Source organism: Flavobacterium flavigenum, assembly GCF_027111255.2.
In the GTDB taxonomy this organism is placed as follows: domain Bacteria; phylum Bacteroidota; class Bacteroidia; order Flavobacteriales; family Flavobacteriaceae; genus Flavobacterium; species Flavobacterium flavigenum.
Genome location: NZ_CP114285.2, coordinates 1,787,816 through 1,845,486 on the forward strand (window position 1 = coordinate 1,787,816; position 57,671 = coordinate 1,845,486).

The window sequence follows — 57,671 nt, forward strand, 5'->3', positions numbered from 1 at the left end:
ATAAAAATGAATCGCGTAATTATGGTTTCTATTTTACGATTTGGGATAAAATTTTCAAAACGATAATTTAAGCCTCAATATAGCTTTCAGAAGTTTTAACAATACCTTATATTTGCACCTTTCGAAAAACAACATAACGATGACTACTCTAAACGAATTGAATGCTATATCCCCAATTGACGGAAGATATAGAAATAAAACCCAAAATTTAGCACCTTTCTTCTCTGAAGAAGCTTTAATAAAATATCGTGTATTAGTTGAAGTTGAATACTTTATTGCTTTATGCGAAATTCCATTGCCGCAATTACAGGGCATAAATTCAGATTTATTTGAAAGCCTTCGTAATATTTACAAGAATTTCTCTACTGAAGACGCGCTTTGGATTAAAGAAACTGAGAAAGTAACGAACCATGACGTAAAGGCGGTGGAATACTTTATCAAAGATGCTTTTGAAAAATTAGGTTTATCGCAATACAAAGAGTTCATCCACTTCGGATTAACCTCTCAGGACATTAACAATACGGCCATTCCACTTTCTACAAAAGAAGCATTTGAGCAGGTTTATATGCCAACATTAATTTCTGTAATTGCAAAATTAAAAGAATTAAGCGTTGAATGGAAGGACATTCCGATGTTAGCACGTACGCACGGACAACCGGCCTCTCCTACCCGTTTGGGAAAAGAAATTTTGGTTTTTGTAGAACGTCTTGAAGAGCAGATGCGTTTGTTGTTCAATATTCCGTTTGCAGCTAAATTTGGAGGAGCAACAGGAAATTTTAATGCACATCATGTAGCCTATCCACAAATAGACTGGAAGCAATTCGGAACCAAATTTGTTGAGACCGGTTTAGGTTTGCAACATTCATTTCCGACCACTCAAATCGAGCATTACGATCATTTTGCAGCATTTTTTGATGGTTTAAAAAGAATCAACAACATCATTATCGATTTAGACCGTGATATCTGGACGTATGTTTCAATGGACTATTTCAAGCAAAAAATCAAAGCCGGCGAAATCGGATCATCAGCAATGCCGCATAAAGTAAACCCGATTGATTTTGAAAATTCAGAAGGAAACTTAGGAATTGCAAATGCTATTTTTGAACATTTGGCTGCTAAATTACCGATCTCAAGATTACAGCGTGATTTGACCGACAGTACCGTTTTAAGAAATATCGGAGTTCCTGTTGGACATACTATTATTGCTTTTGAAGCTACTTTGAAAGGTTTGAATAAATTACTTTTAAACGAAAGTAAATTTGCCGAAGATTTAGAAAAGAACTGGGCAGTTGTTGCAGAAGCAATCCAGACTATCCTGCGTCGTGAAGCCTATCCAAATCCTTATGAAGCGTTGAAGGGCTTAACCAGAACCAATGAAGCAATCGATAAAAATGCCATTCATAATTTTATTGCAACTTTAGAAGTTTCTGATTCGGTAAGAGCAGAATTAATGGCTATTACCCCTAGTAATTACACAGGAATTTAATTAAAACCTAAAATGTTTTCTCAAAAAAAGCTATCTTTATCCGGATAGCTTTTTTTATTGAATTTATTAGAATTAGCCCGGATAGAATGAAAAGCCTTTTGTAAAAAAAACTATATTTTTTTGCAGGAACAGAGCGACCAGCGGAAGCTCCTGGAACTGCTTTAAAAATATGTTGTTTGCACAAAAGCTTGAAATGGAAAGCCGGAATAGCTCCTGAACAAAGAAACATTTATGATTGCCTTAACTGCCGCTGCTGAAACTACACACCACTTACAACCTTTAATAAGTGATCTGGGACTAATCCTGATGACTGCCGGAATTGCTGTACTTATTTTTAAAAAAATGAAACAGCCTCTGGTTTTGGGCTACCTGATTGCAGGTTTTTTAGCCGGAAACCATTTTGATTTTTTTCCTTCAATAACCGACATGAAGAGTGTCGAAGTCTGGGCCGAAATTGGGGTGATTTTTTTATTGTTTAGTTTGGGGCTCGAATTTAGTTTTAAGAAATTAATGAAAGTGGGCGGTACTTCTTCTATTACGGCCATAACGCAGATATTGTTTATGACACTCATTGGTTATTGTGTCGGACAATGGATGGGCTGGTCAAAAATGGACAGTATTTTTCTTGGGGCTACGCTTTCGATTTCATCTACAACAATTATCATCAGGGCATTTGATGAATTAGGTGTTAAAGGAAAAAAGTTCGTTGGAATTGTTTTCGGTGCTCTTATTGTTGAAGATATCGTTGCAATTCTGATGTTAGTTTTGCTATCGACCATTGCTGTAAGTAATGAAGTTTCAGGTGGCGCTTTGCTACAATCTGTTTTAAAATTGGTATTCTTTTTAATTATATGGTTTTTGGGCGGAATCTTCATTATTCCTACCATTCTCAAAAAGGCTAAACATCTCTTAACTGATGAAATGCTGCTTATCATTTCACTGGCCATGTGTTTAATGATGGTGATTTTTGCTGCAAATGTTGGTTTTTCTCCTGCATTAGGTGCTTTTATAATGGGTTCTATTATTGCCGAAACTACTCAGGCAGAAAAAATTGAACATCTGATTCAGCCTGTTAAAGACTTATTCGGAGCGGTTTTCTTTGTGTCTGTAGGAATGTTAATTAATCCTGCAACATTAATTGACTTTGCAATTCCGGTTTTGATTATTACACTAGTGACTATTTTTGGAAAATCATTGAGTTCTTCATTTGGGGCTTTATTATCCGGTCAGCCTTTGAAACAATCGGTTCAAACCGGAATGAGTCTGGCACAGATTGGGGAGTTTTCTTTTATCATTGCGACACTTGGAATGACACTAAAAGTTACAAGCGATTTCCTGTATCCCATAATTGTAGCCGTTTCTGCCATTACAACCTTTACCACGCCTTTTTTAATTAAATATTCAGAATCGTTCGCTCATGCTTTAGAACAAAAAATGCCGAAAAAATGGGTCAAAAACATCAATCGTTACAGTGTAAATGCACAGGCAATTAAATCGGTCAGTACCTGGCAAATTGTACTGCGCTCTTCGATAACACAAATTATTCTTCATACAATAATCATTACGGCAATTATTTTATTGTCATCTAAATTTGTGGCACCTTCCGTAGCTGATACCAGATTTGGAAATACATTAGCAGCTTTATTGACTTTAGTTATAATTGCTCCATTTTTATGGGCACTTTCGCTGCGCCGTGTGAAAGTGGACGAAGTTGAAAGATTATGGGAAGAACGTAAATATCGCGGGGCTCTCCTGATGCTAATCTTAATCAGAATGAGTATTGGATTATTTTTTGTTGGATTTTTATTAAATATATTCTTTTCGCCAACAGTTGCTTTTGTTGCCTTGATTATTGCCATTGCTGCTTACCAGATATTCCCTAAAAAATTAAACGAGCAATATCATAAAATCGAAAATCACTTTTTAAAGAACCTGAATGACCGTGAAAATAAAAAAATAGACAGAAGATATGCCAATTTAATGCCATGGGACGGACACATGTCTATTTTTGAAATTGGAAAAGAATCAAACCTGGCCGGAAAAACATTAGAAGAACTGCATATCCGTGAACAGATGGGAATCAATATTGCTTACATAAGACGCGGTGAAATCACAATTGCAATTCCGACTAAAACCGAGCGTTTATTTCCGGGTGATGAAATTTGTGTCATTGGTACCGATGCTCAAATTACTGAATTTAATAAATATCTGACCCAGAATGAAATTGAACCTCCTAAAAATGTAGAAGAATCTGAAGTTGTGCTGCGCCAGCTGGAAGTTTCTAATGAGGACTTTACAGAAAAAAGCATTGGCCAGTTTAGAGGTAAAACCGGTGGAATGGTGGTTGGAATCGAGAGAAACGGAAATCGTATTCTAAATCCTGAATCCAGTTTAATTTTACAGCTAAACGATATTATATGGGTAGTTGGAGATAAGAAAAAAATGGCTGAGTTGTTGAAAAAGCCTCTTAGAAGCTGATATCATAAGTTTCTAAGATTTTCTCCCTAAAATGTTCCATGAATAGTTAAGGTGCTAATTTTCCAGGATCATAAAAAATCTCAGAAACTTAGCACCTTATTATTGAAGCTTAAGAAAAGCTTATTTATTAGGCTGTGGCGTCAAACGCAAATACGGTTTGATTGGTGTATAGCCTTTTGGAAATTTTGCCGGAATATCACTATCTGGAATTGCTGGTGCGATTACCACATCCTGCCCGTCTTTCCAGTTTGCCGGCGTAGCTACGCTATAATTTGCTGTTAACTGTAAGCTGTCTATAACACGAAGCAATTCGTCAAAATTTCTTCCTGTCGATGCCGGATACGTTAAAGTCAGTTTGATTTTTTTATCTGGCCCAATTACAAAAACAGAACGCACTGTAAATTTATCGCTTGCATTTGGGTGCAGCATATCATACAAATTTGCTACTTTTTTATCTTCGTCTGCAATGATGGGAAAATTGACCTCTGTATTTTGCGTTTCATTGATGTCTTTAATCCATTCTTTATGGGAATCCAAACCATCAACACTCAAAGCAATAACTTTAGTATTTCTTTTTGTAAATTCAGGAACATAATTGGCTACAGTTCCTAATTCAGTGGTACAAACCGGCGTAAAATCTGCAGGGTGCGAAAACAAAACACCCCATGAATCACCTAACCATTCATGAAAATTAATTGTTCCTTGTGTTGTTTCGGCCTGGAAATCGGGTGCTATATCGCCTAATCGTAATGTTGACATAATTATATTTTTTTAGTTCCCTTAAAATTAACTAAAAAATACATTCGGAAAACATTCAAAATTTAAAAATTAGTTAAAATTCTATCTTTCCTATATAATTAAATAGCAATCATAAGAAAAGCAATATAAAGTACCAAATAGCAAGGGTTAAGAACGAAATCGGAATCCCAAAACCCACCATCATACTGCTTAATTTTGGCTTCAGGCCATAAGTCGAAGCTAAGATTGCGCCTGTAATCATGGGTGCCATAGCGGTTTCCATAATTGTAATTTTGATAGGCTCTGAATGCTGATTGAAAATAAAAACATATAATACCAAAATGACAAACGGAACCAGAATAAGCTTAAAAAAAAGTCCAAGCCGTAAAAATTTCCAATGCTGGCTTTTTCGGTCAAAATTGAGTTGTAATCCGACAGATAATAAAGCAAGCGGTGTCACAAAACTTCCCACTTTTAATAATATGGATTGAATATTCGAATCTAAATCGTAGTCATAAACATTCATCAGGCAAGCAAAAACAAACATTATGAAAGGAGGAAATAAGACTATTTTGCTGATAATACTCCAAGTATCCGGGTTTCCTTTAGAATAAAATGCTGCTACAAAAACACCTAATGTTGAAACAACCACAAATGTTCCGGGCTGATCTACCAGAACAGCAGTTTCTAAACCTTTTTTGCCAAATAAAGCTTCAATTATAGGATAACCTAAAAATGACGAATTGCTTAATCCCGCAGTTAGGATCAGACAGCCAATTAGTTTATTAGACCATTTTAATTTCTTTCCTAAAAAATGAAAAAATACAAATGCCAGAATAAAAGTAATCCAACCCGCTCCTATGGGAAACAATAATTCGTTGCTCCATTTAATTTTCGGAATATGATATAAAGTGATGGCAGGAAGACATAAATAGATCACGATTTTGTTTAAAACCTTATAAATATTAGACGGAAATCCTTTTACTCTTTGCAAAAGCAATCCTAAAAATAAAAAGATAAATATTAAAATAAAGTTGTTCATATCAATGCCTGATTACAAAAATAGGGATTTATTAGCTGTTCAGGTAAACAAATTATAGCACTCCATTAAGTTTTTTGTTACTTTTAATGTATAACCCTAAAAGTAATGCAGCAAATAAGAGACTATTTCGAACGAATGACAAAACTCTCTGATGAAGACTGGAATACCTTTTCCTCAAAGCTCATGCGTCAGGAATTTTCAAAGAAAACCGCTATACTTCAAACTGGTCATGTTGAAAATTATCTTTCTTTTATAGAAAAAGGAATTGTTAGATTTTATGTACCCTCAGAAAACAAAGACCTCACATTTACTTTTGGATTTGATGGCGAATTTGTAAGTGGTTATGATTCTTTCATCACCAGATTACCCTCAAACTATACTATTGAAGCTCTTGCAGACACAGTCCTTTGGCGCATCTCTTACAATGATCTCCAGGACATTTATGCCGTGACCAAAATTGGTAATACAATTGGCAGATTAGCAAGCGAGGGATTATTTCTAAAAAAATCAAAGAGGGAACTGTCGCTGCTCAACGAGTCAGCAGAACAACGATATCGCAATTTATTCACAGAGCAGCCTCAGTTAATTCAAAAAATACCTCAAAAATACCTTGCCTCTTATATTGGTATTACGCCACAAGCTTTAAGCCGAATACGAAAACGCATTTATTAACCCAAGTTCATTGTTTTAGGTTTCATTAGTATGCAACTTTGTATAATAAATCAAAAACATATGGAAACCTTAATTGTGCTCTTTGGAGCTTTTACACTTACATTACTTATTATTTGGCTAACAAGCAAACGTCTTGAACTTGGATTTTCAGGCAGAGTTGCTATGGCACTTATGCTAGTATTTACCGCTATAGGTCATTTTGTTTTTACCAAAGGAATGACAATGATGATTCCTTTTTTACCCTGGCCAGATGTGATAGTGATTTTTACAGGCGTTATAGAGTTAATCGCAGCAATTGGAATACTGCTTCCCACGACCAAAGTCTTAACCGGAAAACTGCTTATTTTGTTTTACATTTTACTATTTCCTGCTAATGTTTATGCCGCAATTCACAACATTAACTTACGAACTGCCGACTATACTGGTGAAGGCGTATCCTATTTATGGGTTAGAATACCTATGCAGCTTCTTTTTATTTCCTGGGTATATTTTTCGACTATAAAGCAATCAAATATCAAAATAGTCAACCAGAAGAATGGACATCATTGATTTTAATGAGATGCATTTTCTTTTACTTTCACTTTTATAGTTTTTACTGTTCTAAATTAATTTTTAGTTAAAATTAGTTTTTGTCCTAAAAAATGACTTAAATTTGTAATATAATTTATTACAGTATGATTTCAGGCAAATTTGCTATATCAGTTCACATCTTAACTTTGCTCACTAAATTCCCGAATGATTATTTGTCATCGGAGTTTATTGCAGGAAGTATGAACCTGAACCCGGTTTTGGTCAGAAAAGAAATAGCAAACCTAAAAGCGCATCATATTGTAGAAAGCAAGGAAGGAAAAAACGGAGGGACAAAATTATCAAAAACGGCTTCGAATATCAGTTTAAAAGACATATTTGAAATAACTTTTGAGAACATCGGTTTAGGTTATGCCAAAAACCAGCCCAATCCGGATTGTCCTGTTGGAAAAAAAATCAATCAAAACCTTGATGTTTTGTACGCTGAAATGAATCAAAAAGTCTGTGAACAACTGGAAGGCATTTCATTGGAAGATTTTTCGGCTCAATTTTAAAACATTTTTTTAAATAAAACTGTAACTTTTTTTATTACTAAATAAATTTATATATCTATGAAAATTGCAATTATTGGAGCTACTGGCTTCGTTGGAACAGCTGTCTTAAATGAATTAGCAGACAGAAAGCATGAAATTACTGCTATCGCAAGAACACCAAAAGACACTACAAATGCAACCTGGATCGCTGCAGATGTTTATGATGCAAATGCATTGTCTGAAATTTTAAAAGGACATGACGCCGTTATTAATGCATTTAATCCGGGTTGGGCAAATCCGAATATTTATGAAGATTCAATTAAAGGTTCAAAAGCAATTCAGGATGCGGTTAAAAAATCTGGCGTAAAACGATTTATTACAATTGGAGGTGCTGGAAGTTTATATGTTGCTCCAGGGGTACAGCTTATTGATACTCCTGATTTTCCTAAAGAAATTTATGATGGTGCCAATGCTGCCAGACATTATTTAGAAACGATTAAAGAAGAAAAAGAATTAAACTGGGCCTTTTTTAGCCCTGCAATTGAAATGCATGCAGGAACTAAAACAGGAAGAACAGGAAAATACCGTTTAGGTCTGGAAAATCCTGTTTTTAATGAGGAACAAAGAAGTATTCTATCTGTAGAAGATTTAGCGGTTGTAATTGCTGATGAAATCGAAACTCCAAAACACCATCAGGTTCGATTTACTGCAGCATATTAATCAAACACAGATTCCAAAAATTAGCACGAATTAAAGTGGGGTAATAATTCGTGTTTTAACAAAAAACAGTTTCTAATGCAATTTTCTGCTTTTGAAACTGTTTTTGTTTTCAGTACTTTTACAATACAAAAAAAATATTTTGTCAAGTTCAAATAAGCAGGCCGGCAGTTTAAACGAAAAAGCTGGAATTTCATCTCACGAAATTACCAATACATCGGCTATCATTCAAATCAAGAACAAACGCAGGCAACAGCCATCTGCAGAAGAACTGATTTCTGGAATACTTTCCGGAAACCGCACCATTTTAAGTCGTGCCATTACTTTAATAGAAAGTACAAATCCTGAGCATACTGAAAAAGCAAATGAAGTTATTAAAGGATGTTTACCTAAAGCGAATAAATCGATTAGAATAGGAATTACAGGCGTTCCCGGTGTCGGAAAAAGCACTTTCATTGAAGCTTTTGGAACTTTCCTGACTGAATTAGGAAAAAAAGTTGCTGTATTAGCCGTTGATCCAAGCAGTACTATTTCTCACGGCAGTATTTTAGGCGATAAAACCCGAATGGAAAATTTAGTAAAAAACGAAAATGCTTTTATCCGTCCGAGTGCTTCCGGAGAAAATTTAGGTGGTGTTGCCCGCAAAACAAGAGAAACCATTATTTTATGTGAAGCAGCAGGTTTTGATACCATAATTATTGAAACTGTGGGAGTTGGTCAAAGTGAGACTGCCGTTCACAGCATGGTCGATTTTTTCTTATTATTGAAAATTTCAGGTGCTGGTGATGAACTTCAGGGCATTAAACGAGGTATAATGGAAATGGCAGATGCCATCGTTATCAATAAAGCAGACGGCGATAACATCAACAAAGCCAATCAGGCAAAGGCTGAATTTAATCGTGCGCTGCATTTATTTCCTCCAAAAAAGTCAAACTGGCTGCCTAAAGCAACCACTTGCAGTGCCATTACAAAAGACGGAATTTCGGATGTATGGAACAGTATTCTGGATTATTTTGAAATGACCAAAGAAACCGGATTCTTTCAGCAAAAAAGAAACGAACAAAACCAATTCTGGATGATAGAAACCATTAACGAACAGTTGAAACAAAATTTCTACAATCAGCCTGAAATTATTTCATTATTGGAACAAAATAAAAAAGCGGTGCAAAATAATGAAATATCACCTTTTGCAGCCGCTCAGTTGTTATTGGAAAAGTATTTTAAGCCATAATCTTCAGTCATATATTTTAACGAACATTGCTTATTGAGTTTTTAGCGGTATCATGTTTCGTTTTCAAACGTCTTTTATCTAATGCAACAACAGTTGGAGACTGCGTTTCTAATGTAGCTTTCAACTCTGAAGCCGAAGTAGTTGTAACTGTTTTTTCTTTTACATTTTTACTATCTTGAGCTTTTGCACTTGTTAAGCAGCATAATGCAAATGCTGTTGTGAAGATTGTTGTTTTAAAATTTTTCATGTTGATTGAATTTTAATATTTATAATAGATAAACAAACAGTGTTTTTTGTTACCCATTTTTAAAATAAAAAAAAGCTGCTAAAGAAGATATTTCCACTTTAACAGCTTTTCATCATCAAAATGAGTTATAATTATTTTTTCACATCTCTCAGCTTGTATTTATTCTCCTTATATAAATTACCCGCAGTGATAACATGTGCCAAGGCATCTTTTGCTAATTCTTCGTTTAATTTAACCGGAACTAAAGTTGTATCATTTTTAATTTCGAATTGCAGAGGTTTTAAATTTGGCTGCATAATCACCACCTGATTTTCAACCCTAAACGCGTTGATATCATTAAACTGCATAATCGATCTTCCCTGCACTTTTGGATCTAATTTATTCAAATTACGACCAACCATCGGCGTTTCAAACGGAATTCCTAAATAGCCTAATAATGTTGGCGGAATATCGATCTGACTTGCCAGTCTGTCATAAACAGCTCCTTTTTGAACTCCAGGCCCCATAATTAGGGCCGGAATATGAAATTTATTAATCGGGACTAAATTTTTCCCGTAAGTCCTGGTATTATGATCAGCAATTACAATGAAAATGGTATTTTTAAAATACGGTTCTTTCTTAGCTATTTCGAAGAATTTCCCAATAGAAAAATCAGCATATTTCATTGCATTATTAACTGTTGCAGGCTTTTTGTCATACGGTTTGATTCTTCCTGCCGGATATTCAAATGGCTCATGATTGGATGTCGAAAACATTAATGAAAAGAAAGGTTTATCTCCTCTTGATTTAAAATAATTATTGGCCTTGGTCACTAAATCTTCATCAGAATAACCCCAGGTTCCTTTGAAAACATATTTATTTCCATCTGACTCAAAATCTGTCTGATCTACAATATCCTCAAAACCATTTCCGTTAAAAAATGAGGCCATATTATCAAAATTCGCCATTCCGCCATAGATAAAGCTAGTATCGTAACCTTTATGTTTTAAGGCATCCGCCAAAGTAAAAAAACCTTGTTGGGAATTCCCTAATTTTACTACACTTTCTGATGGTGAAGGCAAAAATCCGGTCACAACCGCTTCTATTCCGCGAACGCTTCTTGTTCCTGTGCAATATAAATTCGTGAACAGCAAACCCTCTTTCGATAATTTATCAAATTCAGGCGTTAATGGTTTTCCGCCCAGGATTCCAACATATTCCGCACCTAAACTTTCCTGAAGAAATATTACCAGATTGTATGGTTTCTTCAAAACAGAATCAGGCTGCTGTACATGTAGAAAAGGGATCTCTGCATCAGTAAAATCATTTGGTCCAGCAATCATATATTTCTTTACACGGGCAATCGCTTCTGCTTCATCCATTTTACCGTACATCTTGGTATTTCCTTCGTTCTTAATCGAATAAGCAGCAAAAGCAACGGTGTAAAAAGAATTTAAGCCCAACGTATTAGTAAGCTGATCAGTTGAAAAAACTGCGTTACTGGCATTAATAGGACGTTTTGAAGTCAGACTTGAACGAGCTCCGAAAAACAATAAAAATGCCACCAAAGGAAAAACCATTAATTTGAACTTATAATCTGTAGCGATTGTATGGAAAAATTGTTTTCCTCTTTTGAATGCCAGATAAATAACGGCTCCTAAAATCAGAAAAGTAACAACAATAGAAGTCAGATAACTTTTTAAAAGCATCCCCACAACTTCTTTTGGATAAATCAGATAATCAAGAAAAATCTTATTTGGACGTGTATCATATTGTTTTACGAAATCCGGTGAAGCCAATTCTACAAAAAGAATCAGAAACAGGAATATAAAACTATAAATTACCAAAAATGAATTGGTAAACTTCAGCCATTTGTTAGGCAAAAAGGTAATCAAAACCGCAGGCAGAAAAGACAAATAACAAAGCAAAATTAAATCCATTCGCAGACCGATTGGAAAAATATACCAGAAATTGGGTGTTTCTACTACCCTGTCTTTAAAAATAAAAAATAAAAATATCCTGCTTAAGGTAGTGATTAGCAAACCGGTTAAAATAAAATTTAAAACCGGTTTTAAAAAACGTAGTTTTTTCATTTAAAAATTTTGAATGATATATTAGGTAGAGACGCACTGCAGTGCGTCTCTACTGCGGTGCATTTCTACTCTTCGTAACGATTTATTTCACGGTCGTAAAAATCATTTGCTTTTTCAATTAAGCCTTCCATTTCTGCATTTAATTCGGCTTCATCAAGATCTTCTGCTTCTTCCAGAAATTCTACCTCATCGTCTTTAAGATTGATGATAAATCTTGGATAATCAAGGTGTATGATAAAAATATCGTCGGGAAAATCAGTATTATCTCCAAGTAAAAATTTTGGTAATTCCATAATAATTTATTTTTTTAAAGCTCCAAATGTAGTTATTTGAAACTTAATTTTTGATTAATTTTTTGGTTAAGTAATTAAAGCGAATGTAGAGAAAAAATGCAGCTGAAGTTAGTCCTGCCAAAAGTCCGACCCATACGCCTGCTGCTTTCATAGGAGTATATTCTGCTAAATAATATGAAACAGGAAAACCAATGATCCAATACGCCACAAATGTAATGTACATAGGAATTTTTACATCCTGCAATCCGCGTAATGCGCCCAACACGACTACCTGAATCCCATCGGAAATCTGAAAAACGGCTGCAATTAATAATAGTTTAGAAGCAATTGCAATAACTTCAGTATTATCAGTAAGCTGTATCGTGTTTTCCATATTCAGAAAAATATGTGGCAGGAATTGATGGAAAGCCACAAACAAAACGGCAAAAACACTTTCGATAATAATTGCCAGTAAAAAAATTGAGCGTGCCACAATTACTAATTTTTTATAATCCTGCAATCCTCTTTGATTACTCACGCGAATCATGGAAGTAACACTTAAACCCATTGCAAACATGAAAGTCATAGAAGCCAGACTCAGCGCGATTTGATTAGCCGCCTGGCTGGTCCTTCCAATATTTCCGCACAGCCAGATCGAAGCGGTAAACAATACTACTTCAAAAAGCATCTGCATTGCCGAAGGAAAACCAATACTAATTATTTTTTTTATTGTTTCTTTCTTAATTTCCTCAAAACTGAAATCTTTAAAGAAATGTTTAAGATCATTTCTTCTGGACAGCATAATGTGCATGAACATCACCAAAAATATTCTTGAAATTACAGTTCCTATAGCTGCTCCGATAATTCCCATCTTCGGAAAAATCCAGATTCCGTAAATCAAAACATAATTCATACCTACGTGGAGTACATTTGCCATAACCATAGCATACATCGAATATTTGGTCAGGGATAGTCCGTCTGCAAACTGTTTGTAACCCTGATACATGATTAGCGGAATGAGTGAGAAAGCAACCCAGTCCAGATAAGGTTTGGCAAGCGTAATTACTTCCTGAGGCTGATGCAGCATTTCCATTATTGGTTTTGCCAAAACAATTAGCCCAAAAAGCATTAATCCTAAAATGGTACACAAAAACAGGCCGTGATGGAATGCAGAACGAATTTTGTTGTCATTTTTCTCGGCATCCCCTTCGGCCACGATTGGTGTTATAGCTGTCGAAAATCCAATACCTAAAGACATTGCAATAAAAATCATACTGTTCCCTAAGGAAACTGCTGCAAGCTCAGTGCTTCCTAATTTGCCTACCATTATATTATCGACCATACCAATTAAGTTATGCCCTACCATTCCTAAAATGACTGGATACGCAAGCCTTAAATTGTATGAGAACTCTTTTGTGTATTGCTTTAAATTCACTTTACATTATTTTTAGCCTGCAAAGATAAACAGATGCTTTTGATTCTCTTCAAATATTCAGTTTTAATCAATTTCACTTCATAAGCAAAAAAAATAACTACACAATTTTAACATTTTAATCAAGAATCATGAATACACTTTATAAAATATTTTTCATGTAAAAACTTGCAATTCCAGTAAAATAAAGGGGTGACACAATTCAAAGCCTTATCAAAATTTTAACATATCCACATTATATAACGATTTTTGAAAATTATATAACTACTCAGCAGTACCTCAAAAGTAATTTTACATCAGTAATTAAAAAAATACAAGCATGAAAAATTTACAAAACATTCGAATTTTATTTGTTGCAGCCATTGCAATGTTATCTGTAACAACAGCATCTGCACAATCAACAGAAATTGAAAACTACGATCAAAAATTCAAATTAGGATTTGGTGTCAGCGGTGGAATTCCAACAGATGGTGATGACTACGACTGGGCTCTTGGAGGTGATGTGAGACTTCAATACGATTTATCTAAAAGAACTTCATTAACATTAACAACTGGTTTTACAAATTTATTTGTTGGTAATGATGCTCCGGATTTAGGATTTATTCCTGCAAAAGCTGGTTTCAAAGCTTTCTTCTGGGAAGATCAGTTCTACGCTATGGGAGAAATAGGTGCCGGTTTTGCTGTAACAAACGGATATAATGAGACTTCTCTTTTGTGGGCTCCAAGTATTGGATACGCTGGAAAACATATTGATATTAGTTTAAGATATGAAGATTACAACAAATTTAAAACCAATCAAATTGGGCTTCGTGTAGCTTATGGTTTTGAATTGTAAAAACTAAATTCAAGTTATTTTTATTTTTTTTGGTAAAACCCGACAGACTTTCTCAATCTGTCGGGTTTAGTTTTTTTACTCATAATGAAATGTAGCAATATGGATTATTTTTCTCCTAATTGTTTTTTATACATTTCAATATTAGCTTTAACTTTATCATCAAGCTCCGGTTCTTTAATATCGGTATATTTTTGCATTTCTTCCCAGATAATTTTGGCTACAATATAGCGGGCCATATCCTTGTCATCTGCAGGAATTATGTACCATGGCGCGTAATCAGTCGACGTTTTATTAATTGCCTCTTGATAATATTTTTGGTATTCCTTCCAGTGTTCCCTTTCTTTTAAATCTCCCGGCGAAAATTTCCAATGATGTTTTTCCTCTTCCAAACGACGCAATAAACGCTCTCTCTGCTCCTCTTTGCTTAAATGCAAAAAAAACTTCATAACAATAGTTCCGTTTTCCGTAATGTGTTTTTCAAAATTATTGATTTGATTAATTCTTTTTTTCCAGAATTTAGGCGTAATGTCGTCTACCGAATTAATTCCCGGCAAGTTCTCTGCCAGAACATATTCAGGATGCACACGCGTTACTAAAACGTTCTCATAATGTGTACGGTTAAAAATGGCAAACTTCCCTTTTTCCGGCAAAGCAATATAATGCCTCCACAGATAATCATGTTCTAATTCACTCGAATTAGGGGTTTTAAAACTATGCACGACCACTCCACGCGGATTAAATTCCTTGAATACTTCCCGAATCAGACTGTCTTTTCCTGACGTATCCATTCCCTGCAGGCAGATCAAAACACCATATCTGTTGTGCGAATACATCACATCCTGCAAATCACTGAGTTTTGCCTGTACCTCATCCAGTTTCTCTTCTTTTTCATCATCACTCGCTTCAATGCCAAGCAAGGTTGGAATCCTGGATAATTTTATTTTATCTGTAACTTTAAAATCTTTTGGATCTATTGCTTTCATTTTTAATTTTTTTATATCATAAATATACTATTTTTACGAAGCATATTCCTGCTATTCATTACAATACTTATCAATAAACTGCTTTTTTCCAAAGCCATAACAAAGCTTCCGCTGGTTGCTTCCTTCTGTCAGGAAAAAATGCATTTTCTTTTCAAAGTATTTTCATTGCAAACGAAGTTCACTGAACTCCGATTAAAATAGAATTAAGTGAAGTAATAAGGGCTAGGCATTGGTTTTCAAAACATCATTTCATGGAAAAATTCACATTAGAAATATTATTTCAAATCATTGGAATCGGGTCAGCATCAGGATTATTTTTCAATAATGATTCACTTTATGTTATTGGCGACAACAGCGGATTTTTATACGAATACAACATGCAGAATCAGCAATTAAGTCAGCATGCCCTAATTGACAATTCAACGCAAAATATTCCGAAAAATATAAAACCGGATTTCGAATCGTTAACACATCACAATGATACACTCTACATTTTTGGCTCCGGGTCAACCGAAAACCGCAACAAAATGATTGAATTCGATCTGAAATCGAAAACCATTTTACAAAAAAATAATCTCGTTGATTTATACGCGCTCATGCAAAATTTCGGCGATATAAAACCGGAGGATTTCAATCTCGAAGGCGCTATTTTTGATGGCGAAAACTGGTACTTATTCAATCGTGGGAACGGAATTTCAAATAAAAACACGATTTTTACGATTCACGCCAAAAATCTTGGGGAAGAATTTGCGCTGATTTCTGTCAATTACAAACTGCCAAAAATAAAAGGTGTCCGTTCCAGTTTTACCGATGCTATTCTGGTCGAAGACAAAATCTATTTCCTTTCAACCGCCGAGGATACTAAATCAACCTACGAAGACGGCGAAGTCCTGGGAAGTTTCATTGGACGAATAGACCTTAAAACCATGAAAATCGATTTTACTCAAAAAATTACTTCAAAACATAAATTTGAAGGTTTGACACTTTACAAAAAAGAAAAGAATAAAATCGAGTTTTTGCTTTGCGAGGATAATGATACGGAGCTTTTAGAAACTAAGATTTATAAGTTGAGATTACCAGTTAAGTAAAATATAAAATTCTCCTTTGCGAGCCTTTCCGAATTCCTCTGTGAATCTTTGCGATAAAATTATAACACAGAGATTCACAGAGAAACGCAGTGAATTTTTAAGACAAATAAAGAAATATACCCGCATCTTAGACGCACTGCTGTGCGTCTCTACAAATAATCATTTCAAAAAAAATTAAACTTTTTTAATCTTCGTCCCAACCTTTTTTCCTTTTTCGCTCTCTTTATAATTAAAGACCAAAATTGTGATAAACGAAACGCTAATTTCTAACTGCAAAAAAATGAACCGTGATGCCCAGCGTCAGGTTTATGAGCATATGGCTCCAAAATTGTATCGCGTCTGCAAGCGATACCTCAGGAAAGAAGAAGAAATCGAGGAAGCACTTGCTGATGCTTTCTACACTGTGTTTACAAAACTGGAACAGCTCAAAGAAGAAAAAGCTTTTGAGGCCTGGGCCAGAAAAATCACCGTTAATCACTGTTTGGCCACTATTAAAAAGAACACCAATTTCAACATGTATCTTGATGATGTAAAAGTCATATCGCAGCCTTTTACAGATGAGATCAATACATTAGAAGAAGAAGATTTACTCAATTTGTTAAACCATATTCCGGAAGGCTGTAAAACGGTTTTTAACCTTTTTGTTATTGAAGGTTTTGGACACAAGGAAATAGCAGCAATGCTCAATATTTCTGAAGGTACTTCAAAATCACAGCTCAATGCAGCAAAAACCAAACTAAAGGAATTAGTAAATAAATTGTATTATCAAAAAGCAAAATAGTCATGGACAATCACGATAAAATATTCGATAAATTCAAAGAGGCCGCACACAACTCGGAACAGAAAGATTTTCCGGGAATGGAAAAAATCTGGTCTCGTGTAGAAGATAAACTGGACAAAAAAGAAGACAAAAAAACCATTGCTTTATGGAAGAAAATTGCAGTAGCAGCTTCCTTTCTACTAGTACTTTCACTTGGATTTCAATTTTTTAAGGCAGATAAAAGCTCTGTAATTCAAACACCAAAAGCAGTTGTAAATAAAACTGAAAAAGAGACCATTCACAACCAAATAAAAGACAATATTGTTGTTGAAAATGATCCTAAAATAATTTCAGGAGAACAAGCCAAACATATTTTAGACATTCAAATTAAAAAAAAGGAAGATTTAGTGAACAATGAACCAAAAGGTTCTTTAAACGAAGTTGTTCTAACTTCACCCAATGCAGTTTCTATGCCATCTCCCATAGTTGCAGAAACAGAAGACTCAAAAGAAGAAGATTTTACAGAAACTGACAAAGCGGATCAAAGTTTGGGTTATTCAAAAACAATACAAAGAGAATCTGCAAAAACTGCCTTCGCCGACAAACAAGAGGAGAAAGCTAAAAAAGCAGCACCATTGATTGTACTTAACGGCAATGCTATGGCACACAGTGATGATTCAAAAAGAGATAAAATGATGCAGGACGAACTTCCTAATTTAAGTCCGGAAAACATGGAATCCCTGGTTGTTCTCGATGAACCTTTGTATATCATTGACGGAATTTATTATTCGGAAAATGATTTATTCGGAAAAAATCCCACAAGCCCTTACGCTCCTTTAAACAAACAGGAAATCAAAACCATTACCATTCTTCAGGATCTGGAAGCTACTTCAAAATATGGTGAAAAAGGAAGAAAAGGAGTTGTTATCATCACAACTAAAACTGGAAAACCTGCTCTGAATAAATAGCTAAAAAACATTTTAAAAATTTAAAATTTACCTGCATGAAAAACGTAAAACTTATTTCATTAGCCCTATCTATGCTTATATCTTTTGTATTAAAAGCGCAGGGAAAAACTGTTACCAGGAAACATGAAAATAATTTTGCAAAAACGAAAATTGTACCAAAAACTTTCATTAAATCTAAAGACACTATTTCTGACATAAAAGTTTCTTCAAATTGTGTTAAGCCAACAGTTTCGCCTAATCAAATTAGAATCTGCGTTCCTTCCCGATCTCTTTTGAAAGAGCCTTTGTATATTTTAGATGGAGAAATCATAAACTCCAGCCAATTTTCTAAAATAAACCCAAGTGATATTGAAGAGATAAAAGTTCTAAAAGGTAATGATGCGACTTTAATTTATGGAAATCATGGAATCAACGGGGTTATTGTCATTATTAGCAAAGAGAAGTAACAATAAGACAAATCAATTATAATAAAATATTAATCATTTAAATTTCACCTTATGAAAAAGCTTTTAACACTTTTTATACTTGTTTCAATCAATTCATTTTCTCAAACTAAAACTTCAATAGACAAACATTTTATTGAAGTTTCTGGCAAAGCAGACACATTAGTTATTCCAAATAAAATATGTATAAATGTGCTTTTAATGGAAAAAGATTTTAAAGGCAAAAAATCTGTCGAAGAAATAGAAAACGAAATGATTCAGAAATTGGAATCAATTGGCATTAATACAGAAAAAAATGTTAGTCTTAATTATATGTCCAGTAATTTTAAGAATTACATTCTGAAACAAACTGATATTTTCAAATCAAAATCATATTCTGTTTTAGTTACTGATGCTAATATAACTGCAAAGGTTTTTATAAGCCTGGAAGAAATCGGGATTTCAAACGTTCGAATTGAAAAGGTAGAAAATACAAACGAAGAGAAGATTAAGCTCCTAATAAACGGGAAGGCGATATTAAATGCAAAACAGACTGCTGAAAGTTTTTCTAAACCTTTAAATCAAAAAGTTGGAAATGCCATTCAAATAAGTAACTTTGAAAATATGCCAAATCAATTTACCGGACAATTAAATGAAGTCGTAGTAAGAGGATACTCTTCAAAAATATATGGGAATAGGAGCCTAAATTATGAGAGTAATATTGAATTTGAAAAAATAAAGATTTCAAGTTCAGTTCAGGCTAAATTTTTATTAGAATAATTAAATAAACATATAAACTATATTTCAAACAAAATTTCATGAACCCAATCTTAAATCAAAATTTATTTCTTGTAAAAGAACATATCGGAATGTTCAAAGCCTCAAACAATTATGACATTTATGATCCTGCGAATAATCAGATCATCATGCATTGCAGAGAAAATAGTTTAGGCATTTTTACTAAAATATTACGTTTCACGGATTACAAAAGAATGACACCTTTTAATGTTGAAATTACGACCGCTGCTGGTGAAAAATTGATTTCAGTAAAACGTGGTATTGCATTTTTTCGTTCTACTGTTGAAATATTTGATGAGAAAGACAGATTAGTTGGAACTTTTAAACAAAAATTCTTTTCTATTGGAGGGAAATTCGAAATATTAGACAAAAATGAAAAACCTGTCGCAACCCTTCAGGGAAAATGGACAGGCTGGGATTTTAAATTCTCACACGAAAACAAACAACTGGCTCAGGTAAGTAAAAAATGGGCAGGATTAGGCAAAGAGTTTTTTACCAGTGCCGATAATTATGTATTGCAAATTGAAGAAACAGTAGCTGCTGATTCGCCACTTAGACAATTAATTCTGGCAGCTGTAATGTGTATTGACATGGTTTTGAAAGAATAACAAAAGCTGTTAAACTTAGATTAAGAAAACAGAAAAAGCATCTTTTCACTACGCAAAAACTGTATTTTTGTAGTACTGAACAGATGCTTTCTGCATTTTCTAAAAAATAAAACTCATGACAAACTTAAAGAATAAAAATGCCCTGATTACAGGAGCTGGTAAAGGAATTGGAAAAGCGATTGCAATTGCCCTTGCAAAAGAAGGCGTAAACGTAATCCTGATTTCCAGAACCCAATTAGATGTTGAACAATTAGCAGTAAAAATTGAGAATTTTGGAGTTAAGTCATTAGCACTAACAGCAGATGTTGCAGACATAAACTCTGTCAACACAGCAGTAGAAAAAGCCCTGGCTGAATTTAAAACCATTGATATTTTAATCAACAATGCGGGTATCGCTTCTTTTGGAAAATTTATGGAATTAGAACCAGCCGAATGGGAAAAAATTATTCAGGTGAACCTAATGGGAACGTATTATACCACACGCGCTGTTTTACCTAATATGATTGAAAGACAAACAGGTGATATCATTAATATTTCATCAACAGCGGGATTAAACGGAAATGCACTGACAAGTGCTTACAGTGCATCAAAATTTGCCGTTCTTGGCTTAACCGATTCTTTGATGCAGGAACTCAGAAAATACAACATTCGTGTTACTGCTTTAACACCAAGTACGGTTGCAACTGATATGGCAAAAGATTTAAATCTTACTGATGGCAATCCTGAAAAAGTAATGCAGTCTGAGGATATTGCCGAATTAATAATCGCTCAACTGAAATTAAACCGTAGGGTGTTCATAAAAAACAGCAGTATCTGGTCTACTAATCCTTAAAAATAAAATTCCAAAATTTAAAATTTCCAAATTCCAAAAATGCATAAATTGGGATTTGGAATTTTACTATTGAAATTTTTAAATTAATTATGATGGAACAATATTTAAGACAATTGGTTTCAATTGCATTTACAGATAAAAAAGAAATCTTTACCGGTTTTTTGATTGATTATTCAGATGACTGGATTTTACTAAAAAACAATTCAATCGACTTTATACTAGATGGTTTTGTAATTTTAAAAAATAAAAACGTTGAGGCAATCGAAAGAGACGAAGAACTGGTATTCAACGAAAAGGTGATTCGCCTGAAAGGCCTAAAAACAAATGCCGAAGACATTATTCCGATTAAGGATTTAAGCACCATCTTACATTACATCAGCAACAAATATGGTGTTTTTCAGATTGTAAAAAAATCACCTAAATCCGTTTATTTAGGTAAACTTATTGAAGTCAATGAAGAAATACTGACTATTGATTTCCTTGATATAAGAGGCTCTTTTGGAGGTGAACTCAGTTTTAATCCAGAAAAAATAAGAGTGATTGAATTTGATTCAGATTATATCAATTCTTTGAAATTGGTTTCGGAAGAAAACAAGAAGTAAGAACTCCTATAAAATAACAAGCCCTTCAATTATTTTTGAAAGGCTTGTTATTTTTTGTCTAATTGTACACTATCTTTAAAATTATGCTTCTGCCAGCTTGTTTAAAAACTCCAGACGAACACTTCCATCTTCATCAATTTTAGTCAGGCTGATTTCTTGCAAAGTATTGACCAATTCCGGATTCCATGGTGTTTTTACTTTTACATAATTTTCAGTAAAGCCATGGATATAACCTTCTTTGTTCTCGCTTTCGAATAAAACCGTTCTTTTAGATCCTAACTGACTTTCGTAAAAAGCACGACGTTTTTTAACCGACAATCCGCGTAACATTTTACTTCGCTTTGCCCTTACGTTAGCAGGAACAACACCCTGCATATCAGCTGCTTCAGTATTATCTCTTTCAGAATAAGTAAATACGTGTAAATAGGATATATCCATTTCATTAAGAAAATGATATGTTTCTAAGAAATGTTCGTCTGTTTCTCCCGGAAAGCCAACAATTACATCAACCCCAATACATGCATCTGGCATTACTTCACGGATTTTGTTTACACGGTCTGTATACACTTCACGCAGATAACGGCGTTTCATTAATTTCAAAATATCATTGCTTCCGGATTGCAGCGGAATATGAAAGTGAGGTACGAAAGTACGGCTTTTAGATACGAACTCAATTGTTTCGTTTTTTAGTAAATTAGGCTCGATTGATGAAATTCGCAAACGCTCGATTCCTTCCACTTTATCCAAAGCCTGTACTAAATCTAAGAAAGTATGTTCGTGTTTTTTATTTCCAAATTCCCCTTTTCCGTAATCACCAATATTCACTCCTGTCAGGACGATTTCTTTAATATCCTGAGCAGAAATTTCTTTTGCATTCTGTAATACATTTTCTAAAGCGTCACTTCTTGAAATTCCGCGTGCTAATGGAATCGTACAATAAGTACATTTATAGTCACAGCCATCCTGAACTTTCAAAAAAGCACGGGTACGATCGCCAATAGAATAACTTCCAACGTAAAAATCGGCTTCAGCAATCTCGCATGAATGAACCTCACCCATGTCGTTTTTACTTAAATCGTGAATGTAATCGGTAATTTTAAATTTTTCAGTAGCCCCCAAAACCAAATCAACACCATCTACAGCTGCTAATTCTTCAGGTTTCAATTGCGCATAGCAACCTACAGCGGCAACAAAAGCTTTATCATTAAGTTTCATTGCTTTTTTTACGACCTGCTTAAATTGTTTGTCAGCATTTTCTGTTACAGAGCACGTATTAATAACATATATGTCCGCAACTTCTTCAAAATCTACCCTGTCAAAACCTTCATCATTAAAATTTCTGGCAATTGTAGATGTCTCTGAAAAATTCAGTTTGCACCCAAGCGTATAAAAAGCAACTTTTTTTCTATTTTCCATAGGAATACACTACGTTTTAAGTAGTAAGATTATTATATTTACATCTTCAATCGAAGAGTTTGCAAATTTACACACAAATTTCTTTATAATAAAATCAATAATAGATTATAAATCAACAGATTGAATGAAACAGAGATTCATTTTGTATAAATAAGGGATAGTGTATTTTTTTAAGACTTCAAATTGATGTTATTTTTTGGAAGAAAAGTTTAAAGTTGGAAAATCAAATTTGAAAGAAAAAATCGACAAAAAGCAAATAAATCCGATTAAATACATAAAATTAGTTGTAAATTTAATTTTTTCTTACTTTTTCCTTTGCTGAGATAAATATTAAACCTAAATTCACAAAGCGAAATTTGATAAAAAAAAATTAAATCTGAACATAAGATTATTCGATTTACGACGTTTTAAAATTTTCAAAAAGACAATGGGAAAGCCGAAAACCATTTTAGAGTAGGCAAATTTTTAAACTTATAAAACCATATGAAAGCATTTTTGCCCACAATCTGCTTAATGTTCTTAACTTTTTTTAATGTACAGGCACAAACAAACGCTCCTGCTGCAAGTTCAAATCCGTTTCCAACAATCAGCACACTTACAACATGGGCCAGTTTTAACTCTCAACAAAAATTTGATATAGCCATACGTGCTGTAGGATTTAAATTTGAAGTTAAAGAGCCTGGAGAAGGATCTACTGCTTATACCTATATCAGAAAAGTAGTTGTTAATGAAGTTAATTATACTGACAGAATCGTTTACAGAATTACAAATACCAATTCTGCTAGTATTATTTCGCTTGTTACTGCCTCTACTGATCTGGTAAGTTTATATACTCCGCAATTGGCAACATTTAAAAATAACAACTGTAAAACCGAAATGTCTAAAGACAAAAACACCACCTGCAGCTGTTATGAAAGCGACAGTTTCGCAATAGACCTTTGCGATGAACGTGTAAAATTAACTATGGGTGACGGAAATAAATATTTTGTTTCTGTAGCTAAAAAATAATTCACAAGAATTTATAAAAATACAAATCCGAAATTTAAAACTAAATTTCGGATTTTTTTTGCTTAAGATTGCTGTATTTTATACCAATATATAGCGCTGTACAACCTCAGCAACACCATCATCATTATTTGACGCTACAATTACATTTGCCCTGTCCCGCAATTCAGGTGTTACATTATCGACCCAAACGCCCAAACCAGCATATTCTATCATGGTGAGATCATTTCCTGCATTTCCAACAGCAATAATTTCGCTTTGATGAATATTCAATTTCTCTGCCAATATTTTTATACTTGCTGCTTTATCAATTCCGAATTGGGCTGCTTCAAGGAAAAAAGGTTTTGACATAGCAACACTCAAATGTGGCATTGCTACTTTTAAGTCTTTCTCCACTTCTTTTAAATAAGAAGGATGTTCCAACAAGATGCATTTTACTGCAGGTTTTGTAACAGCTGCTTTAAAATCAGAAACTTTATTATGCGGCAATCCGGTAATTTCTTTTTCTATTTGGATATATTCAGAATCCGTTTCACTTATAATTTCACCATCCAGATACGTGATAATATGCGTTTTCATTTTTACACTGTAATCGTATAAATCATGAATTTGTTCCGGCGTCAGACATTGTTCAAATAAGATGAGATCGTCCTTTACAGTACTGATTATAGCTCCGTTAAAAGAAATAATATATGAGTCGTTTAAATCTAGTTCTAATTCTTTAGCAAAAGTCGTCATAGCAGATGTTGGACGGCCAGAAGCCAAAACCACATAAACACCTTTTGCCTGTGCTTCCAGAAGCACTTTTTTATTTAATTCAGAAATTTTATGGTCATCTGTCAACAAGGTATCATCCATGTCGAGCACTAACATTTTATATTGCATTTTTTCTCAGTTCTTAGTCCTTAGTACTTAGTCCCCAGTCTTATTTTGCACTTAGTTGATGAGGACTAAGTACCAGGGACTAAAACTATTTAAATACTCATTCTAAATTCCTCAATAACAGGATTTGCCTTTGCAAAATCGGTTTCCTGAATAAAAATTTCAACTGCTAAATCGGTTTGCCCAAAACCAGCTAATCTTGCTGATTGAATATTATCTTTTTTTACAGTCTCTACACCGGCTGCTTCTAATCTTTCCTGCAAAGCAAGTGCTAATACTTCGCTTCCTGAAAATGCTTTCATTAATCCCATGACATTGTATTTTATTATTATTTTTTGTTCTTTATTGTAAAATTATTTTTAGCTGATTTTGAAAACCATCATTCTCATTTACACCCACATGGCCCTGATTTTTCAAAGGATAAAAATTGGCTTTCGATTTTAAAAGGTTCTTTAGCCGGACAGAATTATCAAAAGGAATTAATTGATCGTCAGTTCCGTGAAAAATATAAACAGGCGCTTTTACTTTTGGCAAATATCTAAAAGTTTCTAAATGAAATTTTTTCATAAAGTCAGGAAAAAACGGAACTCTGCTGCTTGATAATTCTGTAAAACTAAAATAAGGAGATTGCAGAATTAAGACTTTTGGTTTGTTTTCTGAAGCCAAAATTGTAGCCAGACCTGAACCAATAGAATAACCTGTAATGATAATTTTTTCTTCTGAATATCTTTGCTTCATTACTTTATAAACCGCTGCGATATCCTTATTTAATTGATCTTCATTTTCTATTTTGCCTTCGCTCTTCCCAAAACTTCGATAATCCAAAATAAAAATATCATATCCTAATGAAGTATAAATTTTAGAAATACTGCCCCAGGTTTCAAGTGTCCCGGCGTTTCCGTGAAGATAAAAAACCAAACCTTTGGAATGTTCTGCTTTAAATAAAAGTCCATTAAGATTTACACCATCAAATGACTTAATATTTAACTCTTCAAATTCACTCTGATATTCAAATTGATATTCTTTAGAAAGAACAGCATTTTGAAAAATCATTCCTGTCTGATTGAAATACACATAAGAAACAATAATCAAATAAATTACAACGAAGAACGCTAAAAGTACAATCATTAAAAATTTAAGTGTTTTTATCATTTCCATGGATATCGTAAAAGCTCTACTCCTCTTCTATTTGATCCTCTTCTTCGTCCAACTCTTCTTCACCCTCTTCATCCATATCAAAAAAATAAGGTTCCAATAGCATTTTATCAGCTAAAATTTCAATGCGTTCCGTCAGGGTTTCTGCAAAAATAAGACGCTGTGTTTTAGCGATACTGTTCGAAATCCGCATTATTTTTGGCTCATGACGCAGTTTCAAAATCGGATCAGCATCATCGAGAATAAACATTTTAAGACGATTAACATTGTAACCGGCGGTACTAAACATATCATTCAGCTTCGTTGGGGTCCCTATTAAAACATCAATTCCGGTCGAAATATAGTTTTTATCATAATCCATATCGCCTTTGTCATGAACTCCATACACTTCAAGGTTGGTATATTTACCATATTTCTCAAAAAGTGCTTCCATTGCCAGAACTTTTTCTTTGTCTTCAACAACAATTAAAGCCCGGGGAGACTCTTCATTTTTACCTGCTAACTGCTGAATTACATTCAACACAATGGTTGTCGATTTACCAGTTCCCGCTGGAGAAATTATCATACAGTCAGCACCGCTTTTAATTGTCGAAAAAGTTTCCATTTGCAATATGTTTGCTTCTGTTAAACCATTCTCAATTAAGGCATCTTGTAATTTCTCGTTTATTTTTTTTAGTTTCATTTCTAAATTTTAGATTTATGATTTTAGTTTTCAGATTGAAAAATTAAATCACTATTTGCTCGCAAACATTTTCACGTCAGTTTCAGAAATTTCGCTTCCTCCCAGAATAATTAGTCTTTCAACCACATTTCGAAGTTCACGAATATTACCTGTCCAGTCGTATTCCTGTAATAATTTTATGGCTTGCGCCGAAAATACTTTCACAGCATTTCCTTGTTCCGAAGCAATTTTTTCTGCAAAATGCGAAATCAAAGCCGGAATATCATCACGTCTTTCATTCAAAGGCGGAACTTTAATTAAAATTACTGCCAGACGGTGGTATAAATCTTCACGGAAACGGCCTTCTGCAATTTCTGTTTTCAAATCTTTATTGGTTGCGGCAACGACACGAACATCAACTTTGATGTCTTTATCAGCACCGACCCTTGTAATCATACTTTCTTGTAATGCACGCAAAACTTTGGCCTGTGCGGAAAGACTCATATCTCCAATTTCATCCAGAAAAATGGTTCCTTTATCAGCCGCTTCAAACTTTCCGGCACGATCTTTAACTGCCGATGTAAAGGCTCCTTTTACGTGTCCAAACAATTCGCTTTCAATCAATTCACTCGGAATAGCGGCACAGTTTACTTCAATTAAAGGAAAAGCAGAACGTTCGCTTTTTTCGTGTAATTGATGCGCTACTAATTCCTTACCTGTTCCGTTTGGTCCGGTAATTAAAACTCTTGCTTCTGTTGGAGCGACTTTATCAATCATCACTTTGATATGATTGATTGATTCACTCTCACCAATCATTTCGTAGTTTTTGCTGACTTTTTTCTTTAGGATTTTATTTTCAACTACTAATTGTTTTTTATCCAGAGCATTACGAACGGTGTTAAGTAAGCGGTTCAAATCCGGCGGTTTCGAAATATAATCAAAAGCTCCTAAACGCATCGTTTGAATTGCCGTTTCCATGTCGCCGTGACCAGAAATCATAACCATCGGAATTTCTGGTTTTACTTTTTTTACTTCTTCCAAAACCTCAACACCATCCATTTTTGGCATTTTGATATCACACAAAACCAAATCGTAGTCGTTGTTTTTTATTTTTTCAAGTCCGGCAACACCATCTTCAGCTTCATCCACCTGATACGAATCATTTTCTTCTGATAAAATTTTTACCAGAACTCTTCTGATTGCTGCTTCGTCTTCAATAATTAGTATCCTACTCATACTTCGTAATTTTCAATTTTAAAAAATTCCAAAAACCAATTAATTTGGAATTTTAATACTTAAGCCATTTATACAATTCTTTCCATGTTGGTTTTTTGCCGTACATTAAAATACCTATGCGGTAAATTTTGGCAGCGAACCAGACCACAAGGAAAAATGTAGCAAACAATAATGATACCGAAATTACGATTTGCCACCAGGGCACTCCAAAAGGGAGCCTCATTAACATTACAATTGGCGATGTAAGCGGGATCATTGAAAAAATTACCGCAACACTTCCGTGGGGGTCATTTACAACTGTAAAAAACCCAATATAAACACTTAGGATTAATGGCATTATGATGGGCAACAAAAATTGCTGCGAATCCGTCTGATTATCAACGGCTGCACCAATAGCTGCGTAAAATGAACTGTATAGAAAATAACCTCCGATAAAATAAACTATAAAGCCGGTTAAAATGCTGGCAATAGGTAAATTCCATAATTCAGCGATATACATTTGTGCAGAACCTGAAAGTTCATGTTGTGCTGCTTGCATTAATTCAGGAGAAACTCTTGCCGTTGGTCCAACATTGACTCCAAAAAATGCCGATGCAGCAAACATCAATCCTAAACCAATAATAGCCCAAATTACAAATTGTAAAATTCCAGCCAGTGAAGTTCCTACAATTTTACCGATCATTAATTGAAATGGTTTTACAGAAGAAATGATAATTTCTATAATTCGATTTGTCTTTTCTTCAATTACGCTTCGCATTACCATATTACCATAAATGATAATAAACATCATAATCAGATAACCGAATGCACCTCCAATTCCGATTTTAATTTCATTCAGACCTTTCAAACTTTCTTCTCCGGAAGCTTTAATCAAATGAATATTGACATTTGACTGCGCTTTCTGAATGGCCAAAGTATCCAGTTTTGCTTCTTCAAGATTTAATTTCGTGATTTTATTTCCGATGATATCCTGGGTACTTTCAATAAAAGAAATACTCGGACTATTATTCGAAATGAACTCAATTTTAGTTTCTAAATCTTTGTTGTTTTTTGTTTTAGGAATAACAATTAATCCACTGAAATTTTCTTTTGTAATACTGTCTTTTAAAGCTTTTACATCAATTTCAGATAAATTGAGGTATCTGAATTCTGCTCCTTTTTTATTTTCTTTTAAAAAATCAGCAGCAAAAAGTCCGGTTTCATCATGAATCGCAATTCTTTTGGTTTCAGCTTTCATAGAACTCAGATAACCAATAAATCCGGCAATTGCTACAAATAACACCGGACTCAAAAAAGTCATAACAACAAAAGACTTATTACGGACTTTGGCAATAAATTCTCTTTTTATAATTAATGAAATTATACTCATCTATATTTTTTATTTTCAAATTTTAAATCCCAGATTTAATTGAATACATTTAAAATTGGAATTTGGAATTTAATTATTGGAGTTTAATTTTTATTTTCAGTTACAGTTTGAATAAAAATATCGTTTATAGCCGGGATTTTCTCAACGAAATGTGTTACCTGTCCTCGTTGTGTCAATACATTCAACAATTCGTTCGGCGCTGCATTTCCAATCTGAATATTTAATTTTAAATCGTCATTTAAAGATTTAAAATTAGCCGGTGAAACGGTAAACTTCTGAGTAATATCATACATCAAACCTTCCACATTATTGGTCAGTATTCCAACTTCAAAACTATTCGTTCGAAATTCACGTTTTACATCGCTAACCTTTCCCTCAATTAATTTATTCGATTTATGAATTAAGGCAATATGATCGCAAAGCTCCTCAACACTTTCCATTCGGTGTGTCGAAAAAATAATGGTAGAACCCTGTTCTTTCAATGCCAGAATCTCGTCTTTAATAACGTTGGCGTTTACCGGATCAAAACCCGAAAAAGGCTCATCGAAAATCAACAATTTTGGTTTATGCAAAACACAAACCACAAACTGAATTTTTTGTGCCATTCCTTTAGAAAGCTCCTGAATTTTCTTGTTCCACCAACCCTGAATCCCCAAACGGTCAAACCAAAAATCAAGCTGTTGTTTCGCTTCAGTTTTAGAAAGCCCTTTCATTTGTGCGAGATACAAACATTGTTCGCCTACTTTCATCGAACTGTATAAACCTCTCTCTTCCGGAAGATACCCTATTGTCTGTACATGTTTTGGCTGCAGTTTTTCTCCATCCAGAATAACTTCACCGCTATCTGGCAGGGTAATTTGATTGATAATTCGGATGAGGGACGTTTTTCCTGCACCATTTGGACCTAACAATCCGTAAATACTGCCTTTTGGGACATTTAATGAAACTTCGTTAAGTGCGACATAGTCACCATATCGTTTTACTACTTTATGGACTTCTAGTAAGTTGCTCATGCGATTTTTTAGATTTCTGCGTCAATTTGACTATTGTGGCTTAAAGTATGTAAAAGTAAATAATTCGTATTGAATCTTTGTCAGAATAAAGAAAAAACCCATTCTAAATTTACAATAGAATGGGTTTTATATTACTTGTTTTTATAAAGTATAGCTTATGAAAACATATCTTTTACTTTTTCAAAAAATGATTTTTCTGATTTTTCAGGATTAGGAACAAAATGTTCATTATTTAAAGCATTTTCAAAGAATTGCTTTTGCTCTTTGTTCAACGTTTTTGGCGTCCATACATTTACGTGAACTAATAAATCCCCGTTTCCGTATCCGTTTAAGCTTGGAATACCTTTTCCTTTTAATCTTAAGATTTTTCCGGATTGGATTCCTTCTTCGAGTTTAATACGTACTTTTCCATTAATTGCTTCTATATCTTTAGAAACTCCTAAAACTGCTTCAGGGAAACTGATGTATAAATCGTAGTGTACATTTTCACCTTCACGTTTTAAGAATTCGTGTTCAACCTCTTCGATGGCAACGATTAAATCTCCAGGAATGCTGTTTCCGGGAGCATCATTTCCTTTATTAGACACTTTCAACTGCATTCCGTCAGTAACCCCTGCAGGAATTTTGATTGACACTGTCTCGTCCTCCTGTACCATACCCTGAGCATCAGCCTCAGAAGGTCTTTTATCAAGAATTTGTCCAGAACCACCACATGTAGGACAAGTAGATGCAGACTGCATTCTTCCTAAAATAGTGTTTGTTACGCGCATTACCTGACCTTGCCCGTTACAAGTCGAACAGGTTTTGTAGGTAACGCCTTTAGCCTGAACTTTACGTTTTACTTTTACTTTTTTCTCAACTCCATTTGCAATTTCTTCTAAAGTCAGTTTTACCTTAATTCGAAGATTACTTCCTTTAGCACGACGAGGACCTCCGCCTCCGCCTCCGAAACCGCCAAATCCGCCTCCAAAGATATCACCAAACTGGCTGAAAATGTCATCCATATTCATACCGCCATGACCTCCAAATCCGCCGGATCCATCAAATGCCTGATGACCGTACTGATCGTACTTTGCTTTTTTCTGCGGATCACTCAAAACTTCATAAGCCTCTGCCGCAAGTTTAAAGTTTTCTTCTGCCTCTTTGTCACCTGGATTTTTATCAGGATGATACTTTAAAGCACTTTTTCGGTATGCTTTTTTAATTTCGGCAGCATCAGCATTTTTTGAAATGCCCAGTATTTCGTAAAAATCTTTTTTCATAATTAGGTTTAAATTGCTTCGCCAGTTCGCTAGCGCTTGTGCCCAAATTTTAAAATTCCAAATTCCAAAAATGAGCTGAAATTCCTATTTGCATTTTTTAATTTCCAACAACAACTTTAGGAAAACGAATAATTTTGTCTCCTAATTTGTATCCTTTTTCAATGACATCAACGATTTTCCCTTTCAATTTATCAGACGGAGCCGGAATTTGTGTAATTGCCTCAGCTACATCTGCATTAAAAGCATCGCCAGCCTGAATTTCAACCTGTTCTAAGCCTTTTCCAACTAAAGTACTTTTTAGTTTTTCATGAATCAGTTCTACGCCTTTTTTTAAGTTTTCATCTTCAGATTTGTTGATTTCTACAGCAGCTCTGTCAAAATCATCCAAAACAGGCAACATTGCAAGTAAAACTTCCTGATTGGCAGTTTTAAACAAATCTATACGTTCTTTTGAAGTTCTTTTTTTGTAATTTTCAAATTCAGCAAATAATCTCAAAAACTTATCTTTTTCTTTAGCTAAGTCCTGGGCTAACTGCTCCTCAACACTTAATTCTTCAACAATTAATTGCTCTCCATTAGCGTTATTCTCTATAGTTGATTCATCTAATTCCTGATCGAATTCTGTATTTTCCGTAGTCATATTACTTTTATTTTTAAAAATATTTTTAAACTTCATTTTATTTCTTTCTGTTGGATTGCAAAAGTACTGCCAAATCTTCTAAAATGTCAAATTGTCACTCTTAAAATTAGATTCCACTATAAGCTACGATTTCTTAAAGAAAAATTTAATATAATTTTAAGACTATTACGTTTTCGTTTGTTATATATTTGAGACCGAAACCAAATCATTGTTACAACCTATCAAAGTTTGAATTTAAGGGTTAGCCTCGGCTTATATAAATTATTAATTCAAGTTTACCTTATATTAAAAAAAGCTTCATCAAATTGACGAAGCTTTTTTTTATTTTAATTACAATTTACTATTTGTATTTGCACGGGCGGAGGGATTCGAACCCCCATCAACGGTTTTGGAGACCGCTATTCTACCCTTGAACTACGCCCGTAACTTAAGGCCGCAAAATAAACTGTTTTTTTCCTGTTCCGCAAATTAATTGACATAGATTTTAAAAATATTTAAGCTGATGAGTGCTAATTTATATCAATCAAAAGACAATTAAACAGGCTTTAATCTGTAACAGAACACTTTACTGTCAGCTTATGCAAGTAACGCATTTTTCAATCCCTCAAAATCAACCGAAACCTGCTCACCTGTTACTAAATTTTTAAGCGAATAAGAATTTGAAGCAATTTCCTGATCTCCTGCAATTACAGCAAAAGGAATCAAACGTTTGTCTGCATATTGAAATTGTTTTCCAACTTTTACGTTATCCGGATACAATTCTACTTTTATATTTTCCTGTCTTAATTTCTGAATTGCCTGCGAAGCATACAACGCTTCTTTATCTCCATAATTAACAAACAACGCTTTTGATGTCGCAGCAACTGTTTCGGGGAATAATTGCAATTCTTCTAAAACCAGATAAATTCGGTCTAGTCCAAAAGAAATTCCTACACCACTTTTATCTGGCAATCCAAAAATACCTGTCAAATTATCATATCTTCCACCACCACCGATAGAACCAATTGAAACAGTTTTTGGAGCTGCAACCTCATAAATTGCACCCGTGTAATAGTTTAAACCACGAGCCAAGGTTACATCCAGATCTAAAATTGCGGTTGAAAGTCCTAAAACAGCCACATTGTCACAAATAAATTTAAGTTCCTCAACACCTTTCATACCTTCTTCAGACGAAGCTAATAATGCTGAAAGCTGATTGATTTTCTCCGCAAAGGTTCCTGAAAAATTAAAGAGTGGCTGTACTGTAACCAAAGCTTCTTCAGAAATTCCTTTTTCGATCATTTCTTTTTTAACACCGTCTTCTCCTATTTTGTCTAATTTATCAAGGGCAACTGTGAAATCAATTAATTTATCAGAAGCTCCAATTACTTCAGCAATTCCTGACAATATTTTTCTGTTATTTATTTTAATTGTTACACCTTCTAAACCTAGAGCAGTAAAGACATTATCATATAATTGAACCAACTCCACTTCCTGCCATAATGATTTTGAACCTACCACATCGGCATCACACTGAAAAAATTCTCTATAACGACCTTTTTGCGGCTTATCTGCTCGCCAAACAGGCTGGATCTGATATCTTTTGAAAGGAAATACAATATCATTTTGATTTTGAACTATATATCTCGCAAACGGAACAGTTAAGTCGTAACGTAAAGCTTTTTCAGAAATATCACTTGAAATACTTCCAATTTTATCATCAATAATTCTATTTATCAATGACAAAATATCTTTTTGAAATTCACTTATATAGAATCTTTTTTTCTCCTTATATGTATATGTTCTAAAGCTTAAATAATTTTCAAATATTTTAAATAGAGAATAATAAATATCATCTTTCTTTTTAAAATTGAATACATTTTCTATAGAACCTCTCTTTAGCTTTTTTGTTTTGCTTTGAAAAAAATTATCAAAATGAATATTAATTGTTTCCTTGTGATTTACAAGTTCACTTGAAGTAACATTTAGATATAAAGATTTTATTTCCTTTAATTTTTTCTTTAATTCGTCTTCATCAAATATAAATATTAAATCATCATATAAAGCTTTTATGTCTTTCATGTAATCCCCTGAATTCAATATCTTAAAAATCAGACGATCTCCTTCCTCTCCATATTTTCCCATTAAGGTATCTGAATTTTCAAACGAAGGGGTTTCTATCGGTTGAAAACCGAATTTTTCAAAATTACTCTTTATAGTCTGAATAATATATTGACGCTTTGACACCTCTGCTGGTGAAAAATCTCTTGTCCCTTTTGGAATACTTGGTTTTGAAGCCATCTTTTTTAGATTATTTAGATTTGAGATTATTAGATTTAGATTTTCATTGCTACTAATTCTAAAAACCTTTAGACATTATTTTTTAATCGCCTGCAAATATCTTACTTTTTAAAATAAATAATACTGCTTCGAAAACAAACTTGTAACAAAAAACGTATTTTCGTGTCAAATTGGTCATGATGCTAAAACTATTTAAAGAAAATATCCGGATTGCTTTTGGTTCTATCAAAACGCAATTGCTGCGAACTATTCTTACGGTATTGATTATCGCTATCGGAATTACAGCTTTGGTTGGGATTTTGACTGTTGTAACAGCACTTGAAAATACGGTTTCGACTAATTTTGCATCTATGGGAGCGAATACTTTCAACATTAATCAATACGAAAATACCGTTAAAAACCGTGGCGGAAATGAACGCGAGATCATCAACCCGATTATTTCATACCCTGAAGCTGTCGCTTTTAAAAATAAATACAAATACCCGTTCACCGAAACTTCTCTTTCATTTACAGCAACTTCAAAAGCCGAAGTCAAATATTCAGATCAAAAAACAGATCCTGAAATTACAATTGTCGGTGTCGACGAACATTTTATAGGCAACTCCGGATTAGAAATCAATTCAGGACGTTCATTTAATCAGTTTGATATCGAAAACAATACCTACTCGTGCATCGTAGGTTCTGATTTCGAAAAAGGCTTATTAAAAGATGTCAATCCAATTGATAAAATTATTTCAATCCGTGGTGCGCGTTTTAAAGTTATTGGAGTTTTAAAAGAAAAAGGATCGACCTTTGGAAACAGCCAGGATTTACGTGTTCTCATTCCAATTCAGGTAGCGCGTTCTTTATTTACCGCACCAAACATCAACTATACCATAAGTGTGATGGTTTCTAAAAAAGAACTTTTAGACCAGGCTGTTGATAACGCTACCAGTACGATGCGAAGAGTTCGAAAACTTAGTCCTGTTCGTGATAATAATTTCGGAATTGGGCGCAGTGACGATTTAATCAACAGAATTCTCGGAATTACTAAATATCTAGGCTGGGCTTCCTGGATTATCAGCATCATTACCATTCTTGGATCATCAATTGCCTTAATGAATATTATGATCGTTTCGGTTACAGAACGTACCCGCGAAATTGGTGTTCGTAAAGCTTTGGGTGCAACAAAAATTACTATTTCTGTTCAGTTTTTTATCGAAACTTTATTGATTGGACAAATTGGCGGCTTAGTCGGAATTGTATTAGGAATCTTAATCGGTTTCGCATTTGCAGCCGCAATGAGTTTTGCATTCGTGATTCCGTGGATGGCAATTTTTGCAGCTTTTGGTACAAGTTTTATGGTTGCCATTGTTTCCGGATTGTACCCTGCAATTAAAGCTTCGCAATTAGACCCTATTGAGGCTTTGCGTTATGAATAGTCTAAAGAATTTGACAGATTTTATCTTTTGAAAATTTCACACACAGTTTGTCATTCCGTAGGAATCTCATTTTTATTTTATTAAACACTAATGATTGAATATACAGAAGGAATCTATACTTTTTATGTTTATATCCTAACTAATAAAAACAGAAATGTTTTATATACAGGTGTTACAAATAATTTAAAATTACGCTTACAACAACATAAGAGCAAACTAAACCCCAACAGTTTTACTTCAAAATATAATTCACACTTTTTAATTTATTTTGAAAAGTTTAGCTGGATTCAATTAGCAATTGAAAGAGAAAAAGAAATTAAAAATCTTTCCCGGGAAAAGAAATTAAGCTTAATAAAAGAAATGCATCCAAATTTAGAATTTTGGAATTCTCTTTTTGAACAATAGATTCCTACGGAATGACAAACTGATGAATAATATAATGACTTTAAATAGTAGCCTTCATCATCCTGTCATTATCATAAATATCTTTTCGTAATTCAACATTTTTAAAATTCATTTTTTCCAGTAATTCAGTCATTTCCTTTCCTAAATACTGATTAATTTCAAAGTACAATTGTCCTTTATCCAGAAGGTTTTTCTGAGCTAATTCAGCAATTTTTCTGTAAAAAACCAACGCATCATTGTCATCCACAAAAAGTGCCAGATGCGGTTCGTAATCCAAAACATTCTTTTTAATTTCCTGCTTCTCTAAATGGCGGACATAAGGCGGATTTGAAACAATAATATCAAAATTAGATTTCAGGATTTCTAATTCTAAAATACTCTTAAGTATAAAAATTATTTTGACATTATTATTCCTTGCATTTTTTTTTGCCGTTTCAATAGCCCTCTTCGAAACATCCATAGCATAAACTTCTGCATTTGGGAGATTCTTTGCGAGTGAAATTGCAATACAGCCGCTTCCGGTTCCTATATCAAGTATTTTAAGTTTTTTAGTTTTGTCGATAATCTTGTTTTCATTAATAATCCAGTCGACCAGTTCTTCTGTTTCGGGTCTTGGAATCAAAACATTCTCATTTACTTCAAAATCCAATCCATAAAAATTTGTTTTCCTCAGTAAATATTGAATCGGTACTTCTTTTTTCAATTCAATTAAAAAAGATTCCAAAACCTCTAAATCAGCATCTGAAAAAGCTAATTCATGATTTAAAGCCAAATCTATTTGTCTAAGATTATATTTATTTTCTAATATCAGATAAAAAAAACTTTCAGCTTCGTAAGCATCATATAACGAAGAGAGTTCCTTGATAAATTGTGTCCTGTATTGTTTGATTTTCATTGGGGATTTTAAGCTTTTTAGCTAAATTAAATTGCTTTCTATAAGTATCGAGAAATAAATTTTGTTACAGTGTTATTTTACAATTCTTTCAACATCCAGACCGGGCAGGAATTGTGACCTGTACATCCTAACGAAGCCTCTAAATACACAAACCCTGACTTCTTATATAATTTTTGTGCAGCATGCATAAAAGGCATTGTTTCTAAATAGCATTTTTCGAAACCAAAGTTTTTAGCATGCTCTAAACATTTTTCGATCATTTTGCTCCCTATTCCTAATCTGCGGGTTTTGGGCAAAAAATACATTTTTTGTAATTCGCAAATCTTCGGGTCGCCATTTTCTAAAGGTGCGATTCCGCAACATCCTACAATTTCACCTTCGTTCTCAACCACAAAATAAACCGATTGTGGCTTACTGTATTGTTCAAACATTAAATCCAAATACAGATCTTCATAAGCTGTTCCGGTTTTCGGAATTTCCATTTCATCAAAAACGCATCTTATTAATTGGGCAACTGCCTGATTGTCTTCTTTTTTAATTTCTCTGATAATCCAATTTTCCATTTTAAATTTTATTATGCCTTCCACAAAAATAAACATACTTTTGATATTGTTTAACAACTCCGCTGTTAACATTAGACCAAAACTCAAAAATGACTACTTTTGCAATGTGAACACACATGAAAAATACATAAAACGCTGCATAGAACTGGCCAAAAATGGTTTTGGAACAACATATCCAAATCCAATGGTAGGAAGTGTAATTGTTTACGAGGATAAAATTATCGGCGAAGGCTGGCATAAAAAAGCCGGGGAACCCCACGCCGAAGTCAATGCGATTCGATCTGTCAAAGACAAATCCTTACTCAAAAAATCCACTATTTATGTAAGCTTAGAACCCTGCAGCCACTTTGGAAAAACACCACCATGCTCTGATTTGATTATTGAACATGAAATTCCAAATGTGGTTGTGGGCACTGTTGATCCAAACGAAAAAGTTGCCGGACAGGGAATAAAAAAAATAATAAAATCAGGTTCTAATGTAATTGTTGGTGTATTAGAAAATGAATGCTATGAACTCAACAAGCGCTTTTTTACTTTTCACAACAAGAAGCGGCCTTATATTATCTTAAAATGGGCTGAAAGTCACGATGGTTTTCTAGCGCCTGAAAAACAACCTGGGCAGAAGCGCCAGCCTGTTTGGATAACCAATCCTTATTCCAGACAATTGGTTCATAAATGGAGAAACGAAGAACAGGCAATCCTGGTTGGCACTCAAACTGCAATTGATGATAATCCGAAATTAAATATCAGGGACTGGTCGGGGAACAATCCTGTAAGAATCGTTTTGGATCAAAGCAACAGAATTCCAAAAGACAGTTTTATTTTTGACAACAGTGTTAAAACGATTGTTTTTACTAAATCTGAAACTGCCCTTTCAACAGAAAACACAACTTTTGAAGTAATTAATTTTAATCAAAATATAATACCGCAAATTTTGGCTGTTTTGCATCAAAATCAGATTCAGTCCATTATTATCGAAGGAGGCTCACAAACTTTACAGGCTTTCATTAATCAGAATATTTGGGATGAAGCCCGCATTTTTACAGGAAAAACTACTTTTAATAAAGGAATAAAAGCTCCGCTTATTGAAAAGAAAAACGTAAACAAAACTTACATTCAGAACGACGAATTAACATATATTAGAAATTATGATTGATACAATAATTTTTGATTTTGGAGACATTTTCATCAATTTAGATAAAGAAGCCACTATTTCGGGACTGAAGAAATTAGGCATGACCGAATGGAATTCTGAATTTGACCGATTGAATCTGTTATTTGAGACCGGCGATATTTCGCATGATGATTTTTTGGCAGGTTTTCAGGCACAGCTTCCTAATGCCTCAATCGAAGAAATTCTGGAAGCATGGAATGCTGTACTCGCAGATTTTCCGTTATACCGATTAGAATTCCTCCAGATGCTTTCTAAAAAATACCGTCTGTTTTTATTAAGTAATACCGATTCTATCCATATTGCAACTTTCGAAAATAAAAGCGGAATTTCTTTTTACAGGGATTTTTACCAATGTTTTGAAAAAGTGTATTTTTCATTTGAAATTGGAATACGAAAACCAAATCCGGAAGCCTATCAATATATCATCAACAAACATGAATTATCTCCAAAACGAACTTTGTTTGTTGACGATAAAAAAGAAAACACCGATGCAGCTGCAGCTTTAGGACTTCATGTCTGGAATTTACAAGTTGGCAAGGAAGATGTTGTGGATTTATTTGAAAAGCAAATACTTTAGAACCGTACCTTTGGAATATAACGACACCTATCAAACCATTGCTTCTGAATCTGAAGAAGTGTTATTTAAAGAAAAAGGAAGCAAATTCTTTGGCTATGCTTTTCCAATAGAAACTGAGGATGAAGTAAAACCTATTATTGAAAGATTAAAAAAACAGCATCCCCACGCTGTACATTATTGTTATGCTTATCAAATTGGTACTGCACCAAAAATTTCATATCGGGCAAATGATGACGGAGAACCAGGCAATACAGCCGGAGCGCCAATTTATGGACAAATCCAGTCTTTTGGTTTAACCAATGTCCTTGTAGTTGTGGTTCGATTTTTTGGCGGAATAAAATTGGGGGTTGGCGGATTAATAGCCGCTTACAAAACTACCGCACAAATGACACTTGAGATTTGTGAAATTGTCGAAAAAACCATTGATGTCCATTTTTTAATATCTTTTGATTATAAAAACATGAACAAAGTAATGCGGGTAATCAAGGAGAAAAAGCTCGAAATAACTTCTCAGGAAATGGAAATAGATGAAAATTCAGGACTGCCAATTGGTAAAATAATAACAAAGACCCGAAAAAAAAATGCTGAATCTATATTCAGCACTTTTGATTTAATGTTTGAAATCGATATAAAAATTATGTAAATCGATATAAAATACACCTCGTTTTAGCAATTATTCAAGTGTTTTAAATAATTCTAAAATATAATCCGGAGGAGCAGTTGGCCGACCTGTTTTTAACGAAATAAATACCAAAATAAACACTGCCGTTGTTAATAACTCATTCGCTTCATTATAGATTGCGCAGTCAAATTCAATCTTGACTGAAGACTGACTTTTGAAAGTGGTATGTATTGTTAAAAGCTCATCATATCGCGCCGATTTTTTGTAATTTATCTGCATCGAAACAATAGGCAGTCCGATTCCGCTTTCTTCCATACTTTTATACGAAATCCCTTTGTTTCTAAGCCATTCCACGCGTCCTATCTCAAAATAAGGAACGTAATTTCCATGATATACGATTCCCATTTGATCTGTTTCTGAGTAGCGGACACGTATCTGAGTTTGATGATTTTTCATTATTTAATATATTAAAAAAATTTAATTTTTACAAGCCTCTTACAATATTATTTTATAAAATTAGAGAGCAAAATATTTTTTTTTACAGAAATTTGTTCACATATTTGTTATCCCGAAATACGGAATTAAATTGCTCCCTTTTATTAGGAGAATCTTTATCAATAATAAAAAAAATTTATCTGAATTTATGACTAAAACTGCTCAATCAGTATGGGAAAACTGTTTGTCCTTTATAAAAGACAATATTCAAGATCAGGCATACAAAACCTGGTTTGAACCAATCAAATCAGTTGAGCTAACCGACAACGCGTTATATATTCAGGTTCCAAGTAAATTTTTCTACGAATGGCTCGAAGAGCATTATGTAAAATTATTGAAAGTTGCGCTTACCAAAGAACTGGGAAAAAACGCAAAGTTACTCTATAAAATTAAAATGGAAAACACTTATGGAAACAAACAGCCGTTTACAGAACAGCTGCCAAGTTCCAACAGAGTGCCAATGAAACCACAAGAAGTGGATGCTCCGTTTAAAAACCTTAATCCGGAACTTAAAAATCCGTTTGTAATTCCTGGTATTAGAAATTTAAAAATTGAATCGCAATTAAACTCGAATTACAGTTTTGACAATTTTCTTGAAGGAGACTCAAACCGTCTGGCCCGTTCTGCAGGTATGGCTGTTGCCAATAAACCGGGAGGAACATCTTTTAACCCTTTATTGATTTTCGGTGGGGTTGGTCTAGGCAAAACACACTTAGCACATGCTATTGGTGTTGAAGTAAAAGATAAATATCCGGAAAAGACCGTTTTATATATTTCTGCGGAGATTTTCACTCAACAATATATTGATTCCGTAAAAAAGAACAATCGTAATGATTTCATTCATTTTTACCAGTTAATTGACGTTTTAATTATTGATGACGTTCAGTTTTTATCAGGAAAATCAGGTACTCAGGATGTATTTTTCCACATTTTCAATTATCTGCACCAAAACGGAAAACAGGTAATTCTAACTTCTGATAAAGCTCCTGTTGACATGCAGGATATTGAGCAGCGTTTATTATCCCGTTTCAAATGGGGATTATCTGCCGAATTGCATCAGCCAGATTATGAAACCCGTATTTCGATCTTAAAAAACATTTTGTATCGTGACGGTGTTGAAATGCCGGAAGATATTCTTGAATATGTTGCCCGCAATATCAAATCGAATGTCAGAGAACTTGAAGGTGCCATTATTTCGTTAATCGCCCAGTCTTCTTTCAACAAAAAAGAAGTAACAATTGAGTTAGCTAAAAGCGTTGTAGAGAAATTTGTTAAAAATGTAAAGAGAGAAATCTCTATTGATTATATTCAAAAAATCGTGTCTGATTATTTTCAGTTGGATATTGAAACCCTTCAGTCAAAAACAAGAAAAAGACATGTGGTCCAGGCGAGACAATTGGCTATGTTTTTTGCTAAGAAATTCACAAAAGCTTCTTTGGCAAATATTGGCTCTCAAATTGGAGATCGCGATCATGCTACTGTATTACATGCTTGTAAAACAGTCGATAATTTAGTTTCTACAGACAAACAATTCAAAAAATTTGTCGAAGACATCAACAAAAAATTAACGCTATAAACGCGCATCATGCCAGTAAAAATTTTAATGGTTTGTTTGGGAAATATCTGCAGATCTCCTTTAGCCGAAGGCATTTTAGCATCCAAATTACCAAAAGAAAATTTTATAGTTGATTCAGCAGGAACCGGTTCCTGGCATGTGGGTCATTCCCCTGATAAAAGATCAATTGCCGTTGCCCAAAAAAATGGTTTATGTATTGACCATCAAAAAGGAAGACAATTCAAGACTTCTGATTTTGATGAATTTGACTATATCTACGTAATGGATAATTCAAATTACAGAGACATCATGCATCTTGCCAAAACTCCAGAACACAAGAGCAAAGTGAATATGATTCTAAATGAATTATTTCCGGATGAAAATGTTGACGTTCCAGATCCTTACTACGGAGCCGTTAACGGATTTGACAATGTCTATCAGATGTTGGATGAAGTTGCCGAAATAATTGCCCAAAAACTTATCGAAAAACATTCTTAACTTACTTTTTCAATTATTAAACACTAAATTTAATTGAAAAGTATTTCATTTTATAATCTATTAAACATATGAAACTTCTGGGAAAATTATATTTAATTCCAACAACTATGGGCGAAAGCGATCCTATGGATGTTTTACCTCAAACCGTAAAAAGAAGTATTGAACTTATAGATTATTATATTGTTGAAAATGATAAAACAGCCAGAAAATCCATAAAAGCTGTTTTACCAGAGAAAAAACAATCCGATTTAGTTCTTTTTACATTAAATAAAAGAACTGAAGCGAGCGAACATTTAGACTTCATAAAACCTTTATTAGAAGGAAAAAACATGGGCCTGATGAGCGAAGCCGGCTGTCCCGGGGTTGCTGATCCTGGTGCTGTGATTGTAAAACTGGCGCATGAAAAAGGAATTCAAGTTGTGCCTTTGGTTGGCCCTTCTTCTATTCTATTGGCCATGATGGCATCAGGAATGAACGGACAAAGTTTTACTTTCAATGGTTATCTACCAATTGATAAAGATGAAAAGAAATCGGCATTAAAATATTTTGAAAAATTATCTCAGGATAAAAACCAATCACAGATTTTTATTGAGACGCCTTATAGAAATAATAAACTGATTGATGATCTTTTGCAGATTTTAAATCCTTCAACACATCTTTGTATTGCTACTGATATTACGTTGCCAACGGAATTCATTAAAACCATGAAAGTTTCTGATTGGAAGAAATTGAAAATTGACATTGATAAAAGACCTACTATTTTTATCATTCATAAAATGTAAACTAACATTAAAACATCATTATTGCTATGCAAAAGTTTCTAATATTGATTTTAATTTGTTTCTCTCAAAATATCTTTTCTCAAAAAGAAATCAAAAGAACCTTAGAGCATCAGAAAAATAAAAATGGCAATATAGTTCCCTTAAACGAAAATACAATTTACAACCTTATTGACCTCGATGTCAAACCTGAATTCCCAGGTGGCAGAGTTAAGTTTAATCACTTTATTGATGACAACTATAAAAAATCAAACAAAAGACCAACTATTCAAGGAAAACTATTTGCAACTTTTATTATCGAGAAGGATGGCGTATTAAGCAATATAAAAGTTCTTCGTGATATTGGATATGGGACTGGAGAAGAACTAATAAGAGTTTTAAAATCATCCCCAAGATGGAAACCTGGAAAACAAAATGATAAAGAAGTCAGAAGTATATATTCGATTGTTGTGCCTGTACAGCAATAAATCTAAAATCATTGAAGTTTCTTCTTTTAATAAATATGCAAACTAACCTTTAAACGATCATTATCATGAAAAAGTTTTTAATTCTGATTTTAATTTGCTGTGTACAAAATGTATTTTCTCAATCAAAAAAGACTGAAAAAACTATTCCTGAAGATGAAAATACAATTTATAATACAGCCGGTTTAGATGAGCAACCTCAATTTCCTGGAGGAATAGAGGAATTTTACAAATTTCTTAATACCAATTTTGTGATTCCGCAAGATAAACCAAAATTAAAAGGAAAAATATACACCACTTTTATTGTAGAAAAAGATGGCTCATTAAGTGATATCAAAGTACTAAGAGATCTTGGCTTTGGCACAAAGGAAGAGGCGATTCGGGTTCTAAATAGTTCACCTAAATGGACTCCCGGAAAACAAAATGGTAAATTAGTCCGAGTTCTGTTTTCTGCACCTATTCTTGTAAATAATCCTATAAAATAAAATTATCTAGCCCAACTAATTTACATCCAATTCACTCACAAGTTTCTGATCAAAAAACTTCACTATGAGTAAACTCCCAAATGTAACCACAAGCATTTTCACGGTAATGTCAAAAATGGCAGCAGAGTACAATGCTATAAATCTTTCGCAGGGATTTCCAAATTTTCCTGTTGATGAAAGACTAACTGATATTGTTACTAGATTAGCGAAAGAAAACGTTCACCAATACACACCAATGGCTGGTTACCCTCCATTAATGAATAAGATTGCGAAATTAGTTCTAAATTCTTATAACAGAATTATAAATACTGATACAGAACTTCTGGTTACCACTGGAGCAACCCAGGGAATTTTTACTACTATATTGGCTTTAGTAAAAGAAAACGATGAAGTCATTATTCTGGATCCAAGCTACGACTCTTATGAAGCTCCTGTTTTACTTTGCAAAGCTAAGCCAGTCCGCGTAGCATTAAATGAGGATTATACGCCAAATTGGGAAACGATAGAAAAAGCCTGTTCTGCAAAAAGCAGCATGATGATCATCAACAATCCGCATAATCCAACAGGAAAAATCCTGACCGAAGCAGATTTTGTTCAGCTACAGAATCTTCTTGAAAAATATCCCGATATTATTGTTTTATCAGATGAAGTTTATGAATACATCACTTTTGAAGAAAAACATATTTCTGCACATACCAAAAGTTTCCCTTTTAGACCGTTGCATAATGGTTTCTTCTTTTGGAAAATCTTTTCATATTACCGGATGGAAAATTGGTTACACCATTGCCCCTGAACATCTGATGAAAGAAATCAAAAAAGTCCATCAATTTCTGGTTTTTAGCGTTAACAGTATTTCACAAGCTGCAATAAGTGAATATTTAGATATAGTGGACGTCAATTTACTTGGAAAATTCTATCAGGAAAAACGGGATTATTTTCAAAAACTGCTTCAGAACAGCAGATTTGAGTTAAAACCCTGTGAAGGAACTTATTTTCAGGTTGCGTCCTATGCTTCAATTTCCAACCACGATGATGTTACATTTTGCAAAAAACTCATCACAGATCATGGTGTTGCCGCAATTCCAATTTCAACTTTCTATTCAGATCATAAAGACCATAAATTAATACGTTTTTGTTTCGCTAAAGATAACTTCACGCTCGAATCAGCAGCAAAAAAAATATGCCTAATATAAAGTTTTTTAAAAAAATATAACAATATTATGCATGCATCCTATTTAAATTAATTAATTTTGTAAAAACAAGAAGTATGAGCTATACAGATAAAATGTTAAGAGACGATGCTTTAAAAGGTAAAGTCATTGTAGTTACAGGAGGCGGAAGCGGCTTAGGAAAAGCGATGACCAAATATTTTTTAGAATTAGGAGCTCAGGTAGCGATTACTTCAAGAGATTTAGAAAAGCTTAAAACAACTGCAGCTGAACTGGAAACTGAAACCGGTGGAAAATGTTTACCGCTTCAATGCGATGTTCGCCATTATGAAGAAGTCGAAAATATGCTTCAGGAAGTTTTAAAAGCTTTTGGAAAAGTAGATGTTCTTTTAAATAACGCAGCCGGAAATTTCATTTCACCAACAGAACGTTTGTCTGCTAATGCATTTGACACTGTTATCGATATCGTACTAAAGGGTACAAAAAACTGTACACTTGCTTTTGGAAAACACTGGATCGACAGCAAACAAACATCAGCAACAATTTTAAATATTGTAACAACTTATGCCTGGACAGGATCAGCTTACGTGGTACCAAGTGCTACGGCAAAAGCAGGGGTTTTGGCCATGACCAGAAGTCTGGCCGTAGAATGGGCAAAATACGGAATCCGTTCTAATGCGATTGCTCCTGGACCTTTCCCGACTAAAGGCGCATGGGACAGATTATTACCTGGAGATTTGGCAGAGAAATTTGATATGGCCAAAAAAGTACCTTTAAAACGTGTTGGCGATCATCAGGAACTGGCAAATCTGGCAGCCTATCTGGTTTCTGATTTTTCAGCTTATGTAAACGGAGATGTGATTACAATTGATGGGGGAGAATGGCTAAAAGGTGCAGGACAATTCAACTTATTAGAAGCAATTCCGGAAGAACTTTGGGATCAGCTTGCAATGATGATAAAAGCAAAAAAGAATAAATAATTACAAGTGCTTACTAAATTCAGAATATTTTATAAAAACTATACTGATTGCACGAAATCCCGGAGGTTTTTACTTTCGGGATTTTTTTATATTTTTCATCATATAAGCAATATAATTTCAGTTAAGTAACATTTTATTTAAACATTTTCCAGCTTAAATTTACTAATGTTACTTATATGGTTAAATTATTTTAAATGTTTAGCGATTCAGTTAAATTATTATTTTTGCGAAACAAATTATAACATCAAAATTTATGCTCATTATTGGAATTGCAGGAGGAACAGGAAGCGGAAAAACAACTGTAGTACATCAAATCATGAATGAATTACCAGACACTGAAGTAGGTGTAATTTCTCAGGATTCATACTATAAAGAAACCCATAATTTGTCTTTTGATGAAAGAGCCTTAATCAATTTTGATCATCCACGCGCTATTGATTTTGAATTGCTGGTAAAACACCTTAAAGCATTAAAAGCAGGCGAAACCATAGATCAGCCTGTCTATTCTTTCATTCAGCATAACAGAACTGACGATACAGTTTCTACTCACCCCAGAAAAGTAATGATTGTCGAAGGAATTTTAATTTTGACAAATCCTGAATTACGGGATATGTTCGATATTAAAATCTTCGTTCATGCCGATTCTGATGAAAGATTAATTCGTCGTTTAAAAAGAGATATTTCAGAACGCGGGCGTGATATAGACGAAGTTTTAAACCGTTATCAAAATACCTTAAAACCGATGCATGAACAATTTATCGAGCCATCAAAAGCATTTGCCGATATCATTATTCCAAACGACAAATACAATACCGTAGCAATTGATGTAGTTCGTGCCGTAATTAATCAGCGGATTTTATAATTTTTATCGTAAATTTATTCCATAAAAATAAGGAGCTATTTCCCGCTATCCGTTTCAATCTTTTGTGCCGAACACCGGCACAAAAGGATTTTCACCTCTATCGGGGCTAAAAGTAAACTAAAATGAAAAATCCGTACAAAGATAAATCGTGGTTCAGATTTCTAAGCAATAAATATGTTTGGGTTTTGCTGTTTTTTATAGTATGGATGCTGTTTTTAGATAATTACTCCTATTTCGACCATCGCTTTTTAAACGATCAGATTAATGAGCTTAAAGACAATAAAACCTATTATCAGGAAGAAATTAAAAAAGACCAGGAACAGATTAAACAGCTCAAAAATCCTGAACAGATAGAGAAATACGCCCGCGAAAAGTACTTCATGAAAAAAGACAGCGAAGACATATACATTATCAAATTTGAAGGCGATACAATTCAGGAAAAAGAATAATTAGAAAACACACAATGGCTACTACCCTATTCGACGATTTTAGTCCGATTTCATCCAAACAGTGGAAACAAAAAATTCAGTTTGAACTGGATGGTGCCGATTACAACAAAACCGTAATCTGGAATTCTCCGGAAGACATTCAGGTAAAACCATTTTATCATTACGACGAAGATTACAAAACTGCTGAAGTAAAAATGCAGGCTTCCAATTTTAAAATCTGCCAAAATATATTTGTTTACGATGTTGAAAAATCCATTCAAAGAGCTTTAAACTCTCTTGACAGAGGAGCTGAAAGCTTACGTTTTACCATTCAAAATGAAAAAATCGACATTCAAAAATTATTAGAGAACCTTCCTTTAGAAAACCGAATCGTTTACTTTAATTTCAATTTCATTTCAATCGATTTCGTAAAAATACTGGATACTATTTCCATTCAAAAAAAAGCTGTTTTTTATTGCAATTTAGATCCAATTGGGCATTTAGCCCGAGAAGGAAATTGGTTTGTGTCATCTGATAAAAATAATTTTGAAACACTTCAAAATATTTCAAAAGCAACGACAAATCTTTCTTTATTAAGCGTCGATTCATGCCTATACCAAAATGCCGGAGCAAATATAACCCAGCAAATTGCATACAGTCTTGCACATGCAAACGAATACTTGAATCGCTTTCCGGAACTAACAAAGCCAATTGTTTTTCAGGTAGCTGTAGGAACAAATTATTTCTTTGAAATTGCAAAACTTCTTGCGCTGCGAATGCTTTTCAACTTAATTGCTTCCGAATACAATCCTGATTTGGAATGTCATTTATTGGTTACTCCAACGAAACGGAATAAAACCATATACGATTATAATGTCAACATGCTTCGCACCACGACAGAATGCATGTCGGCAATATTAGGAGGTGCTGATGCTGTTGCCAATTTGCCTTACGATTCTTTATACCATAAAGACAACGAATTTGGCGACCGACTGGCAAGAAATCAATTACTGATTTTAAAACACGAAAGCTATTTTGATAAAGTGGATAATCCTGCTGATGGCAGTTATTATATCGAAAGTTTAACCATTCAACTCGCCGAAAAAAGTCTCTCTATATTTAAGGATATTGAAGCCAGCGGGGGATTTTTGAAACTTTTGAATGACGGAACCATTAAAAAGAAAATTCAGGAAAGTGCCAATAAAGAGCAGGAATTATTTGATACTCAAAAAGAAGTTTTATTAGGCACCAATAAATATCCAAACCCTGAAGACAAAATGAAACATGATTTAGAACTGTTTCCTTTTGTAAAAATAAAACCCAGAAAAACATTGATTACACCTATAATTGAAAAAAGATTAGCAGAAAAACTGGAACAGGAACGTTTAGAACAAGAGTAATCTTTTTCAAAGTAATTATAAATTGCTAAAAGAGTATTTCAATGATAAGAAAAGATCTTAAACATATAAAGTTACAATTCAAAAGTGAAGAATCTGATGAAAAATCCCATGATTCAGAATTAACGGTTGATCACTTTACTACAGCAGAAGGAATCGAAATCAAAAAAAGTTATTCTGAAAAAGATATTGAGGAATTAGACTTTTTAGATTTTGGGGCAGGTTTTGCACCAAATCTCCGTGGTCCTTATGCAACCATGTATGTACAAAAACCATGGACTATTAGACAATATGCAGGATTTTCAACTGCAGAAGAAAGCAATGCTTTTTACAGAAGAAATTTAGCAGCCGGTCAAAAAGGTTTGTCTATCGCATTTGATTTACCAACACATCGGGGGTACGACTCTGATCATGAAAGAGTTGTGGGAGATGTTGGAAAAGCAGGCGTTGCTATTGATTCTGTTGAAGATATGAAAGTACTTTTTGACCAGATTCCATTAGATGAAATGTCGGTATCTATGACCATGAATGGTGCTGTTTTACCTATCATGGCTTTTTATATTGTCGCTGCAGAAGAACAGGGAGTTACGACTGAAAAACTTTCAGGCACTATACAAAATGACATTTTAAAAGAGTTTATGGTTCGCAATACCTACATCTATCCACCAACGCCTTCGATGAAAATCATTGCCGATATTTTTGAATTCACAAGCAAAAAAATGCCAAGATTCAATTCTATTTCAATTTCGGGATACCACATGCAGGAAGCGGGTGCAACGGCTCATATCGAACTGGCTTATACGCTGGCAGATGGTTTAGAATATATCAGAACCGGATTATCTACAGGTATGAACATTGATGAATTTGCTCCAAGGCTGTCATTTTTCTGGGCTATTGGCATGAATCATTTTATGGAAATTGCCAAAATGAGAGCCGGAAGAATGATTTGGGCAAAACTGGTTAAACAATTTAATCCCAAAAGTGATAAATCATTAATTTTAAGAACGCATTGCCAGACAAGCGGATGGAGTTTAACGGAACAGGATCCTTTTAACAATGTAACCCGAACGTGTATTGAAGCTTCTGCAGCAGCTTTTGGAGGAACCCAATCATTACATACAAATGCTTTGGATGAAGCAATTGCTTTACCAACAGACTTTTCTGCCAGAATTGCACGAAACACTCAGATTTTTTTACAGGAAGAGACTAAAATTACCAAAACTGTTGATCCCTGGGCAGGAAGTTACTATGTGGAAAGCCTGACAAATGAAATGGTAGAAAAAACATGGAAACTTATCGAAGAGGTAGAAGAATTAGGAGGCATGACAAAAGCCATTGAAACCGGAATTCCTAAGCTTAGAATTGAAGAGGCAGCTGCAAGAAAACAAGCAAGAATAGACAGTGGGCAGGATATTATTGTAGGTGTAAATAAATTCAGATTAGAAAAAGAAGATCCTTTACATATTTCAGACATTGACAATCAAACTGTACGAAAACAGCAAATTCAAAGGCTTGAAAAAATAAAAGAAACCCGAAATACCGAAAAAGTTAATCAATCACTTGAAAAATTAATTCATTGTGCTAAAACCGGGCAAGGAAATTTACTCGAAATTGCTATTGAAGCTGCTAGAAACAGAGCAACTTTAGGCGAAATCAGTGATGCACTCGAAAGTGTTTTTGGCAGGTTCAAAGCACAAATAAAATCTGTTAGTGGTGTGTATAGCGCAGTAATGAAAAATGATGAAAATTTTGAAAAAGCAAAGCAGCTTGCTGATATTTTTGCAAAACAAGAAGGCAGACGTCCAAGAATCATGATTGCCAAAATGGGACAGGATGGACATGACCGGGGCGCAAAAGTAGTGGCAACAGGTTATGCTGATGTAGGTTTTGATGTTGATATTGGTCCTTTATTTCAAACACCGGCAGAAGCCGCAAAACAGGCTGTTGAAAATGACGTCCATATTTTAGGAATTTCGTCATTGGCTGCAGGTCATAAAACATTAGTTCCGCAAGTTATCGAAGAGTTAAAAAAACATGGCCGTGAAGACATTATGGTTATTGTTGGCGGGGTAATACCTTCCCAGGACTATCAATGTTTATTCGATGCAGGAGCAATTGCTATTTTTGGACCTGGTACAAAAATTAGTGAGGCAGCTATAAAAATCTTAGAGATATTAATAGATTAAAAACTAGATTGCATAAAAAATCCCGAATTTATCGGGATTTTTATTTTTAATTCTTAGTCGTTAATTGTTGCGTTACTATCTGCCTCAATATAAGAGAGATCATAACCTCCAAATGCTTTCATGTAACTTCTTAAAGAGGTTCCATAAGCATCTCTAAAATGCCTGTTCCCTTTGTTTTTGAAAAAATTCTTTACAGAACCGGCACCTCCTAAATGGGCTGCTGCTAAAATTCCTGACTCGGTAATTTCAATTCCGTTAATGATTTTTCCTTCATACTTTTCAATCTCCCTGCGTAAAATCCATTTGTTTTTAGATAACAAAGCAATAAACGCTTTTTCCTGTAAGGCTGGATTTTTTAAAAAATCTTTGTCACTGTTAACACCTACAGCTCTTAGAGTTTTAGAACCAAATTGGTATTTTCCCATATAGCCAATTGAATTTACTTTTCGGTATTTTCCCTGTGATTCTTTAAAAGCAATTGCTTCTTTAAAGCCAATTAGCCGATTTCCGGTGAATGGTGCATTTAATTTTGTTTGTGATGGATAATCATCTTTGTCAAGAGATGGAAATAAGTATTCCGATCCATCTGTTTTTTCTGTATAAAACCAAGGTTTGGTTTCCAGATTAAAGGGTTTGAAACCCAAAGTTAAAAATGTAATAATAACGATTAAACTAGTGTAATAATACCATTTCTTTATCATAAATTGTTTTTCTTCAAAACGCTGTCACCTTTTTGAAATTTCTACGGCGCAAAGGTAATAAAACAAAAACAATACTATAAATCAGCACTTTATGGTTTTTAAAAATAAACCAGATGTCCTTTAAGCCCTTTATTGGCGGTATATTCGAGCGTTGGAGCCGGAATTTTAATTGTGTTAAAAACAGAAAAAACAGTTTTCAAAAAGTGCGATTTTGTGTTAATTTTAGCTAAATCGAGGTCAAAAGAAAGATAAATCTGACGAAATTTTTGTGGGTTTTGGGCTGAAACGAAATTTTCATTTTTATTATTCCCGGATAACATTCCATCGGCTCCATATCCAAAAGCGACATTCAACCACTTTGGAATTTTTGATTCTTTAGCAAAAGAATGCAGGTTTACTGAAAGCCAATAAGTCTGCCCATTATAATCTTTTAAAATCTGTTCATTAAGGGATTTACCAAGCTTATCCGGACTTTGATTCGCATATTGGGTGGTATGAAAAGAAAATTTAGGTGTAATTCGCTGTTCTTTCCAAAGTAATTCCTGAGAAACATACAATGCCGTTCCGGCTGCATTCGCGATTATATCACCTGAAGATGCACCCCACTCGGCAGAATATCCGTCTAAAACTTCAACAGCAGTAAGAAAAGCGAAACCAATACCTGCGCCGTAAATTAATTGATTTTTAGAACTGGCACCACTCCAATTCAAGGCTTCAGCACCAAATCTTCCTAAATGATAAGCTGAATAAAAGTGTCCAACTTTATCCATTTGGAGCCATTCATCATTATCATTTATAAAATGAAAATCGGATTTGGCATAATCGGCATACCAAATCTGATTCAAACCAACTAATGTTGCAGAAGCCAAGGCAGCTTCAGTTATGATAACTGTATTTTGCCTTTTTACATTTAAAGTATCAGAAGGCTTAAAAAAATTATCGATTTTATCCTGAGCTTCAGCAGACTGAACACACAAAACGAATAAAATCGATAAAAATAAATAAACTCTAAAATTCAAAACTATCTTGTTACGCCCTGACTGGCAATCCAGTCTGAATATTTTTTTGCATTAATGGTGTGCTGCTCATAAGTTGAAGCAAATTCATGATAACCAAAACGTTCTGTACTGGCGCAAAAATAAATATAATCGTGTTTTTCAGGATTTAAAACAGCTTCAACAGCAGTAATGTCAGGCATCGCAATTGGTCCCGGAGGCAATCCGATATTTACATAAGTATTATAAGGAGATCTCATAATCAAGTCATTATAAAAAACTCTTTTGATAACCTGATCGAAATTATTGTCACGCAATTTTAAAGCATAAATCACTGTTGGATCAGCTTGTAAAGGCATTTCTAAACGTAAACGATTTAAATAAACTCCCGCAATACGAGGTCTTTCATCTTTTTTTACTGATTCTTTGTGTACAATAGAAGCCAAAATAGTAGCCTGAACTGGTGTTAATCCTTGTTTTTTAGCTTTTTCAATTCTTTCTGCAGTCCAGAAATTGTGATATTCCTTAATCATTTTATCACGGAATTTCACTGCAGAGGTATTCCAGTACACTTCATAAGTATTTGGAATAAACATAGCAAAAACATTATCTTCATTAAAGCCATTTTCTTTTAAGAAAGTAGAATCTTTAATTGCTTTCAGTAATGATAAACTATCTGCTTCTATTTGAGAACCTATTCTTCCTGCAAAATTCTCTAAACGTTCCTGATTATTAAAAGCCAGTTTAACCGGAACATTGGAACGCATTGCACGGACCAAATCAATATTGTTCATGTCTTTTTTAAGTAAAAAACGACCTGACTTTACATTTTCAGGATAGCTGCGCTTATTGGCAACCATTTCAAAATTATCGAAATTCTTAATATAAGGTTCTAATATTTTTTTTACATCTGCATAAGTAGCATCCGTAGGAACATATACGTAAAGTTCTTTTTCTTCAAATTTGGTATTGGCACTAAAAATTCTGCTAATTAAAATGAATCCGTAAATCATCAAAATTGAAATAACGGCTACGGCAACTATCGTGATAATCTTTTTTAATTTCAAAGTCTAAAAAATTTAAATTTGTTTGTTAATTAACTGAAAAATTGCCTCGTCCTGATAGTGTCCATTTAGCAAGATCCAATCTTTTTTAATTCCTGTTTGCTCAAAGCCAAATTTAGTAAAAAGAGCTATACTTGCTACATTTCCTACACTAATATTTGCATACAATTGATGTAAATTTAAATTGTAAAAAGAATATTTTATTAATAGCTCTAAAGCCTCAGAACCAATGTTTTGATTTCTATTTTCCTTATTTTGAATTACAATACCAACTCCTGCCCTGTTATTTTTAGGGTCAAATTCAAATAAATCAATCAAACCAATCGCCGGAAAATCTTCATCCTGGCAAATCGCCAGACGCAATTGTTTGGCTTCATAAATATCCTGGTGTGCATTTTCGAGATATTGACGCACAAGAAAACGGCTATATGGAGTTTGCGTATTACTAACCTCCCAAATGCTCTGATCATTTTCCATGGCATACACGAATTCTAAATCATTAGGTTCTAAAGCACGCAGGTAAATATTTTTTCCTTTGAGAGTTATCATTGCAATTTTATATTTTTTGAAAATTAAATTTCAATTGTTCCTTTAAAAACAAACTTTGCTGGACCCATTAAAAAAACATTCGTAAAATGTTCTCCTAATTTATCAAAAGAAACGGCTAATTTTCCTCCTTCAACATTTATATCAATTGAAGTTTTATCAGTTTGTCCGGTTGCATTCATAGCAATTGCAACAGCTGTTGCACCTGTTCCGCAGGCCAAAGTTTCATCCTCCACACCTCTTTCATAAGTACGAAGTGAAAACTCAGAATCATTTATTTTTTCGACAAAATTGATGTTGCTTCCTTTTTGCCCGTACAACTCTCCATAACGAATTGCAGCACCATTTTCTTTTACATTATAATGCTCTAAATCATCTACGATTTGCACATGGTGAGGAGAACCTGTATTTAAAAAAGTATACGAATCTTTCTTTTGAACTTCATCAACATCAATCATCTGTAAGGAAACAATTGATTCTTTATTAACAGTTGCATGGTGTAATCCATCTGTGGCGATAAAAGTAGTTTTATCCTGAATAACACCTAATTGATTGGCAAATGCTACAAGACAACGACCTCCGTTTCCACACATTGAACTTTCGTTTCCATCTGAATTATAATACACCATTTTGAAATCGGTTTCAACGTCATTTTCGAGTAAAATAAGTCCGTCAGCTCCAATTCCGAAACGTCTGTCACATAAGCGTTCAACAAGTTTTACATCATTTTTGGGAAAGAAATCTGAACGGTTATCAATCATTACAAAATCATTTCCTGTACCCTGATATTTATAAAATTCTATTTGCATTTTTTAGTTGTTAGAAGTACAAAAGTACGAACTATTAATTAATGAAATGTTAATCAATGTTAAAGAGCGTTAAACCGTTTTCCAAAATATTTTTTTGCTTTAATTTTACAGTAGTAACTTAAACATAAATCCTAATTATGAAAAGATTTTCAAGCTTATTTTTAGTGTCATTATTAAGTGGTGCCACTACTCTTGGTGCTTACAAATTATTATTTGACGGCAGCAATTCTTTATTGGGAAGAGAAAATCCTATTGTTACTCTTGCCCCGAATTCTTTTGGCAGAAATGTTGGTCTTGCTGCTGAGACAGTAGATTTTACTGAAGCTGCTGATAAAACAATTCACACGGTTGTTCACGTTAAAAATGTTTCCCGAAGAACTGTTAGTAATCCTATGCTGGAATTTTTCTACGGTTATGGAGGACAGCAACAACAAGAACAGGTTGGAACCGGTTCAGGAGTTATTATTTCTGAGGATGGTTACATCGTAACAAATAATCACGTTATTAAGGATGCAACCGAAATTGAAATTACATTAAACAATAAAAAGTCATATAAAGCAAAATTAATTGGAACAGATTCTAAAATGGATATTGCTTTATTGAAAATTGATGCCGGGGAAAAATTACCATATACTGCTTTTGCTAATTCTGATAGCGTAAAAGTTGGTGAGTGGGTTTTGGCCGTTGGTAATCCTTATAACTTGACTTCTACTGTTACAGCCGGAATTGTTTCGGCGAAAGCCAGAAATTTAGACAATAGCGGAATCCAGTCCTTTATTCAGACCGATGCCGCCGTAAACCCTGGTAACAGTGGTGGAGCATTGGTAAATACACGTGGAGAATTAATCGGAATTAATACTATGATTACTTCAATGACAGGATCTTATGTTGGATATTCTTTTGCAGTTCCATCAAACAATGCACGCAAAATTGTAGAAGATATAATGGAATTCGGAAATGTACAAAGAGGAATTTTAGGAGTTGAAGGTGGCGAATTAAACAGTAATGCTTCAAAAGAATTAGGTATTTCTGAAACACAGGGCTTCTACATCAATAAAGTTACCCCTAAATCAGGAGCTCAAAAGGCTGGCCTTACAAAAGGTGATATTATTGTTAAATTAGACAATCAGAATATTTCGACATTTGCAGATCTTTCTGGATATATCAATACCAAAAGACCTAACGATGTTGTACAGGTAACTTATATAAGAGAAGGAAAATCCAAAACAGCCTCAGTAACACTAAGTAAAAATGAATTTTTCAGCACAGAATTTAAAGGTATAGAACTGGAAAACATTGACGCTGTCGACAAAAAGAAATTCAAAATTGATTACGGCGTAAAAATCAAAAATATTACAAATGAAAATTTGATGCAGTATCAAAATGAGCTACAAGGCAATATTATTCTAAGTATAGATAATATAAAGGCAACAAACGTTGAAACTGTTTCGAAACTTTTAAATAAAAAAGACGAAGGTCAAAGTGTACGAATAGAAATGATAAACAAAAATGGTGAGATCTTCAGAATCATCATATAAAAAACAATTTTTAAATTTATAAATCACAAGCCATCTTAAATTTCAAGGTGGCTTTTTTTTGCACCTAAATAGGCAAAACCGTTGTGCTTTTTACTTCTGAAATTACAAATACAGTATTAATCAAGGAAACCTCCGGTAAAACAGATAATTTCTTTTGATGAAAATGATGGTAGCTTTCCATATCCGGAATGATAATCTTAAGCATATAATCAAAATTTCCTGAGACATAATTGCATTCTACAACTTCAGGCATATTTAAAATTGACTGGTTAAAACCTTCAGAGGTATCATATGTCTGTTTTGTTAAGGTTACCTGACAATAAACAGTTAAATTATTCCCTAGTTTTTTCTTATTTAAAATCGAAACATATTTCTCTATAACACCTTCTTTTTCAAGACGTTTAACTCTATCATGAACAGGTGTTAATGACAAATTTATTTTATTTGCAATGTCTTTAAGTGTATAATGTGCATTTTCCTGTAAAAGACGTAAGATTTTTTTATCAATTTCATCCAGAGCCATAATAAATAGGTTTAGTGTATTTTAATTAAAATCAGTCATTTTTTCTTTTTGAGGAAACAAAAAGGAATTTAAACAGAATATTTTACTGTAAAAATATGAAATAAAATAATATTTTCTTATTTAAAACCTAATCACCAATAATATATTCTCTATTGATAAATTTGTAACATAAACTCAATAGAAAATATAAAATATAACAAAAATGATAATAGGTGTTCCAAAAGAAATTAAAAATAATGAGAACCGTGTAGCTTTAACTCCTGCCGGTGTTTCTGAA

General features: G+C 33.8%; 62 protein-coding genes, 1 tRNA gene and 1 pseudogene (2 of these 64 running past the window's edge). 36 read left to right on the top strand and 28 right to left on the bottom strand.

Features of this window, described 5'->3' with window-relative positions:
* The 3 genes from OZP09_RS06890 to OZP09_RS06900 all read left to right on the top strand — a co-directional run.
* Positions 1-71: the end of a sterol desaturase family protein gene (locus OZP09_RS06890; RefSeq protein ID WP_269237156.1), read on the top strand. 622 nt of this gene lie to the left of the window's left edge; only the last 71 of its 693 coding nucleotides appear in the window; its start codon lies beyond the left edge, outside the window; it ends in the stop codon at positions 69-71.
* Positions 72-139: 68 nt separating this feature from the next.
* A complete protein-coding gene (gene purB, locus OZP09_RS06895) occupies positions 140-1,486 on the top strand; it encodes an adenylosuccinate lyase (protein ID WP_269237157.1) in 1,347 nt (448 codons plus the stop codon).
* Positions 1,487-1,717: 231 nt separating this feature from the next.
* Entirely contained in the window at positions 1,718-3,964 is a 2,247-nt protein-coding gene (locus OZP09_RS06900; protein WP_281310513.1) for a cation:proton antiporter domain-containing protein, read from the top strand.
* Positions 3,965-4,084: 120 nt separating this feature from the next.
* Here OZP09_RS06900 and OZP09_RS06905 read toward each other — a convergent pair whose 3' ends face one another.
* Positions 4,085-4,723, bottom strand: coding sequence for a peroxiredoxin (locus tag OZP09_RS06905; RefSeq protein WP_223681771.1), 639 nt, complete (start codon positions 4,721-4,723; stop codon positions 4,085-4,087).
* A gap of 109 nt (positions 4,724-4,832) precedes the next feature.
* Positions 4,833-5,744, bottom strand: coding sequence for an AEC family transporter (locus OZP09_RS06910; RefSeq protein WP_281310514.1), 912 nt, complete (start codon positions 5,742-5,744; stop codon positions 4,833-4,835).
* Positions 5,745-5,849: 105 nt separating this feature from the next.
* Here OZP09_RS06910 and OZP09_RS06915 point away from each other — a divergent pair, with 105 nt between their 5' ends.
* The 5 genes from OZP09_RS06915 to meaB all read left to right on the top strand — a co-directional run bounded on the left by OZP09_RS06915 (position 5,850) and on the right by meaB (position 9,425).
* The gene (locus tag OZP09_RS06915; protein WP_269237158.1) at positions 5,850-6,416 is read left to right on the top strand and encodes a Crp/Fnr family transcriptional regulator; all 567 of its coding nucleotides are present in this window, start codon (positions 5,850-5,852) and stop codon (positions 6,414-6,416) included.
* 60 nt (positions 6,417-6,476) lie between these two features.
* Positions 6,477-6,965: a DoxX family protein gene (locus tag OZP09_RS06920; protein ID WP_269237159.1), complete on the top strand. Its 489-nt coding sequence runs from the start codon at positions 6,477-6,479 to the stop codon at positions 6,963-6,965.
* Between the two features lie 125 nt (positions 6,966-7,090).
* Entirely contained in the window at positions 7,091-7,498 is a 408-nt protein-coding gene (locus tag OZP09_RS06925) for an RrF2 family transcriptional regulator (RefSeq protein WP_281310515.1), read from the top strand.
* A 57-nt stretch (positions 7,499-7,555) separates the two neighbouring features.
* Positions 7,556-8,197 (top strand): NAD(P)-dependent oxidoreductase, encoded by a 642-nt coding sequence (locus OZP09_RS06930; protein WP_269237161.1) that lies wholly within the window; start codon positions 7,556-7,558, stop codon positions 8,195-8,197.
* 139 nt (positions 8,198-8,336) lie between these two features.
* Positions 8,337-9,425, top strand: coding sequence for a methylmalonyl Co-A mutase-associated GTPase MeaB (gene meaB / locus OZP09_RS06935; RefSeq protein ID WP_269237162.1), 1,089 nt, complete (start codon positions 8,337-8,339; stop codon positions 9,423-9,425).
* Positions 9,426-9,441: 16 nt separating this feature from the next.
* On the opposite strand, the gene OZP09_RS06940 is transcribed toward meaB, so the two are convergent.
* The 4 genes from OZP09_RS06940 to OZP09_RS06955 all read right to left on the bottom strand — a co-directional run bounded on the left by OZP09_RS06940 (position 9,442) and on the right by OZP09_RS06955 (position 13,451).
* Positions 9,442-9,672, bottom strand: a complete 231-nt coding sequence (locus OZP09_RS06940; RefSeq protein ID WP_269237163.1) for a hypothetical protein — start codon at positions 9,670-9,672, stop codon at positions 9,442-9,444.
* A gap of 131 nt (positions 9,673-9,803) precedes the next feature.
* A complete protein-coding gene (locus OZP09_RS06945) occupies positions 9,804-11,744 on the bottom strand; it encodes an LTA synthase family protein (protein ID WP_269237164.1) in 1,941 nt (646 codons plus the stop codon).
* A gap of 65 nt (positions 11,745-11,809) precedes the next feature.
* On the bottom strand, positions 11,810-12,037 hold the full coding sequence (locus tag OZP09_RS06950; protein ID WP_026984926.1) for a DUF8828 family protein: 228 nt from the start codon (positions 12,035-12,037) through the stop codon (positions 11,810-11,812).
* 43 nt (positions 12,038-12,080) lie between these two features.
* Complete coding sequence (locus tag OZP09_RS06955; RefSeq protein ID WP_281310516.1) at positions 12,081-13,451, bottom strand: MATE family efflux transporter; 1,371 nt, start codon at positions 13,449-13,451, stop codon at positions 12,081-12,083.
* A 316-nt stretch (positions 13,452-13,767) separates the two neighbouring features.
* Between OZP09_RS06955 and OZP09_RS06960 the strand changes: the two genes are divergently transcribed.
* Entirely contained in the window at positions 13,768-14,283 is a 516-nt protein-coding gene (locus OZP09_RS06960) for a hypothetical protein (RefSeq protein ID WP_269237165.1), read from the top strand.
* Positions 14,284-14,387: 104 nt separating this feature from the next.
* Here the strand turns inward: OZP09_RS06960 and OZP09_RS06965 are convergent, their stop codons facing one another.
* A complete protein-coding gene (locus OZP09_RS06965) occupies positions 14,388-15,266 on the bottom strand; it encodes a PPK2 family polyphosphate kinase (protein WP_281310517.1) in 879 nt (292 codons plus the stop codon).
* Between the two features lie 251 nt (positions 15,267-15,517).
* On the opposite strand from OZP09_RS06965, the gene OZP09_RS06970 reads away from it, so the two are divergent.
* The 8 genes from OZP09_RS06970 to OZP09_RS07005 all read left to right on the top strand — a co-directional run bounded on the left by OZP09_RS06970 (position 15,518) and on the right by OZP09_RS07005 (position 21,344).
* Entirely contained in the window at positions 15,518-16,354 is an 837-nt protein-coding gene (locus OZP09_RS06970) for a DUF6929 family protein (protein ID WP_269237166.1), read from the top strand.
* 280 nt (positions 16,355-16,634) lie between these two features.
* Positions 16,635-17,135, top strand: coding sequence for an RNA polymerase sigma factor (locus OZP09_RS06975; protein ID WP_269237167.1), 501 nt, complete (start codon positions 16,635-16,637; stop codon positions 17,133-17,135).
* A gap of 2 nt (positions 17,136-17,137) precedes the next feature.
* Complete coding sequence (locus tag OZP09_RS06980) at positions 17,138-18,082, top strand: hypothetical protein (RefSeq protein WP_281310518.1); 945 nt, start codon at positions 17,138-17,140, stop codon at positions 18,080-18,082.
* Between the two features lie 35 nt (positions 18,083-18,117).
* A complete protein-coding gene (locus OZP09_RS06985) occupies positions 18,118-18,528 on the top strand; it encodes a TonB-dependent receptor plug domain-containing protein (protein WP_269237170.1) in 411 nt (136 codons plus the stop codon).
* 51 nt (positions 18,529-18,579) lie between these two features.
* Positions 18,580-19,284 carry an SIMPL domain-containing protein gene (locus OZP09_RS06990; RefSeq protein WP_269237171.1) on the top strand — a complete coding sequence of 235 codons (705 nt, stop codon included), beginning with the start codon at positions 18,580-18,582 and terminating at the stop codon, positions 19,282-19,284.
* Positions 19,285-19,322: 38 nt separating this feature from the next.
* Positions 19,323-19,910 carry an LURP-one-related/scramblase family protein gene (locus OZP09_RS06995; RefSeq protein ID WP_269237172.1) on the top strand — a complete coding sequence of 196 codons (588 nt, stop codon included), beginning with the start codon at positions 19,323-19,325 and terminating at the stop codon, positions 19,908-19,910.
* Positions 19,911-20,025: 115 nt separating this feature from the next.
* Positions 20,026-20,742 carry a 3-ketoacyl-ACP reductase gene (locus tag OZP09_RS07000; RefSeq protein ID WP_269237173.1) on the top strand — a complete coding sequence of 239 codons (717 nt, stop codon included), beginning with the start codon at positions 20,026-20,028 and terminating at the stop codon, positions 20,740-20,742.
* A gap of 89 nt (positions 20,743-20,831) precedes the next feature.
* The gene (locus tag OZP09_RS07005) at positions 20,832-21,344 is read left to right on the top strand and encodes a hypothetical protein (RefSeq protein ID WP_349293624.1); all 513 of its coding nucleotides are present in this window, start codon (positions 20,832-20,834) and stop codon (positions 21,342-21,344) included.
* Positions 21,345-21,425: 81 nt separating this feature from the next.
* Here the strand turns inward: OZP09_RS07005 and mtaB are convergent, their stop codons facing one another.
* Positions 21,426-22,760, bottom strand: a complete 1,335-nt coding sequence (gene mtaB / locus OZP09_RS07010; protein WP_269237174.1) for a tRNA (N(6)-L-threonylcarbamoyladenosine(37)-C(2))-methylthiotransferase MtaB — start codon at positions 22,758-22,760, stop codon at positions 21,426-21,428.
* 483 nt (positions 22,761-23,243) lie between these two features.
* On the opposite strand from mtaB, the gene OZP09_RS07015 reads away from it, so the two are divergent.
* Positions 23,244-23,768: a hypothetical protein gene (locus tag OZP09_RS07015; protein WP_223681802.1), complete on the top strand. Its 525-nt coding sequence runs from the start codon at positions 23,244-23,246 to the stop codon at positions 23,766-23,768.
* 78 nt (positions 23,769-23,846) lie between these two features.
* Here the strand turns inward: OZP09_RS07015 and OZP09_RS07020 are convergent, their stop codons facing one another.
* The 11 genes from OZP09_RS07020 to hisS form a co-directional block, all read right to left on the bottom strand.
* Complete coding sequence (locus OZP09_RS07020; protein WP_269237176.1) at positions 23,847-24,650, bottom strand: Cof-type HAD-IIB family hydrolase; 804 nt, start codon at positions 24,648-24,650, stop codon at positions 23,847-23,849.
* Between the two features lie 89 nt (positions 24,651-24,739).
* Positions 24,740-24,958: a putative signal transducing protein gene (locus OZP09_RS07025; protein WP_223681806.1), complete on the bottom strand. Its 219-nt coding sequence runs from the start codon at positions 24,956-24,958 to the stop codon at positions 24,740-24,742.
* A 31-nt stretch (positions 24,959-24,989) separates the two neighbouring features.
* Entirely contained in the window at positions 24,990-25,775 is a 786-nt protein-coding gene (locus tag OZP09_RS07030) for an alpha/beta hydrolase (protein ID WP_269237177.1), read from the bottom strand.
* A 46-nt stretch (positions 25,776-25,821) separates the two neighbouring features.
* On the bottom strand, positions 25,822-26,484 hold the full coding sequence (locus OZP09_RS07035; RefSeq protein ID WP_281310519.1) for a DEAD/DEAH box helicase: 663 nt from the start codon (positions 26,482-26,484) through the stop codon (positions 25,822-25,824).
* A 51-nt stretch (positions 26,485-26,535) separates the two neighbouring features.
* On the bottom strand, positions 26,536-27,699 hold the full coding sequence (locus OZP09_RS07040; protein ID WP_281310520.1) for a sigma-54-dependent transcriptional regulator: 1,164 nt from the start codon (positions 27,697-27,699) through the stop codon (positions 26,536-26,538).
* A 52-nt stretch (positions 27,700-27,751) separates the two neighbouring features.
* Positions 27,752-29,068, bottom strand: coding sequence for an ABC transporter permease (locus OZP09_RS07045; protein WP_269237178.1), 1,317 nt, complete (start codon positions 29,066-29,068; stop codon positions 27,752-27,754).
* Positions 29,069-29,151: 83 nt separating this feature from the next.
* Complete coding sequence (locus tag OZP09_RS07050; protein WP_269237179.1) at positions 29,152-30,081, bottom strand: ABC transporter ATP-binding protein; 930 nt, start codon at positions 30,079-30,081, stop codon at positions 29,152-29,154.
* A gap of 155 nt (positions 30,082-30,236) precedes the next feature.
* On the bottom strand, positions 30,237-31,343 hold the full coding sequence (dnaJ, locus tag OZP09_RS07055; protein ID WP_278010822.1) for a molecular chaperone DnaJ: 1,107 nt from the start codon (positions 31,341-31,343) through the stop codon (positions 30,237-30,239).
* Positions 31,344-31,440: 97 nt separating this feature from the next.
* Positions 31,441-32,019 (bottom strand): nucleotide exchange factor GrpE, encoded by a 579-nt coding sequence (locus OZP09_RS07060; protein ID WP_223681817.1) that lies wholly within the window; start codon positions 32,017-32,019, stop codon positions 31,441-31,443.
* Between the two features lie 317 nt (positions 32,020-32,336).
* Positions 32,337-32,407 (bottom strand) — tRNA-Trp (locus OZP09_RS07065).
* Positions 32,408-32,559: 152 nt separating this feature from the next.
* A complete protein-coding gene (hisS, locus tag OZP09_RS07070; RefSeq protein WP_281310521.1) occupies positions 32,560-34,263 on the bottom strand; it encodes a histidine--tRNA ligase in 1,704 nt (567 codons plus the stop codon).
* 176 nt (positions 34,264-34,439) lie between these two features.
* On the opposite strand from hisS, the gene OZP09_RS07075 reads away from it, so the two are divergent.
* Together OZP09_RS07075 and OZP09_RS07080 are read left to right on the top strand one after the other, a co-directional pair.
* Positions 34,440-35,684 (top strand): ABC transporter permease, encoded by a 1,245-nt coding sequence (locus tag OZP09_RS07075; protein WP_269237181.1) that lies wholly within the window; start codon positions 34,440-34,442, stop codon positions 35,682-35,684.
* 90 nt (positions 35,685-35,774) lie between these two features.
* Complete coding sequence (locus OZP09_RS07080; RefSeq protein WP_281310522.1) at positions 35,775-36,089, top strand: GIY-YIG nuclease family protein; 315 nt, start codon at positions 35,775-35,777, stop codon at positions 36,087-36,089.
* 40 nt (positions 36,090-36,129) lie between these two features.
* On the opposite strand, the gene prmC is transcribed toward OZP09_RS07080, so the two are convergent.
* Both prmC and OZP09_RS07090 read right to left on the bottom strand, forming a co-directional pair.
* The gene (prmC, locus tag OZP09_RS07085; protein WP_281310523.1) at positions 36,130-36,984 is read right to left on the bottom strand and encodes a peptide chain release factor N(5)-glutamine methyltransferase; all 855 of its coding nucleotides are present in this window, start codon (positions 36,982-36,984) and stop codon (positions 36,130-36,132) included.
* Positions 36,985-37,061: 77 nt separating this feature from the next.
* On the bottom strand, positions 37,062-37,547 hold the full coding sequence (locus OZP09_RS07090; RefSeq protein ID WP_269237182.1) for a GNAT family N-acetyltransferase: 486 nt from the start codon (positions 37,545-37,547) through the stop codon (positions 37,062-37,064).
* A 106-nt stretch (positions 37,548-37,653) separates the two neighbouring features.
* On the opposite strand from OZP09_RS07090, the gene ribD reads away from it, so the two are divergent.
* From ribD to OZP09_RS07105, 3 genes are read left to right on the top strand one after another with little or no spacing between them, the layout of a single operon-like run.
* Positions 37,654-38,703: a bifunctional diaminohydroxyphosphoribosylaminopyrimidine deaminase/5-amino-6-(5-phosphoribosylamino)uracil reductase RibD gene (gene ribD / locus OZP09_RS07095; protein ID WP_281310755.1), complete on the top strand. Its 1,050-nt coding sequence runs from the start codon at positions 37,654-37,656 to the stop codon at positions 38,701-38,703.
* Positions 38,696-39,298, top strand: coding sequence for an HAD family hydrolase (locus OZP09_RS07100; protein ID WP_269237183.1), 603 nt, complete (start codon positions 38,696-38,698; stop codon positions 39,296-39,298). Before ribD ends, OZP09_RS07100 begins: the two co-directional genes overlap by 8 nt.
* A gap of 10 nt (positions 39,299-39,308) precedes the next feature.
* Positions 39,309-39,941, top strand: a complete 633-nt coding sequence (locus tag OZP09_RS07105) for an IMPACT family protein (protein WP_281310524.1) — start codon at positions 39,309-39,311, stop codon at positions 39,939-39,941.
* Between the two features lie 30 nt (positions 39,942-39,971).
* Here the strand turns inward: OZP09_RS07105 and OZP09_RS07110 are convergent, their stop codons facing one another.
* Positions 39,972-40,376, bottom strand: coding sequence for an acyl-CoA thioesterase (locus OZP09_RS07110; RefSeq protein WP_223681826.1), 405 nt, complete (start codon positions 40,374-40,376; stop codon positions 39,972-39,974).
* Between the two features lie 187 nt (positions 40,377-40,563).
* On the opposite strand from OZP09_RS07110, the gene dnaA reads away from it, so the two are divergent.
* From dnaA to scpA, 11 genes and pseudogenes are all read left to right on the top strand, one after another.
* Positions 40,564-41,991 carry a chromosomal replication initiator protein DnaA gene (dnaA, locus tag OZP09_RS07115; protein ID WP_223681827.1) on the top strand — a complete coding sequence of 476 codons (1,428 nt, stop codon included), beginning with the start codon at positions 40,564-40,566 and terminating at the stop codon, positions 41,989-41,991.
* A 9-nt stretch (positions 41,992-42,000) separates the two neighbouring features.
* The gene (locus tag OZP09_RS07120; RefSeq protein WP_269237184.1) at positions 42,001-42,468 is read left to right on the top strand and encodes a low molecular weight protein-tyrosine-phosphatase; all 468 of its coding nucleotides are present in this window, start codon (positions 42,001-42,003) and stop codon (positions 42,466-42,468) included.
* A gap of 68 nt (positions 42,469-42,536) precedes the next feature.
* Positions 42,537-43,250, top strand: a complete 714-nt coding sequence (locus tag OZP09_RS07125) for an SAM-dependent methyltransferase (protein WP_281310525.1) — start codon at positions 42,537-42,539, stop codon at positions 43,248-43,250.
* Between the two features lie 26 nt (positions 43,251-43,276).
* A complete protein-coding gene (locus tag OZP09_RS07130) occupies positions 43,277-43,714 on the top strand; it encodes an energy transducer TonB (protein ID WP_281310526.1) in 438 nt (145 codons plus the stop codon).
* 65 nt (positions 43,715-43,779) lie between these two features.
* Positions 43,780-44,196, top strand: a complete 417-nt coding sequence (locus tag OZP09_RS07135) for an energy transducer TonB (RefSeq protein ID WP_281310527.1) — start codon at positions 43,780-43,782, stop codon at positions 44,194-44,196.
* A gap of 64 nt (positions 44,197-44,260) precedes the next feature.
* Positions 44,261-45,389, top strand: a pseudogene (locus OZP09_RS07140) (methionine aminotransferase).
* 74 nt (positions 45,390-45,463) lie between these two features.
* The gene (locus OZP09_RS07145; RefSeq protein WP_281310528.1) at positions 45,464-46,345 is read left to right on the top strand and encodes an SDR family oxidoreductase; all 882 of its coding nucleotides are present in this window, start codon (positions 45,464-45,466) and stop codon (positions 46,343-46,345) included.
* Positions 46,346-46,598: 253 nt separating this feature from the next.
* Positions 46,599-47,207, top strand: coding sequence for a uridine kinase (gene udk / locus OZP09_RS07150; RefSeq protein ID WP_269237187.1), 609 nt, complete (start codon positions 46,599-46,601; stop codon positions 47,205-47,207).
* Between the two features lie 122 nt (positions 47,208-47,329).
* On the top strand, positions 47,330-47,656 hold the full coding sequence (locus tag OZP09_RS07155) for an FtsB family cell division protein (protein ID WP_223681836.1): 327 nt from the start codon (positions 47,330-47,332) through the stop codon (positions 47,654-47,656).
* A gap of 14 nt (positions 47,657-47,670) precedes the next feature.
* Positions 47,671-49,035 (top strand): methylmalonyl-CoA mutase subunit beta, encoded by a 1,365-nt coding sequence (locus OZP09_RS07160; RefSeq protein WP_281310529.1) that lies wholly within the window; start codon positions 47,671-47,673, stop codon positions 49,033-49,035.
* Positions 49,036-49,076: 41 nt separating this feature from the next.
* Positions 49,077-51,218, top strand: a complete 2,142-nt coding sequence (gene scpA, locus OZP09_RS07165) for a methylmalonyl-CoA mutase (RefSeq protein ID WP_281310530.1) — start codon at positions 49,077-49,079, stop codon at positions 51,216-51,218.
* A 53-nt stretch (positions 51,219-51,271) separates the two neighbouring features.
* Here scpA and OZP09_RS07170 read toward each other — a convergent pair whose 3' ends face one another.
* The 5 genes from OZP09_RS07170 to dapF all read right to left on the bottom strand — a co-directional run bounded on the left by OZP09_RS07170 (position 51,272) and on the right by dapF (position 55,333).
* Complete coding sequence (locus OZP09_RS07170) at positions 51,272-51,919, bottom strand: peptidoglycan-binding protein LysM (protein WP_269237189.1); 648 nt, start codon at positions 51,917-51,919, stop codon at positions 51,272-51,274.
* A 98-nt stretch (positions 51,920-52,017) separates the two neighbouring features.
* Positions 52,018-52,938: a DUF2279 domain-containing protein gene (locus OZP09_RS07175; protein WP_269237190.1), complete on the bottom strand. Its 921-nt coding sequence runs from the start codon at positions 52,936-52,938 to the stop codon at positions 52,018-52,020.
* Positions 52,939-52,940: 2 nt separating this feature from the next.
* On the bottom strand, positions 52,941-53,981 hold the full coding sequence (gene mltG, locus OZP09_RS07180; protein WP_269237191.1) for an endolytic transglycosylase MltG: 1,041 nt from the start codon (positions 53,979-53,981) through the stop codon (positions 52,941-52,943).
* Positions 53,982-53,993: 12 nt separating this feature from the next.
* Positions 53,994-54,527 carry a GNAT family N-acetyltransferase gene (locus tag OZP09_RS07185; RefSeq protein WP_269237192.1) on the bottom strand — a complete coding sequence of 178 codons (534 nt, stop codon included), beginning with the start codon at positions 54,525-54,527 and terminating at the stop codon, positions 53,994-53,996.
* Positions 54,528-54,550: 23 nt separating this feature from the next.
* Positions 54,551-55,333 (bottom strand): diaminopimelate epimerase, encoded by a 783-nt coding sequence (dapF, locus tag OZP09_RS07190; protein WP_269237194.1) that lies wholly within the window; start codon positions 55,331-55,333, stop codon positions 54,551-54,553.
* Between the two features lie 137 nt (positions 55,334-55,470).
* On the opposite strand from dapF, the gene OZP09_RS07195 reads away from it, so the two are divergent.
* Entirely contained in the window at positions 55,471-56,871 is a 1,401-nt protein-coding gene (locus tag OZP09_RS07195) for a trypsin-like peptidase domain-containing protein (RefSeq protein ID WP_269237195.1), read from the top strand.
* A gap of 64 nt (positions 56,872-56,935) precedes the next feature.
* Here the strand turns inward: OZP09_RS07195 and OZP09_RS07200 are convergent, their stop codons facing one another.
* On the bottom strand, positions 56,936-57,394 hold the full coding sequence (locus OZP09_RS07200; RefSeq protein WP_163394545.1) for an Lrp/AsnC family transcriptional regulator: 459 nt from the start codon (positions 57,392-57,394) through the stop codon (positions 56,936-56,938).
* A gap of 202 nt (positions 57,395-57,596) precedes the next feature.
* Here OZP09_RS07200 and ald point away from each other — a divergent pair, with 202 nt between their 5' ends.
* Positions 57,597-57,671, top strand: partial view of an alanine dehydrogenase gene (gene ald / locus OZP09_RS07205; protein ID WP_281310531.1) — the start only. Its footprint extends 1,044 nt past the window's final position; only the first 75 of its 1,119 coding nucleotides appear in the window; it begins with the start codon at positions 57,597-57,599; its stop codon lies off the right edge, out of view.

What these genes read in the sequence shown, in the direction of transcription:
- OZP09_RS07200 (WP_163394545.1), bottom strand. Translation starts at nt 57,394, where the DNA reads ATGGCTCTGGATGAAATTGATAAAAAAATCTTACGTCTTTTACAGGAA.
- OZP09_RS06930 (WP_269237161.1), top strand. Translation starts at nt 7,556, where the DNA reads ATGAAAATTGCAATTATTGGAGCTACTGGCTTCGTTGGAACAGCTGTC.
- OZP09_RS06940 (WP_269237163.1), bottom strand. Translation starts at nt 9,672, where the DNA reads ATGAAAAATTTTAAAACAACAATCTTCACAACAGCATTTGCATTATGC.
- OZP09_RS06925 (WP_281310515.1), top strand. Translation starts at nt 7,091, where the DNA reads ATGATTTCAGGCAAATTTGCTATATCAGTTCACATCTTAACTTTGCTC.
- OZP09_RS07100 (WP_269237183.1), top strand. Translation starts at nt 38,696, where the DNA reads ATGATTGATACAATAATTTTTGATTTTGGAGACATTTTCATCAATTTA.
- OZP09_RS07120 (WP_269237184.1), top strand. Translation starts at nt 42,001, where the DNA reads ATGCCAGTAAAAATTTTAATGGTTTGTTTGGGAAATATCTGCAGATCT.
- purB (WP_269237157.1), top strand. Translation starts at nt 140, where the DNA reads ATGACTACTCTAAACGAATTGAATGCTATATCCCCAATTGACGGAAGA.
- dapF (WP_269237194.1), bottom strand. Translation starts at nt 55,333, where the DNA reads ATGCAAATAGAATTTTATAAATATCAGGGTACAGGAAATGATTTTGTA.
- OZP09_RS07135 (WP_281310527.1), top strand. Translation starts at nt 43,780, where the DNA reads ATGAAAAAGTTTTTAATTCTGATTTTAATTTGCTGTGTACAAAATGTA.
- OZP09_RS07155 (WP_223681836.1), top strand. Translation starts at nt 47,330, where the DNA reads ATGAAAAATCCGTACAAAGATAAATCGTGGTTCAGATTTCTAAGCAAT.
- OZP09_RS06920 (WP_269237159.1), top strand. Translation starts at nt 6,477, where the DNA reads ATGGAAACCTTAATTGTGCTCTTTGGAGCTTTTACACTTACATTACTT.
- OZP09_RS07195 (WP_269237195.1), top strand. Translation starts at nt 55,471, where the DNA reads ATGAAAAGATTTTCAAGCTTATTTTTAGTGTCATTATTAAGTGGTGCC.
- OZP09_RS06950 (WP_026984926.1), bottom strand. Translation starts at nt 12,037, where the DNA reads ATGGAATTACCAAAATTTTTACTTGGAGATAATACTGATTTTCCCGAC.
- OZP09_RS06990 (WP_269237171.1), top strand. Translation starts at nt 18,580, where the DNA reads ATGAAAAAGCTTTTAACACTTTTTATACTTGTTTCAATCAATTCATTT.
- OZP09_RS07050 (WP_269237179.1), bottom strand. Translation starts at nt 30,081, where the DNA reads ATGAGCAACTTACTAGAAGTCCATAAAGTAGTAAAACGATATGGTGAC.
- OZP09_RS07090 (WP_269237182.1), bottom strand. Translation starts at nt 37,547, where the DNA reads ATGGAAAATTGGATTATCAGAGAAATTAAAAAAGAAGACAATCAGGCA.
- OZP09_RS07125 (WP_281310525.1), top strand. Translation starts at nt 42,537, where the DNA reads ATGAAACTTCTGGGAAAATTATATTTAATTCCAACAACTATGGGCGAA.
- OZP09_RS07045 (WP_269237178.1), bottom strand. Translation starts at nt 29,068, where the DNA reads ATGAGTATAATTTCATTAATTATAAAAAGAGAATTTATTGCCAAAGTC.
- OZP09_RS07145 (WP_281310528.1), top strand. Translation starts at nt 45,464, where the DNA reads ATGAGCTATACAGATAAAATGTTAAGAGACGATGCTTTAAAAGGTAAA.
- OZP09_RS07080 (WP_281310522.1), top strand. Translation starts at nt 35,775, where the DNA reads ATGATTGAATATACAGAAGGAATCTATACTTTTTATGTTTATATCCTA.
- OZP09_RS06915 (WP_269237158.1), top strand. Translation starts at nt 5,850, where the DNA reads ATGCAGCAAATAAGAGACTATTTCGAACGAATGACAAAACTCTCTGAT.
- scpA (WP_281310530.1), top strand. Translation starts at nt 49,077, where the DNA reads ATGATAAGAAAAGATCTTAAACATATAAAGTTACAATTCAAAAGTGAA.
- OZP09_RS07005 (WP_349293624.1), top strand. Translation starts at nt 20,832, where the DNA reads ATGATGGAACAATATTTAAGACAATTGGTTTCAATTGCATTTACAGAT.
- OZP09_RS06905 (WP_223681771.1), bottom strand. Translation starts at nt 4,723, where the DNA reads ATGTCAACATTACGATTAGGCGATATAGCACCCGATTTCCAGGCCGAA.
- OZP09_RS07185 (WP_269237192.1), bottom strand. Translation starts at nt 54,527, where the DNA reads ATGATAACTCTCAAAGGAAAAAATATTTACCTGCGTGCTTTAGAACCT.
- OZP09_RS07040 (WP_281310520.1), bottom strand. Translation starts at nt 27,699, where the DNA reads ATGAGTAGGATACTAATTATTGAAGACGAAGCAGCAATCAGAAGAGTT.
- OZP09_RS07170 (WP_269237189.1), bottom strand. Translation starts at nt 51,919, where the DNA reads ATGATAAAGAAATGGTATTATTACACTAGTTTAATCGTTATTATTACA.
- OZP09_RS06960 (WP_269237165.1), top strand. Translation starts at nt 13,768, where the DNA reads ATGAAAAATTTACAAAACATTCGAATTTTATTTGTTGCAGCCATTGCA.
- OZP09_RS06995 (WP_269237172.1), top strand. Translation starts at nt 19,323, where the DNA reads ATGAACCCAATCTTAAATCAAAATTTATTTCTTGTAAAAGAACATATC.
- OZP09_RS07110 (WP_223681826.1), bottom strand. Translation starts at nt 40,376, where the DNA reads ATGAAAAATCATCAAACTCAGATACGTGTCCGCTACTCAGAAACAGAT.
- OZP09_RS06945 (WP_269237164.1), bottom strand. Translation starts at nt 11,744, where the DNA reads ATGAAAAAACTACGTTTTTTAAAACCGGTTTTAAATTTTATTTTAACC.
- OZP09_RS07060 (WP_223681817.1), bottom strand. Translation starts at nt 32,019, where the DNA reads ATGAAGTTTAAAAATATTTTTAAAAATAAAAGTAATATGACTACGGAA.
- OZP09_RS07130 (WP_281310526.1), top strand. Translation starts at nt 43,277, where the DNA reads ATGCAAAAGTTTCTAATATTGATTTTAATTTGTTTCTCTCAAAATATC.
- udk (WP_269237187.1), top strand. Translation starts at nt 46,599, where the DNA reads ATGCTCATTATTGGAATTGCAGGAGGAACAGGAAGCGGAAAAACAACT.
- OZP09_RS07075 (WP_269237181.1), top strand. Translation starts at nt 34,440, where the DNA reads ATGATGCTAAAACTATTTAAAGAAAATATCCGGATTGCTTTTGGTTCT.
- dnaJ (WP_278010822.1), bottom strand. Translation starts at nt 31,343, where the DNA reads ATGAAAAAAGATTTTTACGAAATACTGGGCATTTCAAAAAATGCTGAT.
- OZP09_RS07160 (WP_281310529.1), top strand. Translation starts at nt 47,671, where the DNA reads ATGGCTACTACCCTATTCGACGATTTTAGTCCGATTTCATCCAAACAG.
- hisS (WP_281310521.1), bottom strand. Translation starts at nt 34,263, where the DNA reads ATGGCTTCAAAACCAAGTATTCCAAAAGGGACAAGAGATTTTTCACCA.
- OZP09_RS07015 (WP_223681802.1), top strand. Translation starts at nt 23,244, where the DNA reads ATGAAAGCATTTTTGCCCACAATCTGCTTAATGTTCTTAACTTTTTTT.
- OZP09_RS07025 (WP_223681806.1), bottom strand. Translation starts at nt 24,958, where the DNA reads ATGGGATTAATGAAAGCATTTTCAGGAAGCGAAGTATTAGCACTTGCT.
- OZP09_RS07035 (WP_281310519.1), bottom strand. Translation starts at nt 26,484, where the DNA reads ATGAAACTAAAAAAAATAAACGAGAAATTACAAGATGCCTTAATTGAG.
- OZP09_RS06985 (WP_269237170.1), top strand. Translation starts at nt 18,118, where the DNA reads ATGAAAAACGTAAAACTTATTTCATTAGCCCTATCTATGCTTATATCT.
- OZP09_RS07030 (WP_269237177.1), bottom strand. Translation starts at nt 25,775, where the DNA reads ATGATTGTACTTTTAGCGTTCTTCGTTGTAATTTATTTGATTATTGTT.
- OZP09_RS06910 (WP_281310514.1), bottom strand. Translation starts at nt 5,744, where the DNA reads ATGAACAACTTTATTTTAATATTTATCTTTTTATTTTTAGGATTGCTT.
- OZP09_RS07020 (WP_269237176.1), bottom strand. Translation starts at nt 24,650, where the DNA reads ATGCAATATAAAATGTTAGTGCTCGACATGGATGATACCTTGTTGACA.
- OZP09_RS06975 (WP_269237167.1), top strand. Translation starts at nt 16,635, where the DNA reads ATGAACCGTGATGCCCAGCGTCAGGTTTATGAGCATATGGCTCCAAAA.
- mtaB (WP_269237174.1), bottom strand. Translation starts at nt 22,760, where the DNA reads ATGGAAAATAGAAAAAAAGTTGCTTTTTATACGCTTGGGTGCAAACTG.
- OZP09_RS06900 (WP_281310513.1), top strand. Translation starts at nt 1,718, where the DNA reads ATGATTGCCTTAACTGCCGCTGCTGAAACTACACACCACTTACAACCT.
- OZP09_RS06980 (WP_281310518.1), top strand. Translation starts at nt 17,138, where the DNA reads ATGGACAATCACGATAAAATATTCGATAAATTCAAAGAGGCCGCACAC.
- OZP09_RS06970 (WP_269237166.1), top strand. Translation starts at nt 15,518, where the DNA reads ATGGAAAAATTCACATTAGAAATATTATTTCAAATCATTGGAATCGGG.
- OZP09_RS07000 (WP_269237173.1), top strand. Translation starts at nt 20,026, where the DNA reads ATGACAAACTTAAAGAATAAAAATGCCCTGATTACAGGAGCTGGTAAA.
- prmC (WP_281310523.1), bottom strand. Translation starts at nt 36,984, where the DNA reads ATGAAAATCAAACAATACAGGACACAATTTATCAAGGAACTCTCTTCG.
- OZP09_RS06965 (WP_281310517.1), bottom strand. Translation starts at nt 15,266, where the DNA reads ATGAAAGCAATAGATCCAAAAGATTTTAAAGTTACAGATAAAATAAAA.
- dnaA (WP_223681827.1), top strand. Translation starts at nt 40,564, where the DNA reads ATGACTAAAACTGCTCAATCAGTATGGGAAAACTGTTTGTCCTTTATA.